Consider the following 57,671-nt stretch of genomic DNA (forward strand, 5'->3'; position numbering starts at 1 on the left):
CGCAACCCGGCGCTGAAGGCGCAGGAACTGCAGGTCAGCGCCGCCGAGTCCAACGTATCTTCCGCCCGTGGCGGCCACTACCCGACCCTGTCATTGGGCGGCAGCTGGGGCAAGAGCGCGCGTTGGGGTGACACCACTGGTAGCGGCTCTGTCGCTCCGGACGCCACCACCAACTCGATTGGCCTGACCCTGAATGTGCCAATCTTCGCCGGTGGTGCAACCCAGTCCGGCGTGCGTCAGGCACTGGCCCGTCGCGATATCGCCCAGGACACCTTCGAGCAGCAGAAGCGCGCCCTGGATCGCAATACCCGCAATGCCTACCAGGCACTGGTCGCTGGCATCAGCGAAGTGGAAGCCCGGCGGCTGACCGTGGTCTCGGCAAAGAGCGCCTATGACGCCTCGCAGGTCGGCCTGGAAGTCGGCACCCGTACCGTCTTGGACGTTGTGCAGAACCAGAAGACCCTGTTCGCTGCCGAGGTGGAGTACGCGAAGTCGCGCTACAACTTCCTGCTGGCCCGCCTGCAGCTGAGCCAGGCCATCGGCGATCTGGAAATCAGCGAAGTGCAGGACATCAACCGCCTGCTGACGGTGGATGCCGCCGCCAAGCTGCAGCCGAACAACGCGCAGTAACGCCGCGCAGCAACGTAATGCAGAAAGGCGGGCCTCGGCCCGCCTTTCTTGTTTCTGGAACATTGCCGGCGATCGCCTTCACCCGATCGGCATCGCTTCTCTTTCTTTTGTAGGAGCGGTGTAAGCCGCGAAGCACGCACAGCATCAGCCCGCATTGGCGACAAGACTTCGAACACCGTCAGCTTCGCGGCTTACGCCGCTCCTACAACAAACCCGGCATACCCCGGGTGCACTGCGCTTAGCCGGGCTACGCAAGCGGCATCGCTTTTCTTTCTTTTGTGGGAGCGGCGTAAGCCGCGAAGCCGACACATCATCAGATGGCACAGAAGCCCGAGGCTTCAGCCAGACCAGCTTCGCGACTTACGCCGCTCCCACAGACAATCACCGCCATGGCAGCGGGTAAAGGGCTACGACGCAGACTCACTCGGCGGCGGCAACTGCGGCATGATCAATGCAACCGTGTGCTCCAGCGCGCCACGACCATTGGCAACCAGTGCACGCCCGGCCTGCACCATGCGCTCGCGCTCAGCCTCGTCCTGCAATAGGCACGACACGGCCGCACCCACCTCGTTCGCATCGGCACAGATGCACAGGGCACCGGCCTCATCCATCCGCCGCGAGATCTCGGCAAAATTATGCAGGTGCGGGCCGGTCACTGCTGCCGTGCCCATCGCCGCTGGTTCCAGCAGATTGTGCCCGCCAATGGCCTGCAGGCTGCCACCGACGAACGCGACCTGTGCGCAGGCATAGAACGCCATCAGCTCACCCAGGGTATCGATCACGAATACCTGGGCATCGGCACCCGGCCATTGCTGCGCCTTGCGCGTGGCCACACGCCAGCCCGCCTCGCGTGCAAGGGCTTCAACCTTTGCAAAGCGCTCGGGGTGTCGCGGTGCCCACAGCAACAAGGCATCCGGGTGTTGCTTCAACAGGCGCTCGTGGATCTCGATCACCGCCTGTTCTTCACCTTCGTGGGTGCTGGCAGCAATCCATATCGGCCGCGTCGCTGGCACGTGCTTATGAAATGCCTGCAGCACCGGCGTCGTGTCCGGCGGATGGATATCGAACTTCAGATTGCCCAAGGCCTGCACCTGCTCGGGCAATGCACCCAGCTCGATGAAACGCTCCGCATCCGCCTGCGACTGCGCCGCCACGCATGTGACCGTGCGCAGCGCGCGACCAACCAGCGCCTTCAACGCCCGGTAGCCCTTCAGCGAACGCGCCGAAAGACGGGCATTGAGGATGTACACCGGAATCCCGCGATCACGACAACCGAACAACATGTTCGGCCACAGCTCGGTCTCCAGGATCAGCGCCAAGCTGGGCTGGAAGTGGCCCAGAAAGCGACTGACGCTGCCGGGCACGTCATACGGCAGATACACATGATCGACCGCATCACCCCACAACGCGCGCACGCGCTGCGAGCCGGTCGGGGTGATGGTGGTGATGATCCAACGGATATCCGGACGCTGCGCCCGCAAGGCATTGACCAATGGAGCGGCCGCGTTGACCTCGCCCACCGACACCGCATGCAGCCAGACCCGCGGCTGGCCACCACTTTCCGGGTAGGAGGCATAGCGCTCGTCCCAGCGTCGGAAGTACTCGCGCACGCGAAACCCGCGCCACACCAGGTGGTACACGGTGATGGGCAGCAATAGATAGAGCACGACGGAATAGATGCCGCGCAACAGAAGTTCGACTGGATCCTTACGCATCGGCGAAGGATACGGGAGAACGCCGGAACAGCGTGAGACGAAGGGCTGCCAACCGAGCTGCCGCGCCGCCTTCGCTGCGCCTCCTGCCTCACACACAGCACAGGGGAGGATCGAGCAAGGCTGCCTTTGCTTGCCCTCCTCCCTTGCGCACAGCGCAGGGGAGGATTGAGGAGGGGTGCCTTTGCATTTGCTTGTTCGCCTTCGCCCACGCCCCCGCCCACTCCAGCAAACCCTGCCGTGCTCCTGCCGTCACCCGCGTGGCTTAGAATCGACCCATGTCCGATTCACCCACTACCGCCACCCGGCCCTCGCTGCTGCAGCCACGTCACTGGCCCACCTTTGCCTGGCTAGGCATCGCCTTCATCGCCGCGCGCCTGCCGTGGACATTGCAACGCGCCTTGGGCCGCGGCATCGGCTGGCTGGCCCTGCACCTGGCTCGCAGCCGCCGCCATGCCGCCGAGGTCAACCTCAGGCTGTGCTTCCCGGAGCAGGACGAGGCCTGGCGGCAGCGGCTGCTGCGTGACAGCTTCGACGCACTCGGCGTGGGCATATTTGAATTTGCCCGCGCCTGGTGGGGCAAGATCGACGTGATCCGCCCGCAGGTGCAATGGGAAGGGCTGGAGCATCTCAAGGCACTGCAGGCCGAAGGGCGCGGCGTGCTGCTGGTATCAGGCCATTTCATGACCCTGGAAATGTGCGGCCGCCTGCTCTGTGATCACGTGCCGCTGGCCGGCATGTACCGCAAGTACCGCAACCCGGTGATGGAATGGGCGGTGAAAAGCGGCAGGCTGAAATACGCCTGCGCGATGTTCGCCAACGAAGACATCCGTGCCACCGTTCGCCACCTGAAGAAAGGCGGTTTTCTGTGGTACGCGCCGGATCAGGACATGCGCGGCAAGGACTCGGTCTTCGTGCCGTTCTTCGGCATGCAGGCCTCCACCATCACCGCTACCCATCAGTTCGCGCGGATGACCGGCTGTGCCGTGGTCCCCTACTTCCATCGGCGCGAAGGCAGCCGCTACGTGCTGAAGATCGCGCCGCCCCTACCCGACTTCCCCACCGACGACCCGGTTGCCGACACCGCACAGGTCAACGCCGCCATCGAGCAGATGGTGCGCGAAGCCCCCACCCAATACCTGTGGATCCACCGCCGTTTCAAGCGCCAGCCCGAAGGCCGCAGCCACTTCTACGACTGAAGCGGCTGCAGCTTCAGTCGCCTTGCTCGGCCAGCAAGGCGCCGGCATACAGTGCCGCCAGCAATACCGTCAGCCCACCCCAGAAGGCGGAGTAGAACGCCAGGTGGGTATTGAGCGGGAACACCGTCACCGCCAAGGCCAGCGCGGCCGGACGCGCCCGATCACGTGCCTGTGCTCCGGAATAGATCCAGGCACGCAGCGCCATTGCCGCACCGGCGATCCACAGCAACAGGCCAAGCACACCGGTCTCGGCAAGGATCTCCAGCAGGATCTGGTGGGCATGCAGGGCCGGGCCTTCGCCCCATACCGGTTTCTGCTCCGGGTAGGGGTTGCAGCCAGGATAGGCATCGCGGAAACCACGAGCACCGACACCGTTTACCGGGTGCTCCCGCACCATGCACAGCGCCGCCGACCAGATCTGACTGCGACCGGACAGCGCCTCATTGACCCCGCTGGCGCCGCCGCTGAACGCCATCGCGGTACGCGCAAAGCGCTCACGCACCTGAGCCGAACCGGCCGTCAATGCACCTAAGCCGACAACGCCAGCCAGCATCACCAGCAGCATCCACTTGGCGCCCAACAAGCGCCAACCGGAGACCAGCAGGACCAGCGCATAGGTAATCAGCGAAGCCCGCGAGCCGGCAAGCACCAGCACCACGCCGACAGCGGCGGCGCTCAGCAACCAGCCCCAACGTCCCAAACGTGCGCCGACAACGAACAACAGGAACGGCGACAGGCTGGCCAGCACCTGGCCGAATTTCAGATTGCACGGCCCGAAGACGCCGGGCAGGCGATCAGCCGCGGCAATCTCCTGCACGGTGCACAGGCCGTGCCCACTGCTCAGCCACTTGAGCTGATCCAGGCTCCAGAACAAGGGACTGGTCCCCAGCGCAGCCTGCAGCAAGGCATCGAGCGTCCACAACCCGGTGACCACCGCCAGGCCGGTAAAGGCGGTACTGCGCCGCTGGCTGGTACCCACCGCGATGGCTACCAGCCACATGAAAGGCAGGTAGCGGAGCCCAGCGGCGACCTTGCCCCACACCTTGCCCTGATCCTCCGCACCCACCACCGAGCCTAGCTGCGGCAACCAGTACGCACAGAAAAGCACACTGGTGAGCGCCAATGCCGGCACGCCCAACAGACTGCGGATACCGTCGCCATCCTTCAATCGCAGCAGCAACAGGCGCAGCATGGTGAACAAGGCACCCAGCACCAGCACCGACTCGGCGATACCCGGCAACGGCAACAAGGCGACATAGGCGACCACCCATATCGGCGCCCACCAGCCCGCCTGACGCGGTGTCACTACATTAGGCCGATCAGTTACCAAGTTCTGCATAGACATCCAGGGTCGCACGCTGCATGGACTGCAACGTATAGGGAATCCGTCGCGGAAGCGACGGTGGGTTCTGCAACAGCTGCAGCACGCATCGCGTCAGCTGCCGCAGGTCACCGTGTTGGACAGCGCCGGACGGTTGCAGCTGGTTGAGCAACTCGCCCACGCCGCCATGGTTCCAGCCCACCACCGGACGACCTACCGACAGCGCTTCCAGCACGGTGCGGCCGAATGCCTCCGGCTTGTCCGACAACTGCAACACCAGATCGCTGGCAGCATAGGCTTCGGCGATGCGGGCGGTGGGCTCACTCAACACGATGTGATCGGCTACACCCAGCGCCAGTGCCAGCTGTTCCAGCTCGCGCACATAGGCTTCGCGCCCAGGCTCGCGCACACCGGGCATCCACAACATTGCCGGTTGGCCTTCGCGTTGCAAGGCTGCCAACAGCTGCAAGGCGTGCGCATGGCCCTTGAGGCGGGTGCCGCGCCCAGGCAACAACAACAACGGCGCCTGCGTGCCCAGCTGCGGATGCTGCGCGGCCACGGCCAGGCGCGGCCGACGGTCGCTGCGCTCCACGCGCGGGAACTGGGCCATGTCCACACCGCGCGGTATGACCCGCAACCTGGCTGGATCGGTCGCCCGGTAGTGTTCAAGCAGATAGTCATGCACGGTCTGCGATACACAAATCACCCGCTCGCCGCTGGCCATGATGCCGCTGTAACGCCCGGGCGAGTTCAGCCCGTGCATGGTGGTCATCCAACGCGGACGCTGGCTGACCGGCATGCCGCGCAGCGCATACCAGCCCAGCCAGGCCGGCAAGCGCGAACGGGCGTGCACGATGTCGGCGCCGGTTTCGCTGAACAGGCGCCGCAGCGACGCCACGTGACGCAGCGTCAACAGCGACTTGCGGCCGATGTCCAGGGTCAGGTGCTCGGCACCGCTGTCCAGCAGCGGCTGCTGCAGGCGCCCACCCGCGGACACGACAATGGCCCGGTGACCGGCAGCCACCAGTGCAGCAGCAATTTCCAGAGTTGAACGCTCGACGCCGCCGGAATGCAGCGCCGGCAGCAACTGCACCACCGTCAAACGGCGCATCGATCAGCGATCAGTCGGCCAGTACGAATACCGAACCGCAGTACGGGCAGGCAGCCTCGCCATTGGGTTCGTTCTCGATCGGCAGGTAAACCCGCGGGTGCGAGTTCCACAGCGCCATTTCCGGCGTCGGGCAGCTCAGCGGCAGGTCAGCGCGATGGACGGTATAACGCTTCTCGGCGTTGGCGGGCGCGGTGGCGGTATGGCTCATGGCGTCATTCACAGAAAAACAGGTCTGCGCAATTCTAGCAGCGCCGGGCCGATGCGGCCGCCTGGAAGCCGCGTGGACGGCAAAAAGCCGGCCAGCTCCCCCCGCCACAAGCGGGACAGTGCCGCCATGCCCCACCCCTTGCTTCAATCTGGGCCGAGTGGGCAGTGATCCTGGCGGCCAGAACCGCCGCGGAAGCCGCGGCCAACGCCCGGCGCCAGCGATGGCGGCCAGCAACGGGGCGGCCGCCGACCGCCCCTTGCCTGCTTGCCGGACGCCGCCGTTACTTGAAGTCCCCGGCGACAAATACGCTCAGCCGCTCCGGCTTGAGGTGTTTGCGGATGGCGGCGTTGACCTGTTCCACCGTCAATGCCTGATAGGCGGCATCGCGCTGTGCTTCAAACGTCATGTCACGGCCGTAGTACAGATGGCTGCTCAACAGCCCGGCGATGGCGCCATCGGCCGCCCGTGACTGCTCACGCGCCACCTTCTTCTCGGCCACCGCGCTGCGCAGTTCCTCCACGGTGATGCCATCGGCGACCAAGCGGGCCAGCTCCTCACGCAGCGCGACCTCCAGCTTGCCCATGTTCTCCGGCGCGGCGATGGCCTGGATGCTCAGGCTGCCGTTGTCATCACGGCCCACGCGACTTTCGTCGGCACTCAGCCCGGCACCGACGTTGTAACTCAGGCCATCCTTCTGGCGGATGCGATCACCCAGCCGCGCCTTGAGCGGGTCGCCACCGAGGATGGCGACGGCGATGTTCAGCGCCGGGAAGTCCGCATCGGCCAGATTGATCGAGATGTTCTGCCGTGCCAGCAGTACCGCATTGGGCTTGTCAGGGGTGACGAAGCGTTCATGCGTGGCCGCGACATCCCGGTAATGGGTGCTGATCGGCGCATAGGGTTTGGGCGACTTCCAGTCGGCGAACAAGGTCTGCAACTCGGCTTTCAATGCCACTGGATCGAAATCGCCAACCACCGCGATCTCACCTTCCGCAGTGCCGTAGAAGGCCTGATGATAGGCGCGTACGTCCTCCAGCTTGAGCGCCTTCAATCGGGCCAGTGACTCGTCGATCGATTGCACGTGCAGCGGGTGCCCAACCGGCCACGGATCGAAATACTGGCTCAAGGCCAGCGATGCCTGGGTTCCCGGCTCCTTGCGCTGGAACTCCAGCCCGGTGATCGCCTGCAGCCGCAGCTGTTCGAACTCGGCCGGCGGGAACGCCGGGTGCCGCAATACATCGGCCGCCAGCCGCAGCGCCTCGACCAGGCTTTCGCGCTTGCCGTTCAGGCCGATGCTGGCACTTTGCATACCGCCACTCACCTGCGCCTGGGTGTTGAGTGCATCAAAGCGCGCCGCAATCTGGCCACGATCCAGGCGCGTGCTGCCCGCCATCAGCATCGGTCCGACCCAGCTACCGGCCTCGCCGTGCCCGGTAATGAGCTGCTCGTCGGCGAAGCGGAAGGTGGCGGTCAACACCACCGTCTGCCCACGGTTGCGCTTGGGCAGCAATGAAACCCGCAGGCCATTGCCGATGACAAAACTCTCGGTACGCGCGGCGATGTTCTCGACACTGGGGTCGAACGCCTCACCGGCGCTGACGGCGGCACGGCCCTTGTAGGCATCCACCAGGCTTGCTACTGCCGGTGCCGCTGGAATCACCGCACGATCGGGCGCGGCGGTCGGTACAAAGCGGCCGAGCGTACGGTTCTGCGGCTTCAGATACGCCGCTGCAACACGATTCACGTCTGCAGCGGTCACCCCTTCGATGGCATCGCGCTGCACGAACAGCAAGCGCCAATCGCCGGCGGCCTGGTATTCGGACAAGGCCATCGCCATCGCGTTGACGTCACTGGCGCGCTTGTCGATGGCATTGCCGATACGCTGCTTGGCGGCAGTCACTTCCGCATCGGTGACCGGTGCCGCCGCGATGGCCTCCGCCTGTTTCAGCAACTCGGCCTCCACCTTGTCCGGGTCGCCGTCCTTGGGCAGCACCGACACCAGGGTGAACAAACCCGGATCATGCAGGGTTTCGCTGCTGGCGCCGGCAAAGGCCGCCAACTTGGTTTCCATCATCGCCTTGTAAAGACGGCCATTGGGGTTGTCCCCCAACACATTTCCCAGTACCGCCAGTGGCGCGCTGTCGGCCTGGGCCAGCGCCGGCACGTGATAGCTGGCGGCAATCAGCGAAAGATCGCTGCTGCGCCGCACGCTGACTTCACGCTCACCGTCCTGCACCGGTTCAACGGTGTGGAACGTGGGCTTGGTCCGCGCGGGCTTCTTCAGCGGTGCGAAATGCGCGGCAATCCGCGCCAGCACCTGCTCGTTGTCGATACGGCCAGCGACGATCAACAAGGCATTGTCCGGTTGGTACCAGGTGCGGTAGAACGCCTGCAGGTTCTCGATCGGTACGTTTTCCACGTCCGAGCGCGCGCCAATCGGCATGTTGGCGTAGTTGTGCCAATCAAACGCCACCGAGCGCATGCGCTTCATCAGCACGCCGATCGGGCTGTTGTCGCCTGCTTCCATTTCATTGCGGACAACCGTCATCTCGCTGTCCAGGTCCGACTTGGCCACCTTGGCATTGAGCATGCGGTCGGCCTCCATCCCCAGCACCCAGTCCAGGGTGTCGGCATTGGCCGGGAACGAAGCGAAGTAATTGGTGCGATCCAATGAGGTAGTCGCGTTCTTGCTGATCCCGCGCCTCTGCATTTCCGCCGGGATATCCGGGTGCCTGGGCGTGCCCTTGAACATCAGGTGCTCAAGCAGATGCGCCATGCCGGTCTCGCCGTAGTTCTCATGCAACGAGCCAACGCCGTAGACCAGATTGACGGTAACGGTTGGCTTGCTGGCATCGGCAAACAACAGCACACGCAGGCCATTCTGCAGACGGTACTCACACACACCTTCGACGCAGGGGCCGGCCTGCACACTAGCGGGCACCGTCGCCACGACCGGCTTTGCCTGCGCCACCGGCACCAATACCAAGCAAAGCGCCATAGCCAAGCCAGTACACGGAAGCTTCATCATCGGAATCCAGTCCTCATCAGTATTCGATCAACGCACAAACCCATACGCGTGGTGCTCCCGACGTCGCGTCGAGTGCGGCCAGCCCCCAGCGCCAATCATCGCAAAACCCGACGATAGTGTGACGCCATACCAGAGAGCCCGGCATCTGCATGCATCCAATCGGGACAACTCTGCAATCACTGCAACCACCAGCCATCAGCGCCCGCCCAACCAGCCCGCGAACGAATACATGGGCTGCAGCAGACGATCACTCAACGGCTCCCGCTCGCCGGTAACCTGGGCATGCAGCATCATGCCTGGCTTGAGGGGCTCCAAGCGGCCATGGGCCACGATCGCCTGGTTGGCCAACTCGACGGTCACGCGATAGAAGGCCTCCTTCATTGCGGGCAGCCCCACCGCAGAACCGGCCGCTTCACTGTCAACCGCCGTACGACTGATGTGCGCGATGGTGCCCTGCTGCGTGCCGAACTTCTGATGCGGAAATGCCTGATAGCGCAACACCACCCGATCGCCAGGTGCCATTGCCCCGATCGCGCGCCCCGGCACCATCAGCTCGGCCTCGAGCCGACCATCGCCGGGCAGCAGGCTGAGCAGCGGCTGGCCTGGCTGCACCGATTGCCCCGGCTTGACCATCCTTGCAACCACGACACCATCTACCGGTGCTTTTACCAGCAACGCAGCACTGGCTTCGTTCTCAACCTGATCCAGGCGCAACTGCGCCAGATGCTCCGCGTAGGTGGCGTCGTTGGCCTTCTGCTTCCCAGGCAACTCCTGCATGGCTTGCTTCAGCTGCGCGATCAGACGCTGCGTGATGGCTTGCTGCCGGCGTAGCGCTTGCAACTGCACTGTGTACTCCAGCAGCAGCGTCTCCTGCTGCTCGGCGGCGGCAAGGCCCGCGGGAGATGCCGCCTCGAATCCCCGACGTCGAGTCAACACATCGCTGGCGAGCCGTATCTGCTCCCGCCGCGTAGCCACCTCAAGTGCGATCTGCTGCGCCTCGGCATGGGCTGCCTGCATCTGCTCATGCAGGCCTCTTGCCTGCGCCGCCAACTGCTCCTTGAACGCATCGCGCGCCAGCACGAAGCTTTCCTCTTTCTGCTGCAGGCCATGCTCAAGCGCCAGGTTGGCGTCACCCAGTTCCGGCATCGCGCGTGGTGCAGCAACCAACGCCAACGTATCGCCTTCGACCACACGTTTGCCGTCGTCAGCATCCAGCCAGCGCACAACCCCTCCCGTCGGCGCCAACACCGTAGCCATTCCCTGTACAGGCACCAGCCGGCCAACCACCACTGCGTCTTCATTGCCGCCGCGGATGGCAAACGTCATCGCCGCGACAGCCAACAGCACGAATGTACCTGCTGAATACAGGCACAGTTTTGCGGGCCGCTTGAATTCCATCCATGACCACCAGCGATGATCGACAGCCTGCAGTTTTTCATTCGATTCGGTTTGCGCCACGCCCGCACCAACGACTCAACACTTAGGAAATAAGCCAATCAATCTGTCAGCGTTATACCAACGACTAACCGCCATCAATCAGCACAAGCGCAGCAGCCTAACGACATCGCGCCACGCCAGCGGACGATGCAATTTACATTGGCAAAAGTCGTCAATATCGATGACGAGTTTCGTTCCGATAATCCACGGACGTAATGAACATTGACAATAAGTCTTTGCCGACTGCGCAAGCTCGCAATGGCTTAGGCTTTTGGTCGGCTCTCATGGTCAACGCTCGAGGAGAAATTTATGCATGACCATCTGGGAATCCGCATCCGCAAAGCGCGGAGAAAGATGAAGATGACGCAGGCGGAGTTGGCTGGCCAACTGAAAGTAAGCCGTAGCGCGGTGGGAAACTGGGAAAGCCCGACGGGCATATCGCCCAGCACGATGCGTTTGATCACCATTGCCCTGGTGACGGATGTTTCGTTTGAATGGTTGGCGACGGGACGAGGGGAACTGGATGCAGTCGCTGCTGCACTACCCGGCGAGAACGCGGAGCTGGTGGACGATCCATCGGAGCGGAGGTTGCTACTGGCCTATCGGTCCTGCCGCGCCGCAACCCGCAAACTGGTATTGCAGATAGTGGAGGCGCAGAAGATTCCACAGTTCTGATGTTCGGCGGCGACCGAAGGTTGAATCGGCGCCGCCTGTCCGAAACACATGCCACTGCTTGTGGGAGCGGTGTAAACCACGAAGCTGGCATTGTTGAAGTATCGGGCGGTTTCTCGATCTGATGAGCCACCTGCTTCGCGGCTGACGCCGCTCCCACAAGAGATCAGCGACCTCGCTCACCCGCAAAAACAAAGCCGGCACAAGGCCGGCTTTGCTCAGACACGTGCGGGTTGGCTATCAACCCGCGCGGTCGGCTTCCATCTGCTTGCGGATCTGCGCATCGACCGCAGCAATCGCGGTCATGTTCAGCACGCGGCGCGAGCTGGCGCTGCTGGTGAGGATATGCACCGGCTTGGTCATGCCCATCAGGATCGGGCCGATCGCCACGCCATTGGTGAACACACGCACCAAGTTGTAGGCGATGTTGGCCGCTTCCAGGTTGGGCAGCACGAACAGGTTGGCACGGCCCTTGAGCGTGCTGTTCGGCAGCAGCTTCTCGCGCAGTGCTTCATCCCATGCGGTGTCGCCCTGCATTTCGCCGTCCACGTTCAAGCGCGGGTTGCGCTTGAGCAGCGCCGCACGCACCTGGCGCATCTTCAGCGCGTCCTTGGAATCGTGGCTGCCGAAGTTGGAGTGCGACAGCAGCGCAATCTTCGGCTCGATGCCGAACAGCTTCATGCGATACGCGGCCTGCAAGGTCGATTCGACGATCTGCTCGACGCTCGGGTCTTCCTGCACGTGGGTGTCGACGAAGAAGAACACGCCCTGGTTGTTGATCACGCCGGTCATCGCCGAGGTCGAGCTGACCTTGGCTTCCAGTGGGATAACACTGCGCACATAACCAAGCTTCTTGTGGAAGCGGCCGACCAGCCCCGACAACATTGCATCGGCTTCACCGCGGGCAACCATCACCGCCGCGATAAGGGTCGGACGCGAACGCATCAGGTTCTTGGCGGCAGCCACGGTCACGCCCTTGCGGCCGGTCATCTCGTGGTAGTACTGCCAGTACTCGTTGAAGCGCGGATCGTCATTGATGTTGGTGATTTCGAAGTCGACGCCGGCACGCATGCGCAGCGCCAGCCGCTCGATGCGGGCTTCGATCACTTCCGGGCGGCCGATCAGGATCGGGAAGGCAACACCTTCGTCGATCACGTTCTGCACCGCCTGCAGCACTACTTCTTCTTCGCCCTCGGCGTAGACCACACGCTGCTTGTCCGAGCGCGCACGGTCATAGACCGGCTTCATGAACAGGCTGGTGCGGTAGACGAACTGGGCCAGCTTGTCGCGGTAGGCGCCCATGTCGGCGATCGGGCGGGTAGCAACGCCCGAATCCATCGCGGCCTGGGCCACGGCGGAGGAGAGTTCAACCAACAGGCGGCGGTCGAACGGACGCGGGATCACGTAGTCGCGGCCGAAGCTGGGCACGTCACCGCCGTAGGCGGCGCCCAGGTCGGAGGCTTCCTTGCGGGCCAGTGCGGCAATCGCGCGCACGCAGGCAACCTTCATTTCTTCGTTGATGGTGGTCGCGCCGACGTCCAGCGCACCGCGGAACAGGTAGGGGAAGCACAGCGCGTTGTTGACCTGGTTCGGGTAATCCGAACGACCGGTGCCCATGATCACGTCAGAGCGCACCGAATTGGCGTCTTCCGGCAGGATTTCCGGGTAGGGGTTGGCCAGGGCGAAGATCACCGGGTCACGCGCCATGCTGGCGACCATGTCCTTGGTGAGGATGCCGCCGGCCGACAGGCCCAGGAAGATGTCTGCGCCGTCGACGATCTCGGCCAGCGTGCGTTTGTCGGTATCGCGGGCGTAGCGGGCCTTTTCCGGGTCCAGGTCGGTACGACCGGTGTGGATCACGCCATCGCGGTCATAGGCCAGGATGTTTTCCGGCTTCAAACCCAGCGAAACCAGCATGTTGACGCAGGAGATACCCGCCGCGCCCATGCCGGTGGTGGCCAGCTTGACCTCTTCGATCTTCTTGCCGGTGATGCACATGGCATTGAGCACGGCGGCGCCGACGATGATCGCGGTGCCGTGCTGGTCGTCATGGAATACCGGGATGTTCATCCGCTCGCGCAGCTTGCGCTCGACGATGAAGCACTCCGGTGCCTTGATGTCTTCCAGGTTGATGCCACCGAAGGTCGGCTCCAGCGAGGCGATGATCTCGACCAGCTTGTCGGGGTCGTTCTCGTTGACTTCAATGTCGAACACATCGATGCCGGCGAACTTCTGGAACAGCACACCCTTGCCTTCCATCACCGGCTTGCCGGCCAGCGGGCCGATATTGCCCAGGCCCAGCACCGCGGTGCCATTGGTGATCACGCCGACCAGATTGCCGCGCGCGGTCATCTCGCTGGCCATGGCCGGGTCTTCCATGATCGCTTCGCAGGCATGGGCCACACCCGGCGAATACGCCAGCGACAGGTCACGCTGGGTCAACATGGGCTTGGTAGCCACCACCTTGATCTTGCCGGGCGGCGACATCCGGTGATATTCGAGGGCGGCCTGCTTGAAATCTTCGTTGGACATCGAGTTGTGAGCGCTAATGGGCAAGAAGGACGGGAGATGATAACGCCGTTAAGGCAGTTGGACCTGTCGCTACGCTGTCGCATTCATGCTGCAACCGCACAATTTCGAGCCATCAGCGCCAGTGCATTTGCGCCAGTTTCAGCGCCGAGGATGACAAGCTCGGGACGCAAAAAAGAACCGTCGCGAAGCCACCTGCTGCAAGGACGATCCAGCACCGGCTCGCACACACCAGCAACGCCCCCCGCTGCACCCGTAGAGCCGAGCCATGCTCGGCTGGGGCATTACCCGGCAACCTTCACTGTAGTGCCGAGCAATGCTCGGCAGAGGCTCTACCGGCAATGCCTTCGCCAAGCATGGCTCGACACTACGTCGCTTTTTTGGAGCCCAGCCAACACCCCGACCTGCTGCGGGACAGCCGGCTGCAACTCGGACTGGACCGCCAGCCAGCGCCGTGATGAACTGCGCGGGCAGATGCTGGGCTACACCGGCGTATTCGCTGGGCGTGGCCAGTTGGCCCTCCAGGTCCCCGCCCCCAACCGCAGCCTGATAAGCACCAGGCACACAAGAAAATAATTTTCACGTATTCTCCACCTTTCGCCCCAATCGCCACCCATGACCCCGGGTGACCACGGCAAGAGGTAGTGTTCGTGCAGGAAAATTACTTTCATTCCGAATCAGTTCTCGTTAGCAAGGGCCTTCCCAGCAATGGCCCATGGACAGGGGCATCGCTTGCGGCCGCCGCACCGGCCATCCTCGAAGAGCAGCTGAGCCTGCCCGCCGCCGTGCTCAGCGCCCCGGCACTGCAGCACAACCTGCAGTGGATGCGTCAATTCGCGCAGGCCTATGGCTGCCAACTGGCGCCGCATGGCAAGACCACCATGAGCCCAGCGCTGTTCCGCATGCAGCTCGATGCCGGCGCCTGGGGCATCACCCTGGCCACCGCGCCGCAGACCGTTGCTGCCCATGCCGAAGGCGTACAGCGCGTGCTGCTGGCCAACCAGCTGGTCGGCAAGGGCAACTTCGAGTTGATCGCCTCCCTGCAGCAGCGCGACCCGGGCTTCTGGTTCGCCTGCGTGGTGGACTCGGACGCCAATGTGGCCGCGTTGGGCGCCTACTTCAGCGCGCGCGGGCAGCAGATCAAGGTATTGCTGGAGATTGGTCTGGCCGGTGGCCGTACCGGCGTGCGCGATGAGGCCCAGGCGCAGGCCGTACTGGATGAAATTGCGCGCTGGCCGGATGCGGTCGCACTGGTCGGCGTAGAAGTCTATGAAGGTGTCGCCGGCGACGAGGCTGGCGTGCGCGCCATGCTGCAGCGCAGCCTTGCGCAGTGGCAGGCGATCCGCACCAGCGGCGGCTTCCGCCAGTTGCCGGCCATCCTCAGCGGCGCCGGTTCGGCCTGGTTCGACGTGGTCGCCGAGGAATTCTCCGTGCTTGCCAACGATGCCGATGCGCAGATCGTGCTGCGTCCGGGCTGCTATCTCAGCCACGACGTCGGCATCTACCGGCAGGCGGCCGAGCGCATCCACGCCAGCAATCCGGTCGCGCGCGAGATGGGCAGCAGCCTGCAGCCGGCGCTGCGGCTATGGGCTTACGTGCAGTCGCGGCCGGAACCGGGCAAGGCCATCATCGGCCTGGGCAAGCGCGATGCAGCCTTCGATGCCGGTTTCCCCGTGCCTGCGCTGCACTATCGCCCTGGCGACGCGGCACCGAGCAACGCCGCCGCGCATTGGAAGGTCACTGCGATGATGGACCAGCACGCCTTCCTCGAACTGCAGGCCGACGATGACCTGCAGGTGGGCGACATGCTCTGTTTCGACATTTCCCACCCCTGCCTGACCTTCGACAAATGGCGCCACCTGCTGGTGGTCGATGACGCGCACCGCGTTGTCGGCGCTGTTTCCACGCAGTTCTAACCGCTTCCATCGAGCCTGTACGCATGACCGACGGTAATCTGCTGTTGATCTACGCCGCATTGTCGATCCTTGCACTGATCGTGCTGATCGCCCGCTTCCGACTCAATCCCTTCATCAGCGTCACCCTGGTGTCGGTGGGCCTGGCGCTGTTTGCCGGCATGCCGGCGCCGGAGATCCTGCCCGCCTACGAACAAGGTGTCGGCAAGACGCTGGGGCACATCGCATTGATCGTCGCGCTGGGCACCATGCTCGGCAAGATGATGGCCGAGTCCGGCGGCGCCGAGCGCATCGCGCGCACCCTGATCGCCCGCTTCGGCACGAAGAACGTGCACTGGGCGATGATGTTGATCGCCTTCTGCGTGGGCTTGCCGATCTTCTTCGAGGTCGGCTTCGTGTTGCTGATCCCGATCGTGCTCAATGTCGCCCGCCGCACCGGCGTGCCGCTGCTGCTGGTCGGCCTGCCGATGGTGGCCGGCTTGTCGGTGGTGCATGGCCTGGTGCCACCGCATCCAGCGGCGATGCTGGCGGTGAATGCCTATGGCGCCGATGTCGGCCGCACCGTGTTCTATTCGCTGTTGATCGGCTTGCCGACCGCCGCCGTCGCCGGCCCGGTGTTCGCCAAGTTCGTCGCGCCACGGGTCAAGCTGCCCGCGCACAACCCGATGGAGGCGGCACTGCTCGACGAAGGCCATGGCCGCATTCCCGATGAGCAGCTGCCCGGCTTCGGCATCACCCTTGCCACCTTGCTGTTGCCGGTGGTGCTGATGCTGCTCGGCGGCTGGGCCGACCAGATCGCAACACCCGGCTCGGCGCTCAACCACGGCCTGCGCTTCATCGGCCACTCGGTGGTCGCCCTGCTGCTGGCGACCCTGATGAGCTTCATCACCCTGGGCCTGATGCGTGGCTTCAGCCGTGAACAGATACTCAAGTTCACCCAGGAATGCCTGGCGCCCACGGCAGCGATCACCTTGCTGGTCGGTGCCGGTGGCGGCCTCAACGGCATCCTCGTGCATACCGGCGTGGCCGCCGAGATCATCGGCTTGTCGCAACGCTTCGAACTGTCGCCGCTGCTGATGGGCTGGACCATGGCCGCGCTGATGCGCATCGCCACCGGCTCGGCGACCGTGGCGATGACCACCGCCTCCGGCATCGTCGCGCCGATTGCAGCCGCCATGGGCTATGCCCACCCTGAATTGCTGGTGCTGGCCACCGGTGCCGGCTCGGTGGTGCTGTCACACGTCAACGACGGTGGCTTCTGGCTGGTGAAGGAATACTTCAACATGACTGTCGCCCAGACCTTCAAGACCTGGACGGTGCTCGAAACCCTCATTTCCGTCATCGCCCTGTCCTTGGTGATGGCCCTGTCCATGGTGCTTTGAACATGTCGCAGAATACGTTCGATATCGTCTATGAGCTGCGCCAGCGCCAGCACGAGTTCAGCCCGGTCGAGGCGCGGATTGCCGCGGCGATCCTGGCCGACGTGGATGCCGCCGCGCAGTACGGCGTCAGCGAGCTGGCCGAACGCGCCGAAGTCAGCGCTGCCGCCATCTCGCGCTTTGCCAAGGCGCTCGGCTGCGAACACGTCCGCGAACTGCGCGCACGGCTGGCCTCGGCCAGCGCCGTCGGCAAACGCTTCCTGGAGCAGCAGAACGCACCGCCGGTATCCGCGCTGTACGCGCAGATCTGCGATGACATCCAGGAAAGCCTGCGCCACAACATCGCCAACCTGAAAGAGGACGTGGTGCAGGAACTGGCCGAAGCCATCTGCCAGGCACGGATGATCCACATCTTCGGTCTCGGTGGCTGCTCAACGGTATTCGCACAGGAGTTGCAGAGCCGCTTCGTCCGCTTCGGTCGTCCCGTCTCGGCCTGCAGCGATGCCTTGATGATGAAGATCATCGGCGCCACGCTCGGCCCGCAGGATCTGGTACTGGTGCTGTCGGTCAGCGGCATCACTCCGGAAATCATCTCGGCGGTGGACATCGCACGCACCTACGGTGCCCGCATCGGCGCCATCACCCAGGCCAGCACCGCCCTGGCCGAACGCAGCGACTGGCTGTTGCCGATCCAGATCGAGGAAACCGACTTCGTGTTCAAGCCCTCGGCCTCGCGCTACGCGATGATGCTGGCGATCGACGTGCTTGCCACCACCACCGCACTCAACGACGCCAACGCCAACCACGAGCATCTGCGCCGCATCAAGCTGGCCCTGGACCGCCACCGTGGCGGCGATTCGCGCCTGCCGTTGGGTGACTGATCCATGCATGATTTCTTGATACGCAACGCCCTGATCTTCGATGGCAGCGACCAGGCTGGCGTGCAGGGTGATGTGGCCATCAATGCCGGGCGTATCGTCGCGGTTGGCCAGCTTGGCGACGCGCCGGCGGCGCACGTGGTCGACGCGCAGGGCCTGGCGCTGGCACCGGGCTTCATCGACGTGCATACCCATGACGATCTGGAAGTAATCCGCAACCCGGACATGCTCAGCAAGTTGTCACAGGGCGTGACTACGGTGGTGGTTGGCAACTGCGGCATCAGCGCCAGCCCGGTGCAGATCCGCGATCAGGTGCCGGACCCGATGAACCTGCTGGGCGATGCCGAGGATTTCCGCTATGCGGATTTCAGCAGCTACCGCAAGGCGGTGGAGCTCGCCGGCCCTGCAACGAACGTGGCCGCACTGGTCGGCCACACCGCCCTGCGCCAGAACCACATGGACCGGCTCGACCGCGCCGCCAGCGCCGACGAAATCAGCGCGATGCGCACGCAGCTGCGTGACAGCCTCGCCCAGGGTGCACTCGGCCTGAGCAGCGGCCTGGCCTATGCGTCGGCCTTCAGCGCGCCGTCGTCGGAAGTGGATGCACTGGCGGAGGAACTGCCGCGCAACGGGCTGTATGCCACCCACCTGCGCGATGAATTCGGCGGCATCCTCGAGGCGATGGAAGAAGCCTTCCATGCCGCACGCGCGCCGCAGGCAGCGGTGCGCGTCTCGCACCTGAAGTGCGCCGGCATCGACAACTGGGGCCGCAGCGGCGAAGTGCTGGCCAGCCTGCACGCCGCCTCGGCCACCCAGGATGTCGCCTGCGATTGCTATCCCTATGCCGCCAGTGCCTCGACCCTGGACCTGAAACAGGTCACCGATGCCTTCGACATCCTGATCACCTGGTCCGAGCCCGAGCCCAGCCAGGGCGGCCGCCTGCTGGCGGCGATCGCCGCAGACTGGAATCTCTCGCTGCTGGATGCCGCAATCCGCCTGCAACCAGCCGGTGCGGTCTACCACGGCATGGACGAGGCCGACGTACGCCAGATCCTGGCCCATCCGCTGACCATGATCGGCTCCGATGGCTTGCCGCGCGATCCGCGTCCGCATCCGCGGCTATGGGGCACCTTCCCACGCGTGCTTGGCCATTACGCCCGCGATGAGCAGCTGTTCCCCTTGCATACCGCCGTGCACAAGATGACCGGCCTGCCCGCATCACGCTTCGCGATGGGTGCGCGCGGCTTCATCCGCGCTGGCTGGTGCGCTGATCTGGTGCTGTTCGACCCGGCACGGATACGTGACACGGCAAGTTTCCAAGACCCGATCCGCGCCGCCGATGGCATCAACGCGGTCTGGGTCAACGGCTGCCTGAGCTACGACGGCAAGCAGGTCGTTGCCCGCGCCGGCCGTTTTGTCTGCCCCGAGGTTGCCCCGGCAGCCTGAGTTGCGACCGCTGTACCCATTACAAAGGAATACCGATGAGTGACATCAAACGCTATGGCGCCGAAGGCGGCGTTGGCCAAGGCAAGCAGCACATGCCGTTCTCGCGCGCGGTCGAAGCCGACGGCTGGCTGTTCGTCTCCGGGCAGGTACCGATGCGCGACGGCGAACTGGTCGCCGGCACCGTGACCGAGCAGTCGCACGTGGTCATCGGCAATGTGCTGCAGATCCTGGCCGAAGCCGGCTACGGCCCCGAGCATGTCGTGCGCTGCGGCGTTTGGCTTGACGACGCCCGCGACTTCCACGCCTTCAATGGCGTGTTCAAGCACTACTTCGGCGAAAACCCGCCGGCCCGCGCCTGCGTCGAAAGCCGCATGGTGGTGGACTGCAAGGTGGAAGTGGATTGCGTGGCCTACAAGCGTCCGCAGCGCAGCTGAGGCGTCTGTAGTGCCGAGCCATGCTCGGCAGGGGCATTACCGGGATACACGCATTTGTAGAGCCGAGCCATGCTCGGCTGAGGCATTACCGGGATACCCGCATTTGTAGTGCCGAGCCATGCTCGGCTGGGGCATTCCCGGTAAAGCTTCTGCCGAGCATGGCTCGGCACTACAGGGCGGGGGTGCCGTGGCGAGTGCTGCTGAGCCTTGCCGAGCATGGCTCGGCACTACCCATTTTCTTGGCTCCGATCTGACCTTCATGCCCAGCCAGTGCCTTTAGGCCCGGTTGCTATTGTGCGTAAGGAACGACAAAGTTCGCCCTTCGCTGGTGTAAGGTCCCCAACCCTATGATTCAACTTGACGCCGTACAGACGGTCGCCTTCGCGGGCTTGACCCTGTTCGCCGGCTACGCATTGTGCCGTGCCATTCCGTTCTTCCGCCGCTACAACCTGCCTGAACCGGTGGTTGGCGGCCTGCTGGTGGCATTGGCCGTATGGTGGGCACATGGTCAGCAGACCACCCTGTTCACACTCGACACCACACTCAAGACACCGCTGATGGTGGCGTTCTTCACCACCTTGGGCATCAACGCCAGCCTGCGGCTGCTACGCGTCAGCGGCAAACAGGTGATGTTGTTCCTGCTGATCGGCAGCATCTTCGCGGTGCTGCAGAACCTGATCGGCATCAGTGTCGCCAAGCTGTTCGGCCTGAACCCGATGTTCGGCGTATTGGCTGGTTCGGCAACGCTGACCGGCGGCCCAGCCACCGGCCTGGCCTTTGCCGGGCATTTCGAGCAGGCCGGCCTGGTTGGCGCGGAAAGCCTGGCGGTGACGGCGGCCATGGCCGGCATCATCTGCGGCGGCCTGGTTGGCGGCCCGGTGATCACCGTGCTGATGCAGCGCTTCAAGGTGAAGCATCCCAGCCAGAAGGCCACCGGCGCGCAGCTCGGTGAGGACGAAGCAGTCACCGTGCGTTACCCCAGCGAGTCGGCCCGCGAGTTCGACGCGCTCAAGAGCATCGTCGTGCTGCTGATGGCGATGTGGCTGGGCGTGTGGGTGGGCAAGGGCTTCGAAGGCATCGGCCTGACCCTGCCGACCTATATCGGCGCGATGCTGGTCGGCGCGGTGATCCGCAACATCGACGACTACACCGGCTGGATCAAGCTGTCGGTGCCGACCACCGACCTGATCGGCAACATCAGCCTGGCCCTGTTCCTGGCCATCGCACTGATGGACCTGAAACTCTGGGAATTGGCTGGTATGGGCTTGCCGTTGCTGGTCAACCTGATCATCCAGGTCTCGGTGGTGGCGCTGTTCGCGGTGCCGATCTACTGGTTGATGGGCCGCGATTACGACGCGGCGGTAATGGGCGGTGGCTTCATCGGCTTCATGCTCGGCACCACCGCCAACGCGATGGCGGTGATGCGCCGGCTGGCGCAGCGCTACGGGCCGGCGCCGCGCGCCTTCCTGGTGGCGCCGCTGGTGGGCGCATTCTTCATCGACTTCATCAATGCGCTGATCATCACCGGCTTCCTGAACTTCTGGCCGCACTAAGCTGCCGGTTCCGTGCGCCATACCCGTGCCTTGTGCACGGGTTGGCGCGACAATGGGGCCCTACTCGCCCTGTAGCACCGCTCCGCTGATGACATCCAACGCAGTGCCCGCCCCTTCTTCCCGCCCTGACCTGGTCGTCATCGGCGCTGGCGTGGTGGGCCTGGCCACCGCGTATGCCGCTGCAAAGCGCGGTTGTTCGGTGCTGCTGCTGGATCGCAATGCCGGCCCGGCACTGGGCACTTCGTTCGCCAACGGCGCACAGCTCAGCTACGCCTACACCGATGCGATGGCCGGCCCGGCAACCTGGGCGCAACTGCCGGAAATGGCATTCGGCCGCAACGGGCCTTTCCGCACACGCTGGTCGGCTGATCCGGATTTCCTGCGCTGGGGCCTGGCCTTCCTGCGCCAGGCCAACACGGCGGGCCTGCAGCGCAATACCCTGGCCACGGCGGAACTGGCACTGGAATCGCGCAAGGCCATGCAGGCCTTGCTGCAACAGCACCCCATCGATTTCGATCATGAGGTCTCCGGCAAGCTGCACCTTTACCCCTCCGCCGAAGGCGTGCAGGGAGCGGCGGCGATGATCGCGCTCAAGCGCGGCCATGGCGTGCAGCAACGGCTGGTCAACGCGGCCGAAGCCACCGCCATCGAGCCTGCACTCAGCGGCGCGCCGTGGCTGGCCGGCGGCGTCTATTCGCCCGAGGAGGAAGCCGGCGACCCCTACCGTTTCAGCCAAGGCCTGCTGCAGGTAGTGCAGCAGCACTACGGCGTGCAGGCGCTGTTCGGATTCGATACGCAGTCACTGCGCCGCGCGGGTGAACACTGGCAGCTGCAGGCCCGCGATGGCCGCACGCTGCAGGCAGCGCGCGTGCTGGTCTGCGCCGGCATCGACAGCCCTGCCCTGCTCAAACCCCTGCGCCTGCGCATGCCGGTGATGGCAATCAAGGGTTACTCGTTCACCGCACCGTTGGGCAGCAATGCACCCAAGGTCAGCATCACCGACACCAAGCGCAAGCTGGTGTTCTGCCGCCTCGGCGAGCGCATCCGCGTCGCAGGCCTGGCTGACCTCAACGATTGGAACCCCGCGCCCGAACCGGCGCGGCTGGGAACGCTGATCGCGCAGGCACGCGCCTCGTTGCCCGAAGCCGCGGATTACGAGCACATCGAAAGCAGCTGGGCTGGCCTGCGTCCGGTCACCCCGTGGACCTCACCGATCATCAGGAACCTCGGCGACGGCCTGGCCTGCAATATCGGCCATGGCATGCTCGGCTGGACGCTGGCGATGGGCAGTGGCGAGCGCGCGGTGCAGCAGTTGCTGGGCACGCACTGAACCAACTCAGGTTTCGCTGATCTGGTCCATGCGGATGCGGTTGGCGAACAGCGAGAACGCCAATGCGCCAGCAAGGCCATTGGCGCGGTTGATCCACTGCGGCAACCAACGCGGCGGTGCCAGCACCCCAGCTTCAAACAACGGCGTCAGCGCCTGTGCGTCTTCCAGCGTCATCTTGCCGGCGAACAACCAGCGGCAGGTCTGCAGCTTTTCATCACGCAGCATCTGCCGGAAGAAGGTGTGCACCGAGACCAGGCCGCGCAGGTAGACCGTGTCCTTGGTGAAGGCAGCGCCGCCGCTGGTGGGAACACCACGGAACACGCGTTGTGCGGAGGAAAAACTTTCCTCGGCGGTCTGCCCGGCAGCACGGAAATAATTGAAGACTTCGATGAAGTCGGCCCCATCGCGCGCCATCGCAATCGCCTCGATGCGCAGGCTGATGCGCTTGAGCCGCTGGATGTCGATGCTGCCGGTGATCTGTTCGGCAAACGTCGCCAGGCCCTCCTGGGTCGCGGTGATGCGCGGCGAAGACAGCGCCAGGCTCGGCAGCACCTGCTGGTCGCGTCCGTTGAGCGCGGTCAGCGAATGCACCAGCGCCTCGTGGTGGTAGAGCTGCGCACGGTCATAGGCACTGAAGGTGGCGCGGGTGCGCAGGCGGATGCGGGTCGCCCCCGCAGCGGCCTTGGCGATCAGTTCCGGGTCCAGCTCCACGCTGATCATGCGCCCTGCGAAGAACTCATCCAGGTCGCTCTGCAGCATCAACTGCAGGGCTGTTGCCGACACCGGCACCTGCTCCTCCGGGGCCAGCAGTTCGTGGTCCAGTTCCTGCGCAATCTGGATGAAGTGCCGTGCCGCATCGCGGGTGGTCGGGCCATTGCCCGGCATCGGCTGCTCGGGCACGCCGAACAGCTGGGTGGAATAGTCGTCCACCGCGCGCGTACCCAGGCCTTCCAACAGACTGGCGGCCAGATCCCAGCTATGCGCAGAATCCTGAATGTAAGTGCCCAGTGGATGGCTGGCATCCACCTCGTCCATTACCGCCGCCAGTTCGCGCCGCGTTTCGCTGAAGTCGAGTTTGGGATAGCCCACCTGCGGCAGTACCGGGTTACCGCGCGCCACGCTCTCCAGAAACGGTGCCTGCGTATCTGCCGGCCAGCTGGTCAGGCTCAGCAAGCGGATGCCTTTGACCGCCGCTACCATCCGCGCATCCAGCGCAGCGTGATGGCTGATGGCTGGATCGTTGTGGGTATCAACCATGTCCATGCCTGCCTCGTTCAAATCAGGTAATAACGCGCAACCATCGCTCTTGTAGAAGCGGCGTAAGCCGCGAAGCCACAACCGCATCAACGCGCGAACAGCTTACCCCTCCCCAACCCTCCCCTTTGCTCCGCGCAAGGGAGGGAGCCGAAGCAGCGGCGCAAGCCGCGAAGCGACGCCCACATCAACGCGCGAACAGCTTACCTTCCCTAACCCGTCCGGCCCGAAGGCATAGCCTTCGGTCGTTCATCAGGCCGCGCGCCAGTGGCGCGCAAGCAGGCCTTCTTCACCCCCTTTGCTACGCAAAAGGGAGGGAGCAGATGCAACGGCGACGGCTTCAGCGCCGCTTGCCCTTGTTGATTGGCCGCCACTGCGCACCGCGCCCGCTGTGCTTGCGTTCCGTCGCCTGCTCGGCCTGACGCTGGGCAAGTTTGGCTGCGGCCTGCGCCACTTCCTCACGCAGCTTGAGGTAGCTCTCCAGCCGGCTTTCGTCGATGTCACCACGCTCAATGGCCTCCTGCACTGCGCAGCCCGGTTCGCTGTGGTGCGAGCAATCGCGGAACTTGCATTGCGTGGTCAGCTCTTCGATATCGGCGAAGCCACCTTCAGCCAGGGTTTCCTCACCGGTCGGCTTGAGCTCGCGCATGCCGGGCGTATCGATCAGGCAGGCGCCATACGGCAGCGGCATCAGCGCACGATGGGTGGTGGTGTGGCGGCCGCGCGAATCATTGCTGCGCACTTCGTTGGTCTTCATCCGGTCCTCGCCCAACAGCGTGTTGGTCAAGGTGGATTTGCCGGCACCGGAGGAACCCACCAGCACCACGGTATTGCCCGGGCCCAGCCACGGCAGCAGGGCGGAGACACTTTCCGGGTCCTTGCCATTGATCGCCAGCAGCGGAATCTGCTGCGCGGCCAGGTCTTCCAGCACCGCCAGCGCGTCCTCGCTGTACTCGGTCTGGTCGGCCTTGGTCAGCACCACCACCGGTGAGGCACCACCGCCGCCAACCAGGAGCAGGTAGCGCTCGATGCGGCGCGGATTGAAGTCGGCGTCCAGGCCACAGACGATGAACACCGTATCGATGTTGGCCGCGATCACCTGCTGGTGATAGTGCTCACCGGCGGCACCACGCTTGATCGAGGTATGCCGCGGCAGCAACGCGACGATGCGCTTGCCGTCCAGCAACACCCAGTCACCTACCGCCGCGCGCTCATGGCTGGGGAAGCGCGGCCGCTGCCATTCCGGCGGCGACTCGGTCTTGAGGCTGTTGTCCGGCGCATCTGCGACCACGTAACCGGAACGGTGCTGCTCGATCACCCGCCCCGGGCGGGCCTGCGGATGGGCGGCAAAGGCTTCCTGCCACTGCGGGTCCTCGGGAGCACCGGGCCAGGGCCAGCCGATATGGCGCAGCGAATCGAAGTTGATGGAATCAGTCATTGGGGGATTCTACCGGGGCAGGGCTTGGCGCCGGGAATGGCGGTTCAGTTGAGGCTGGTGCTTGGGCCAAAGCCAAAGCCAGAGCACCCCTCCCCAACCCTCCCCTTGCCTGCGGCAAAGGGAGGGGGCAAGGCTTGGCCCCCTCCCTTGCGCATAGCGCAGGGGAGGGCTGGGGAGGGGTGCTGTTGCCCTTGCTCCGGCAGTTGTTTTTGCCTGCAACCAATCCCCACTCCCGAATCCCCAGTCCCGGCCCCAAGGCCCCGCCCCGCAGCGCAACAATTCAGCTACCATGCGAAGTCCATGCCCTTGATGGCCCTGAGAAAATGTCAAGCCCTGTCAAACCGCTAGCTACCCGTGAACGCCTGTCCGAAGTCCGCTACGAAATCCGTGGTGAACTGGCCCGACGAGCGCGGGAGCTGGAGGCCCAGGGCCGCAAGCTGATCAAGCTAAACATCGGCAATCCCGGTGCATTCGGTTTCCGTGCGCCTGCACACCTGCAGCACGCCATCGCCGATGACATGGGCCGCACGGACCCCTATACCCATCAGCAGGGTCTGCCGGTCGCACGTGAAGCCATCGCGGCGGCCTACGCCCGTCGCGGTGCGCCCGATGCCGTGGCAGACCGCGTGTTCCTGGGCAATGGCGTCTCCGAGCTGATCGACCTGTCGCTGCGCGCCCTGCTCAACCCGGGTGACGAAGTGCTGGTGCCCTCGCCGGATTACCCGCTGTGGTCGGCTGCCACCATCCTCAACGATGGTCGACCGGTGTATTACCGCTGCCGTCCGGAAAACGGCTTCCTGCCTGATCCGGTGGAGATGGAAGCGCTGGTGTCCTCGCGCACCCGCGCCATCGTATTGATCAACCCGAACAACCCGGCCGGCGCCAGCTACCCGCGCGAGCTGCTGGAAAAAATCGTCGCCATCGCCCGCAAGCACAACCTGTTGCTGCTGGTGGACGAAATCTACGACCAGATCCTGTACGACGGCGCCCCGTTCCAGCCGGTCGCACCGCTGGCCGGTGATCACCCCTGCCTGACCTTCAGCGGCCTGAGCAAGGTGCACCGCGCCTGCGGTTGGCGCGTTGGCTGGATGCTGCTGTCCGGCGCCGGTGAGCAGCTGGGGGAATTCCGCGCCGCACTCGACCTGCTCAGCGCGCTGCGCCTGTGCGCCAACGTGCCCGGCCAGTACGCGATCGAAGCCGCGGTCAATGGCCCGGACACCATCTCCGAACTGTGCAGCCCCGGCGGCCGCCTCTACGAAACCCGCCGCGCGGTGATCGAGGCCTGTGAGGCCAGCGAGCACCTGTCGCTGGTGGCGCCTTCCGGCGCGCTGTATGCCTTCCCGGCCGTGATCGGTCCTGCGGCGCAGGGTTTTGATGACCACGACTTCGCCCTGCAGCTGATGGAAGAAGAAGGCGTGCTGGTGGTGCCAGGCTCCAGCTTCAACGTGCCCTACCGCAACCACTTCCGTGTCACCCTGCTGCCCGAGGCCAGCGTGATGCGCGAGGTCTTCGGCCGCATCGACAAGCTGCTGAGCCGGCGCGCCGAAGCCGTCACCAAGGTGGTGCAGCTGAAGCCACGCAGCGCGGTGGGTTGATTGGACTTGATGAGCGATAACGCAGCCAACTCCACGTCCTACCTGGCGCTGGGCGATTCCTACACCATCGGCGAAGGCGTGCCGCAGGCCGGCACCTGGCCCTTCCAGCTCGCCGCCGCGCTGCGCGCGCACGGCATCGAGCTGGACGACCCGCAGGTCATCGCCACCACCGGCTGGACCACCGACGAGCTGGCTGCCGCCATCGATGCCGAAGCCCCGCAAGGGCCGTACGCGCTGGTGAGCCTGCTGATCGGGGTCAACAACCAGTACCGCGGACGGCCGCTGGCCGAGTACCGCCAGCAGTTCGAACAGCTGCTGCAGCGCGCGATCGCCCTTGCTGGCGAAGACCCGCAGCGGGTGCTGGTGCTGTCCACGCCGGATTGGGGATTTACCCCTTACGCGCAGCAGAACGGACGCGATGCAGCCCAGGTCGCCCGCGAGATCGATGATTTCAACGCCGCCGCGCACGCCTGCTGCGGCGATTACGGCGTGGCCTTCGTCGACATCACCCCGACCAGCCGCGACGGCGGAGAAACGGTGGAAATGCTGGCCGATGATGGCCTGCATCCTTCGGCCGCCATGTACGGGCGCTGGGCGCAGCTGGCGCTGCCGGTCGCGGCCGGGCTGCTCAAGCCAGCATCGGCCGCTTGAACCGCCCGCAAGCCACCCCGGCAATGGCCGGCGAACGCGCGCGCGCGATTGCCCAGGCCTTCGCTCCACGGCGGTTCTGGGGCCATCGCGGCGACTATTACTACGCCTTGCTGAAGCTGCGCAGCGACCCGCTCTATCCCGGCGTGCTCGACGCGCTGCGCGGCAGCAGCGCACCACTGCTCGACATGGGCTGCGGGCTGGGCCTGCTGGCCCATGCGCTACGCCAGGACGGGCAGCACATGGCCTATCTGGGCGTGGACAGCGATGCTTCCAAGACCCAACGCGCCGCCAGCGCCGCCGAACGAAGCATGCTGCACAGCGTCAGCTTCGCCCCGATCGATCTACTCGCAGACCTGCCGGCACACCAGGGCAATGTCGCCATTCTCGACGTGCTGCAATACCTGCCGGCGGCCGCCCAGCCGGGCCTGCTGCGGCGCGCGGCGGCGATGCTGGGCGAAGATGCACGACTGGTGATCCGCATGACCGTGGCTGACGGCAGCCGCCGCAGCGGCGTCTCACGGGTTGCCGACCGCGCCGCCAACCTGATTGGCTGGATGCGCTCGCGCCCCCGCGACTATCTGGATGTGGATGCAGTACTTGCCCATCTGCAGCAGGCTGGGCTGACCGTCAACCTCACCCCGCTGTACGGCAACACCCCATTCAACAACTGGCTGCTGGTCGCCCGACGCGGTTGAACCACGGTCAAGCCGTTTGCACCGATAATGGTGCCATTCCCTGCCGGCCCAACCGGGCTGGCGCAGCAACGAGATTCCCGTGAAGAAGACCTATAGCCTCGCCATCGAAGGCAAGCACCCTGACCGCCTGCTGGAAGCCAGCAAGCACGACATCCGCAAGTACACCAAGCGTGAGCGCGGCAAGGCAGTGCCGGCCGGCGCCGATTCCTGGGGTTTCGACAGCAAGCTGGGCGTGGACGAAGTCTCGGCCAAGCCGGTGGGCTACGACGAGCTGTTCCGTGCCATCGACGCGCTGGTGGCCGCCGGCAATACCCAGTTCTACGTGGAAGTGCTGAGCAAGCCGGTCAAGCGCAGCCCGCGCCCGGTGGCTGAAGCCGCTCCGGCAGCAGAAACCGATTTCGAAGATTGATCGCCGACGCCCCTTTGCCACAGGCAAAAGGGGCAACCGGTAGTGCCGAGCCATGCTCGGCAGAAGCTTTCCCAGCAATGCCGTGTAGTGCCGAGCCATGCTCGGCAGGGGGCCTTCCAGGCCATCCATCTACGTGCAGGAACGATGTGGGAGCGGTGTAAGCCGCGAAACCGGCACCATTGGAATCACCGACTGGTCCGCAATCTGCCGGATCCTGGGCTTCGCGGCTTACGCCGCTCCCACAGACGATTGGCTGGTAACGCCCCAGCCGAGCATGGCTCGGCTCTACCAAAGGCGGCCCGGCCGACTGTGGTCCTGTCAGGACCCAGCTTTTTCCGCCGCAGCCGCCCGCGCGCGGTCTTTCTTGCTCGGCCGGCGGCCCTTGATACCGCCATTGTCGTCGGCAACCACGCTTGCCACCGGCGCTGCCTGCGTAGGCTCAAAGCCCTCAAGCACCTCGGCCCTGCTCTGCAGGCCATGGCGTTTGCAGATCAGGCGCCAATGCGCCATCGCCGCCGAATCGACAAAACTCAGCGCCAGTCCCCTCTCCCCTGCCCGCCCGGTGCGGCCGATGCGGTGCAGGTAATCCGAGGGCGCACGCGGCAGGTCGTAATTCACCACCACCGGCAAACGGGTGATGTCGATGCCACGCGCAGCCAGGTCAGTCGCCACCAACACCCGTACTTCGCCATCCTTGAAATCCTGCAACATGCGGAAACGACGGCCCTGCGACAGTTCACCGTGCAGGGCCTGCGCGTTGACCTCGGCCTTGCGCAGCTGCGACGCCAAACGGTCACCGTCACGGATGCTGCCGACAAAGACCAATACCTGTTGCCACTGCGGATCTTCCAGCAAGGACAGCAACAACTCGGCACGCCGGGCGTTGTCGACATGGATGGCGCGCTGCTCGATATCCGGCGCCGACTGCTCGCCGATTTCCAGGCGCTGCGGTTCATGCAGCCCCGCCGCAGCCAAGGCCTGGATATCGGCCGCAAACGTGGCCGAGAACAAGGCGGTCTGCCGCTTCACCGGCAACTCGGCCAGGATCTGCCGCAGCTCGTCGCCGAAACCCAGCTCCAGCAGACGGTCGGCTTCGTCCAGCACCAGCAGCTGCACCTGCTTCAATGACAGGGCGTTATGCGCCAGCAGATCCAACAAGCGTCCAGGGGTGGCCACGACGATGTCGGCACCACCGCGCAGCGACATCATCTGCGGATTGATCGACACGCCGCCGACCGCACAGACCAGATGCGGCCGTCGCGACAACTCGCGGCCCAAGGTGGCAAACACGTCGCTTACCTGCTGCGCCAGTTCGCGGGTCGGCACCAGGATCAACTGGGCCAGCACACGCGGCTTGCGCGGCGTTGCCATGAAGAAGCGCTGCAGCGCCGGCAGTACGTAAGCGGCTGTCTTGCCTGAACCGGTGGGCGCCAGCGCAACCACATCGCGCCCCTTCAACAGCAACGGCACCGCCTGCTGCTGGATCGGCGTTGGCGCCAGATAACCGGCCTGCTGCAAGGCCTGCTGCAGCGCGGGCAGCACGTAGGGAGACAGGCCGAGTTGGGAGAAAGGCATGGTGCGGTTCCAGAACGCCGCGCAATGGCGGGGAGGCGAGTCTACGCTGTTGGCTGCGGCAGGCGGGCGCGCAGGCCGCGCGCCTGCAGCTGCTGCAGTACCGCGTCGATGATGGCCAGATTGTGACCGTGGGCAGCGCCTTCATGCAGCAGGACGATGGCGCCTGGCGCCAGATCGGGCGCAATCCGCGCGACAACGCCCTCCGGGGTGCAGTTCACGCCGTCGTAGCCGCGGGCGCTCCAGCCAATCCGCACCAGCCCATGGCGCTTGAGCGCCACCGCCACGAACGGGTTGGTCATGCCCACCACCGAGCGATACCAACGCGGTGGCGACCCGGCAATCGTCGTCAGCATCTGCTGGCATTGGCCGATTTCACGCGCCATCTGCGCCGGACCCAGTGCCCAGAAGCGCGCCTGCGGGTGTGAATGACTGTGATTGCCGATGTCATGGCCACGCCGCAGCACCTCATGCACCAGTTCCGGACGGGCCTGCGCGCGCTCACCGACCATGAAAAAGGTCGCCTTGGCGTCGTGCCGGTCGAGCAGCTCCAGCACCGCCAGAGTCTCATCGGACGGACCGTCATCGATGGTCAACCACACGTCCTGGCCGGGCGCGCGGCTGGTCACCGGCGCGTAGAAGCGGCTGTTGGGGAGGAATACCGGTACGACGAACAGGGCGTGACTGAGCAGCAGCAAGGGCAAACCCCACATCCAGCCCAACCGCCACCACAGCAGTGCAACCAGCAATTGCGAGACAAGCAGCCAGGGCAGCCAACGCCAGGGGTGTACGGGAATGCGATGCAGGGTTTCCGGGGCAGTCATTCCCTATGATGCCATGCAGCGTAGAATCAGCTGGTCTACGACCACTTATACGAGTTCACGATGTCCCTGGACCCCGCCCTGCGTTCGCGCATTGAATCCATCCTCGGCGCCGACCGCGTCGTCCTGTTCATGAAGGGCCAGCCGACCATGCCGCAGTGCGGTTTCTCGGCCAAGGCTGTTGGCGCGCTGCAGGACCTGGGCGTGCAGTTCGGCCACGTCAACGTGCTGGCCGACCAGGAAATCCGTGAAGGCATCAAGGCCTACGGCGACTGGCCGACCATCCCGCAGCTGTACGTGGACGGCGAGCTGATCGGCGGCAGCGACATCATCCTGCAGATGGCCAGCAGCGGCGAACTGAGCAGCCTGCTCGGCCTGGCCGCACCAGACCGCACCCCGCCGTCGATCACCGTCACCCCGGCCGCAGTGGAAATGCTCAAGGGCGCACTGGCCGACTCGCCCGGCGCGGCCCTGCAGCTGAGCATCGATGCCAGCTTCCAGCCGAACTTCCAGCTGGCCCCGTTCGACGACAACGCCATCGCGGCTGAGTCCAACGGCCTGCGCGTGCAGTTCGATCCCTCCAGCGCGCGTCGCGCCGATGGCATCACCATCGACTGGGTCGACGACATCCGCGGCCAGGGCCTGGCAATCAACAACCCGAATGCCCCCAAGCCGGTGCAGGACCTGGACGTGCGCAGCGCCGACGACCAGCTGCGTGCCGGTGCGATCACCGTGGTCGACGTGCGTCCGGCTGACGAGCGCGCCATCGCCGCGATCAATGGCAGCTTCGAAACCTTCGACGGCGACAACCGCGCCAAGCTCGAAGCTCTGCCCAAGGACACCGCACTGGCGTTCCTGTGCCACCGTGGTGGCCGCAGCGCGCAGGCTGCCGCGCAGTTCCTGGCACTGGGTTTCACCAATGTGTTCAACATCACCGGCGGCATCGATGCCTGGTCGGAGAACGTGGACAACAGCGTTCCGAAGTACTGATCGGAACACGCTGCAGCAACCAAAAAAAGCGCCGGCCCCCAGCCGGCGTTTTTTTTCGTTGAACAAGCGCGGGAACGGCAACCTGATTGCCAACCTTGTAGCAGCGGCGTCAGCCGCGAAGCTGATAGAACATCGGATCGCAGAGGCAACTAGCGCTGCAGCAATGTCAGCTTCGCGGCTGATGCCGCTCCCACATGCAAACCAGAAGCATGCAGCCTGTGCCCTTTTGTGGAAGCGACATCAGCCGCGAAGCACTTGAGTGGTCAGATGACATGCGAACCCAATGCTGCACTGCATGCGTACCGCGATGAGCAGTACCTGGCAGACAGGCGTGTATCCGACAACGCCGTCAGCAACACCAGTCCCTGCCGGGTGCTCAACCAGCAAAGCCACCTTCAGCGAGAAAATGCAGTTCCTCGGCGGTCGGGATCCGGCCCAACACCGCGTTCCGGTGCGGGAAGCGGCCAAAGCGGCGGATGACATCGCGATGCACTTCGGCGTATTTCAGGTATTCCAGATCGCCCAGCACCTCGAACATCGCCACCGCGCGCTCCTGGTCCTGCGGATCCTCGGAATGCTCGAACGGCAGGTAGATGAAAGCCCGCAGCTTGAGCGGCAGTTCGCGGTCCCACCCTTCCTCGATGGTGCGGGTAGCGTAATGCCGCGCCAACCCGTCGGTAGCGTAAGAGTGCGCTGTGCCACGGAAGCAGTTGCGCGGAAACTGGTCCAGCAGGATCTGCAGCGCCAACGCGCCCTCGGCATTTTCCAGCCAGTCCTCACAACCGCGCCGGGCTGCCTGGTAGTGCAGGTCCAGGAAGCGCTCCCGGAACTCCACATCAAAGGCCTCGTCACGCACAAACCAACGCTGCGGACCCGCCGCGCGCCAGAATTCAACTACCGAACTTGCAGTTTCCATTACTGATCCCTGGTTCACCGCCTACCCGCAGGCGGTGACACTTCCCACCGATGTCGTCGCATCCGGGGACAGGGCCTCAGTTGCTTGGCAGTAGCTTAATAGGCTACCCCAAGCTATGAAATGAGGAAAAGGTGAAAAAACCTACCCGGGATTGGGACGGTCTCCGCATAAACCACCAACTCCATCCCAAGTTTTGAGATAGGGTTCCTATCTTTCGGGACTGTTACGACCCTTGGGGGGGTACAAAGCATGCGCATAGGAATAGTGGTCGACTCGGCCTGCGACCTGCCCAAGGGCTACCTGCAACAGAACAACATCGTGCTGCTCCCCATCAGCGTACGGATCGGCGACACGGTGCTCCCCGACCACCGCGATGAAGAGTCCACCCTGGCCTTCCTGCAGGGACCGCTGAGCGAGCGCAGCGCCGAAGCGGAAACCATCCCCTATAGCGCCGAGCAGATCCGCGACCTGTTCCTGAGCCGCCTGGTTACCGATTTCGACCAGGTCTTCTGCATGACCATCACCCGCACCCGCAGCCCCATCCATGACAACGCGGTGCAGGCCGGCTACAGCATCCTCAACGAATACAAGCCCATCCGCCAGGCGGCCGGCCACAATTCGCCGTTCAGCCTGCGCGTCATCGACACCCAGAACCTGTTCGCCGCGCAAGCGGTGAGCGCGGTGGAAGCGGTGCGCCTGCGCGACAGCGGTGCCACCGTCCCGCAGATGCGCGAACGGCTGGAGCTGGTTGCCAGCAACGTGCACGGCTACATGGTCACCCGCGACCTTTACTACCTGCGCGCCCGCGCCCGCCACAAGGGCGACCGCAGCGTCGGCCTGCTCAGCGTCGCCCTGGGCAGTGCGCTGGACATCAAACCCGTGCTGCATGGTTACCGTGGCAATACCGAGCCGGTGGCCAAGATCAAGGGCTTCGACAACGCTGTGCAGGCGCTGTTCGGCTTTGTCGGCAGGCGCGTGCTGCACGGCCTGATGACCCCGGTGGTGTGCGTCAGCTACGGCGGCCCGCTGGACGAGTTGCGCGCCCTGCCCGGCTACGAACAGCTGCACGATACCTGTGAGAAGCACGGCGTAACGCTGCTGGAAGCAGTGATGAGCCTGACCGGCATGGTCAACGTGGGCAAGGGCGCAGTGACCATTGGCTTTGCCGATGAACCGCATACCTTCGGCAGCTGATCAACCCGAATCATCTGGACAGAATCACTACATCTGACGCGCTAGTCTGACGCTCTACCAAGGAGGTACCCCATGTCCGTGCTCTATTCCATCTCGCTGCCCGACCCGGCCAAGGCCCGCGGCAACGATCCACGCCTGTCATTCACCGCCAGCGGCGCGGACGCCTTTGCGGAGCAATTGCAGGCTGCACTGCGCACACCGGAGCTGTTCGAGCGCTGGAAAGCCACCCAGGACGAACCCGATGACGTGGACCCCGGCCTGGGCGCGGTTGATCCGAACGCCACGGTCACCGGCAAGCAGTCCGACCTGCGCATCGACCTGGTCGCCAGCACCAGCCTGCCCGGCGACCTGTTCAAGCAGCGCCTGCGCATGCTGGCCGGCAGCCACTGGGAACTGCGCGATGTGCGTTGAGTGGTGACAACCCAGGTATTGCTGTCCTGGAGCGGTGGCAAAGACGCCGCATGGGCACTGCACGAACTCCAGCAACGCGATGACGTCGAGGTTGTCGCGCTGCTGAGCACGCTGACCGAAGGCTATGACCGCTCCTCGATGCAGGGCGTACGCCGTCAGGTATTGCTGGCCCAGGCGGACGCCGCCGGGCTGCCGCTGCTGGAAGCCTGGATACCGCAGGTCTGCGACAACGCCGTGTACCTGCAGTGCATGACAGCAGCGCTGCACGAAGCCCAGCAGCGCTGGCCGGGCCTTGCGAGCATCGCCTTTGGTGACCTGCTGCTTGAAGACATCCGGCGATGGCGCGAGCAGCAGTACGCGCCCCTGGGCTGGCACACCCTGTTCCCGCTGTTTGGCCACGACACCACCGCGCTGGCGCGGCAGATGATTGCGAACGGCCTGCATGCACAGCTGTGCTGTGTGGACAGCGAGCGGCTGGATGCCGGTTTTGCGGGCCGAGTATTTGATCAAGCCTTTCTGGACGAATTGCCAGCAGGCATCGACGCCTGCGGCGAGAACGGCGAATTCCACACCTGTGCAAGCGCGGGGCCGATGTTCCGCGCTCCGTTGAAGCTTGAACAAGGCGACTCCGTGCTACGCGAGAACCGCTACGCCTACACGGATTTCATCTTGCAGTTGTAGGCGCGGCGTTAGCCGCGAAGCCACAACAGCAAGAACAACAGCGCTTCATGCAATTTCAGCACTGCTCGCAACGTCAGCTCAGGCAGCTTCGCGGCTCACGCCGCTCCCACAAGGCTGGGCGCTGCATCAAGCGATCATCAGAACTCTGCCACCACATCATCGCGTACCGACACCCGATTCCTGCCCGCGCGCTTGGCCTCATACAACGCGCTATCAGCATCGTCCAGCAGCTGTGTCGTAGTTGCCATGGCTGAAGGCCGCAGGAAGGCCACACCCACACTGATGCTGACCGCTGCTTCCGGCAAGGCGAGCGACTCAATGGCCAGCCGCAACTTCTCGGCAAGGGCGACCGCATCTTCCCGCCCGCAATCCGGCACGATCACAGCGAACTCCTCCCCGCCGTAACGCGCCAGGCAATCGCCCGCACGCCGAACATTCGCCTGCAGCGCCGCAGCAACGGCCTGCAGGCAACGATCACCGGCGGGGTGTCCATGGGCATCATTGAATGCCTTGAAGTGATCGATGTCGGCCAGAAGCAGACCCAGGCCAGCACCGCTGCGGTATGCGCGACTGGCCTCGGTCTGCAGGACGGCATCGAACTGACGACGGTTGGCCACGCCGGTCAGGCCATCCTGTCTTGCCAGCTGATCCAGCGCCGCCTGACGCTCCAACAAGCCGATCTGCAGCAGCGTGCTGCGCAGACTGAAACCAATGGTGGCAACCACGAAACTGGCGAAGGCCAGCGTTCGCGCGTGGTCCACCACCAAGGTGCCAACAACCAGCAGAAGCAAGGCCACGATCATCGGGCCGCCCGCCTGCACCAGCCGCACCAGCCGCGGGTTGGGCACCAGCACCGGGGCCGATGCGCGACGCACTGCCAGCCACGCCAGCAGGAGGAATGGCAGATCAATCAGCAGATCGTTGTAGGCACCGAAGGAATCTTCAGAGGTGAAGTGGTTGATATAACCGGCTATCAGCAGGTAAGCCAAGGCATACAGCGCAAGGACGCGAAAGAACCTGCGCCACTCCGGCACATCGCTGGCCAACCAGCGCACGGTTGCGAAGCTGGCAATGCACAGGTTCTGGACATCGAACATGTAGCGCATGTTGCGCATTGCCTGCTCGTCGACATCAATTCGGTCGGCGAAAAAGCTGGTGTGCACGAAGAACAACACGCCCAACAATCCCGCCATCGCCGCTTCGATCAGGCTGATGATGGCGCGCTCGCGGCGCGGGCGGGCAAGGATGAACACCAGCGGCACGGCGTAGAGCACATACAACAGCAGGCTGGCGCGCGGCGTGATGTCGGCGCGGCCCGCCCCCAGTGCATCGGCCAGATTGAGCGCCATGCCGCCAGACCACAGCAGCATTGCCAGCGCGACCGCATACCAGCCCAACGCCGCCCGGTCATGCCGGGCACGCCACACACAACAGCAGGCAGCAAGCAGCGGCGCTGCAACCAGGAAGATGAAGGAACCAACGCCAGCGGGACCCGAGCCGATGGCAAGGACCAGAGCATGGCAGACGATGAACAGCAGGATCAGCACTACCGGCATGCATTCCCCATCGGACAGGCGCTATGCCCGCACGATAGCGCGACAGCTGCTACGACAACGTGACCCACACCCCGACACGACATCGGCGACCACGCTGCTCGACCACCTGTAGTGCCGAGCCATGCTCGGCAGGGGCCTTGCCAGCAAAAAGCAACCCTTCCCCAACCCTTCCCTTCGCTACGCGAAAGGGAGGGAGCACGACGTAGTGCCGAACCATGCTCAGCGGGGGGCTTGCCAGCAAAAACCAACCCCTCCCCAGCCCTCCCCTTCGCTACGCGAAAGAGAGAGAGCAGAGCGTAGTGCCGAGCCATGCTCGGCGGGGGCCTTGCCAGCAAAAACCAACCCCTCCCCAGCCCTCCCCTTCGCTACGCGAAAGGGAGGGAGCAGAGCTTAGTACCGAGCCATGCTCGGTGGGGGCGTTACCGGTAGAGCCCCAGCCGAGCATGGCTCGGCTCTACAAAACAACGCTCAGCCCATCGCCTTGGCGTGGTGCGCGATGTGCTCGCCGATGAAGCTGCTGATGAAGTAGTAGCTATGGTCATACCCCGGCTGCATGCGCAGCTGCAGCGGATGCCCGGCAGCCTCGCAGGCGGCCTGCAACAACTGCGGGCGCAGCTGGCTTTCCAGGAATTCATCGGCGCCGCCCTGATCAATCAGCAACGGCAGCTTCTCCTGCGCATGCGCGACCAGCTCGCTGGCGTCATACGCCTTCCACACTTCGCGGTCTTCACCCAGATAGGCAGCAAACGCCTTCTGTCCCCATGGCACCTGCGACGGTGCCACGATCGGCGAGAACGCCGACACGCTGCGATAGCGTCCGGGGTTCTTCAGGGCGATGGCCAGGGCACCGTGGCCCCCCATCGAATGTCCGCTGATCGCGCGCACATCGCTGGCGGCCGGGTCAGCTTCCACCCAGGCCGGCAGCTCATCGACGATGTAGTCGTACATGCGGTAGTGCCGCGACCACGGCTCACGGATCGCGTTGAGGTAGAAACCCGCGCCCTTGCCCAGGTCATAGCCCTCGGTATCGGCCACTGCATCACCGCGTGGGCTGGTATCCGGCGACACCAGGATGATGCCGTGCTCGGCCGCATAGCGCTGTGCGCCGGACTTGGTGATGAAGTTCTGCTCGGTGCAGGTCAGGCCGCTCAGCCAGTACAGCACCGGGCAGGGGCCGTGCTCGGCCTGCGGCGGCAGATAAACGCCTACCGTCATCTCGCACCCCAACACCTGAGATTCGTGCCGGTAAACGTCCTGCCAGCCGCCGAAGCAGGCGCGGTGTTCGAGTCGTTGCATGGTTTTTGAATCCCTGGTGTTGAGTTGCGTGATGTTTGCGACTGAGAAAATGCCAGCTTCGCGGCTTACGCCGCTCCTACAAGAGGGGCTGTGATCAGTAATGGATGACCGAGCGGATCGACTTGCCTTCGTGCATCAGGTCGAAGGCTTCGTTGATCTTGTCCAGTTCCATCGTATGGGTCACGAACGGCGCGAGCTCGATGTCGCCCTTCATCGCGTCCTCGACCATGCCCGGCAGCTGGCTGCGACCCTTCACACCACCGAACGCGGTGCCCATCCACTTGCGACCGGTCACCAACTGGAACGGGCGGGTGGAAATCTCCTGCCCTGCACCGGCCACGCCGATGATCACGCTCTGGCCCCAACCACGGTGCGCACATTCCAGAGCGGCGCGCATCACGTTGGTGTTACCGATGCACTCGAAGCTGTGGTCCACACCCCAGCCGGTCATTTCGACGATGACCTGCTGGATCGGCTTGTCGTGCTCCTTCGGGTTGACGCAGTCGGTGGCACCAAACTGCTTGGCCAGCTCGAACTTGGAGGGGTTGGTGTCGATGGCGATGATGCGGCCGGCCTTGGCCTGGCGCGCGCCCTGGATTACCGCCAGGCCGATACCACCCAGGCCGAACACCGCGACGCTGTCACCTTCGGCGACCTTGGCGGTGTTGTGCACGGCACCGATACCGGTGGTGACGCCGCAGCCCAGCAGGCAGACGTGCTCCGGGTTGGCTTCCGGGTTGACCTTGGCCAGTGAAACTTCGGCCACCACGGTGTACTCGGAGAAGGTCGAGCAGCCCATGTAGTGATAGATCGGCTCGCCGTTGTACGAGAAGCGGCTGGTACCGTCTGGCATCACACCCTTGCCCTGGGTGGCGCGCACGGAGGTACACAGATTGGTCTTGCCGCTCTTGCAGAACAGGCACTCGCCGCATTCGGCGGTGTACAGCGGAATGACGTGATCGCCGGCCTTCACCGAGGTGACGCCCTCGCCCACTTCAACCACGATGCCGGCGCCTTCATGGCCGAGCACGCACGGGAACAGGCCTTCCGGGTCGTCACCAGACAGGGTGAAGGCATCGGTATGGCAGACGCCGGTATGGGTGATCTTGACCAGTACTTCGCCCGCCTTCGGCGGTGCGACATCGATCTCGACGATCTGCAAAGGCTGGCCCGGACCAAAGGCAACGGCGGCACGTGATTTCATGGGTTTTCTCCTGCGGGAATGATGAAGGCGGCGCAAGGCGACGCCGGAATTATTTGAGATAGGAACGGATCAGGCTGGACATCTCGGCAACGCGTGCAGCGCGCTGCGCTTCGGAGCGCGCCGGCTGGCCGAACTCCTCGCGCAGGTGCGCCTCCATCACCTCGGACATCAGTCCGTTGACTGCACCGCGGATGGCCGCGATCTGCTGCAGCACCGGATTGCAGTCGGCGCCGGCTTCCAGGGCACGCTCCAACGCATCGCACTGGCCGCGGATGCGTTTGACCCGGGCCAGGACCTTCTTCTTCTCTTCGGGGGAATGCGGCATGGCGGCCCCAATATCCTGTACTGGGGGATAGTATATTTTGCGGTTCTGGAAAATGCCAATAGACCGGGTTCCCAGGCGAACGGGGGTCACCTCCGCCTTACGTGATCCCGCCGTTAGCCGTGGCTGTACAAGCCACTAGCTACTTCAAGCTACCGATTCAGCCCCGACAGGCCAGGTGCTGCGCTCGAACCGATCGGCCCTCACTTTCACGCCATGTCCACAACGCCGCGCATGGTCAGTTGCCGCGCCTTCCCCACCACGAACCGCTGGATGATTCCCGCGCCACTCAAGTAGTCTTGGCAGGACAATCCAGGCATCACCAACTTGAGCCAACAAGTCGACAAAAGCCCCGGCCTTCCATTGAAGGTGGCCATTACCGAAGACGACGCGGTGCTGCTTGAACGCGTCCTGCTTCCCGGCCTGAGCGACTATGGTTTCAAGGTAGACGGCTTCAATGACGCCACCGGGCTCTACCGCAGCCTGCTGACCCAACAGTTCGACGTGGTGATCCTGGACATCGCCCTGCCAGGCGAGGACGGCTTGAGCATTGCGGCGCACCTTCGCCAGATACAGCCCGGGCTTGGCCTGGTCATGCTGACGGGAACGGAGAGCCGGGACAACCACCTCCGGGCGATGCGCCACGGTGCGGATGCCTACCTGTCAAAGCCGGTCGACATCGACATCATTGCGGCCACGCTGCACAGCCTTTCACGCCGCCTCGAGCGCACCCCGAAGGGCGCGGACAGCACCGATGCCCAGGACGGCAATGCGCGCTGGGCCTTGGCATCCGATGATTGGTGCCTTGTGCCGCCGTCCGGGCGGATCATCGCCCTGACGACCCCGGAACGGGCACTCCTGGGCATGCTCAATGCCAACCGTGGCCAGACGGTCGAGAAGGAGCGCTTGATCGAGGCATTGACAGACAATGCCTCGGACTTCGACCCGCACCGTCTTGAAGCCCTGGTGCACCGGGTCCGCCGCAAAGCCGCCAGTGCGGCACCCGAGTCGTCACCGTTGCCCTTGTTGTCTGTCCGTGGAAAGGGCTACCTGCTCGCTACCTGAGCCCATCGGACATCCGCGCGGAGATACCAGCGGAAGCAGTATCTTCACCGTGCTGCCCTGTGGTTGCCGGGCAGCAAGCTCAACGTTTCCACCCGCCTCAAGGACCATGTCCATCACAACCGGCAAGCCCAGGCCGGTTCCCAGGCCAACGGGCTTGGTGGTGAAGAACGGATCGAACGCCCTTGCACGAATGGCCTCTGTCATGCCGTGGCCGTCATCCTGCAGGGTGAGCGAGACCCACGCGTCTCCTTCCCGCTCGGCTTTGACCAGGAAAATACCCGTTCCGGGAATCGCATCCCGCGCATTGGCCGCGATATTGAGAATGACCAGCCCGAAGCGATCAGCATCCATGCGCACCGGCAAGGCATCCTCACCGCAGTCGAGCTGCAGCTGCACGCGACCGCCGAAGAGTTGCTTCAGCATCGGCGACAGCTCGCCGAGCGAAACGCGCATATCGAAGACCTGCGGGTGCGCCACATCCTGCCTGCTGAAATTCAGCAGCTTCCTGCTGATCGTCAGGCCTCGCTTGGCAGCGAGCTCGACGTCCTCCAGCGCGCCGTAGAGTGCGGTCGCCCCCTTGTCTGCGAGGCGCTCCCGCTGCCCGGCCTGGCCCAGGACTATCCCGAGCACGTTGTTGAAGTCATGTGCCACGCCGCTGGCAAGACGCCCTACAGCTTCCATCTTCTGCGCATGAATCAGCTGCTCGCGCGTGCGTTCACGCTCGGCGACCTCCTCCTGGAGCCGGGTATAGGCCAGCTCCAGTTCGCGACCGCGGGTATTGGATTCTTCCAGGCTGTTGCGCAATGCAGCCACGGTGCGATCCAGGGCGATCGCAATGATCAACCAGATCCCGGCCAACGACACCGCCTTGCCGACCCCGGCGACCGACGCCGTGCCACCTCCGAGCATTGCACGCAGGTAATCCGCAAGCAGTGTCGCCGCCAGGATGGCAACGCAGGCCGCGTAGGTGATCCATAAGGTCCGCCGCCCCAGGACCAGACCTGCGAGCGCCAGCAGGATCATCGGCATCGGATCGAAGCGCAGACCGAGCATGCCGGTCGCGGTGTAGATAACCGCCATCGACAACAACACCACGCCGAGGAACAGGTGCATGCCACGACGGAAACGCCCCGTTCGGATCAACCAGACACAGGCCCATGCGGCCGACGTCATCAACACGTCTGTCGTCAGGTCGGCGAGCATGGCGCTGCGCGGCGGCAGATCAGCCGACCAACGACCGCTCAGCACCGCATAGAGATACAGCGACTTGTTGAGCGGGATGAAAACCCCAAGGAAGATCAGCAATACCTGCAGGAACGGCGCATTGCGCCGGTCGACCGGATCCTGCACCGGGATGTCTGAAAGCCAGCGCTGCACCGGCCTGAAGAGAAGTAGCTGTTTGATAAGAATCTCCCCGCACCTGGTTTACCCGCGGAACAGCCCCCAACCGGCTTCCGCCCCCTTTCGGCATTCCTCATCGCTTCTCACCCGGACCGGTGAAAAATGGTGCGTGTATTCCACGATCCACTTTTGTAGCTTACGTCCAAGACCTCCTTCCTGCCGTGAGGAAGTAGCCCATACGAGGAACATGGGTTGTCGGCGACACCGACGCTTCCACGACTGCATTGCCACAGCTGAACACGACTTCACGCAACGCACACAAACCAAGGCCTCCCAACGACGCCTGCGGCGCCCAACGGAAACTCAAGATCCGTCGCGCCAAAGATATCCGGGAGCTTCCTGAAACGTTCTGGAGCTTGCCACCGGCCAGCCCGCGAGCTGGCACCGGAAGTCCAAGGGGATACCAAGCAACCTTCCTGGATGGATGCGCCTATGCCCCGCGACCGCCATGGATATTGGTTTCACTTTCCGGGTCGACAAGGCCGAACGCCAGACATCTCATCCCCAATTACCGCCTCGAATACGCGCTCCGGGTCAACCTGATGAAGCATGCAAGCATCGATCAACTGAAAATCCTGATTGATTCTCTGGACGATATTTCGCTGAACATAAGCGGCCGAATTGAAGTCCTCCAGAAGATCAGGCAATCAGCCGCCAGCCTCTACTTCAATCGTTCGAGCAATACCGTAGGCCATAGCGAGCAGATCGACGTAATGGTGCTGGAGGCAATTGAAGTTGCGCTGCTCCCAGTCGAACGGGAATCGTCTGGTCATATCAACACTGGCCTATCACCCGCCGCGGGATACATCCAGCCTTGGCGCGTGTAACACGCACGCTTCCTCATGAAACCGGTGATGCAATGATGAGTTCCCTGACCACCGCGAGGCAGTGCCTGGATCCCGGCAATCCAGGTTGCTTGCAGCAGCATGACCGGTCACGTCGCCTTTCAGGACCTGATTGCCGAACGCGCGTTCTCCCACCACGCTCCGCCTGTTCCGGCGCCTTGGCTTCCCCACAAGGAAGAACGAACTCCCCGCCTGCAATGCCCAAAAAAACAAGCCTCGACAACCAAGCGAACCGCCTCATCGACAGGATCACGCGACATCTTGGCGAAGCCCGGCAGCTGGACCCTGCAACGTCCGCACTGCTTGAGGATTTGGCCGCCCACCTGCAGCAGGCTGTGCATCCGGAACCACCGCAGGGCGACTGTCCGCCATTGCGCGTGAGAACCATGCGTGAACTGCAACCGGTGCTGACCGCACTCAGGGAACGATGCATCACGGAAGCAGCTACCGCTGCATTGGGAGCGGCTGCCGGCCCCTGGCTGAGTGCCGCCGAGACCCAAGCCGGCACCAGCCGTCTGGATGTCTCCAAGGAAAGCCGTGCGCAACTTCTACGGATGCGTGCGGCATTGAGCAACGCCAAAGGTATTCATCGACGGTGCCATAGCCGTTGACGAGTCCACGCGCATCTCCCGTCTTTCAGGAAAAGCCCGCGCGTGAAATCCCCCGACCAACGTCGAAGCCAGTTCCCAGATCAGAGGACCATCCACATGACTGACCATTCCCTGAAAAACAAAGTCGCGGTTATCGCAGGCGGCGGCAAGAACCTCGGTGCCCTGGTCGCCCACCAGTTTGTCGATGCAGGGGCCCGCGGGATCGCCATCCACTACAACAGCGACTCCTCGAGAACGGATGCGGAGAGAACGGCCGGCGAACTGAAAGCCAAGGGGGCGGACGCCATCCTGTTCCAGGGTGATCTGGCGGTCGTCGCCAACAATGTGCAGCTGTTCGACCAGGCCAAGGCCCATTTTGGCCAGGTCGACATCGCGGTCAACACCGCAGGCGTGGTGATCAAGAAACCTATCGCCGAGATCACCGAGGCCGACTACGACAAGAGCTTTGACGCCAACGCCAAAGCCGCGTTCTTCTTCATCCAGCAGGCTGGCCGGGTACTGGCCGATGGCGGCAACATCGTCACCATCGTCAGCTCGCTGCTGGCCGCCTACACACCGTTCTATGCAATCTATCCCGGCAGCAAGGCAGCGGTTGAACACTACACGCGCGCGGCCTCCAAAGAGTTCGGCGACAGGGGAATCTCGGTCAATGCCATTGGTCCAGGGCCGATGGATACCCCCTTCTTCTACGGCCAGGAGAAGCCCGATGCAGTGGCCTATCACAAGTCCGCGGCTGCACTGAGCAAGTACAGCAAGACCGGGCTTACCGATATCGAGGACATCGCCCCCATCGTCAGGTTCCTGGTGACGGATGGTTGGTGGATCACCGGGCAGACGATCTTCGCCAACGGCGGCTACACGACGCGGTAAGCCTTCAGCGAAGAAGGCGGTTGCGGAGGTGGAAGCGCGGGACGCTGCAGCACCGCTTCCGCTCCGCGACCGACGTAATACCGGATGGCTGGCCAGGACGGGCCCAGTACGGACACGATCACCAGTGTCACGCTCATGGCCAATAGATTCCAATCAATCCTGGATGCACAGCAACAGCATTTCCTTGCCGACGCGACCAAGCCGCGGGGCTGGCGCATCGACCAGCTTGAGCGCATGGAGCGCATGCTGCGCGACAACCAGGATGCGTTCTGCGCCGCGCTCTACGAAGACTTTCGCAAGCCCTCGTTCGAGCAGCTGTTCGAGATCACCGTTCCGCTTGGCAACATCAACTACTACCGGGAAAACCTCACGGAGCTGATGGCGCCACGCAGGGTCGCGATCCCGGCGGGGTTGGAAGCCACCGGAAACAGCGGCCTGATCCTGAAGGAGCCCTACGGGCCAACCCTGGTGATCGGCCCATTCAATGCCCCCATCCTGCTGCTGCTCGATCCGGCCATTGCCGCCTTGGCCGCCGGCAACCCCGTCGTGTTGAAGCCCGCCAACACCACGCCAGCCACCGCCGCGCTGTTCCAGCGACTGATACCGGAATACTTTGAAGCAGAAAACGTCGCCATCGTCACCGGCGGGCGCGAGGAAATCGCGGCCCTGCTCGAACTTCCCTTCGACTTCATCTTCTTCACTGGTAGCTCGACCGTCGGCAAGGTCGTGATGCGCGCGGCGGCCGAGAACCTGACGCCGGTGATCCTGGAACTGGGCGGACAGAACCCGACCATCGTCGACGAGACCGCCAATCTCGACATTGCCGCCGACCGGATCGCCTGGGGACACAACGCGATATCCGGCCAATGGTGCATCGCGCCGGGGTATGTCCATGTGCACGAAAGCGTGGCCGATGCGTTCATCGAGAAGCTGAAGGCAGCCACCGTCAGGATGTACGGCGACGATCCGCGACAAAGCCCCGATTTCGCCCGCATGATCAGCGAACACGAAGCGCAACGGGTGGCGTCCTACATCCTGCCCGACAAGGTGGTACACGGCGGGCGGTTCGACATTCCGGAGCGCTATGTGGAGCCGACAATCCTGTACCCGTCGAGCTGGGACGACCCGGCACTGCAGCAGGAAGTCTTCGGCCCGGTCCTGCCGGTCCTGCCCTACACCGACCTGAAACAGGTCATCGCCACCATCAAGCGCAAACCCAAGCCACTGGCCGCCTATATCTTCAGCAAGAACCAGGCGCATATCGACCATGTACTTGGCAGCCTCGCGTTCGGGGGCGGCTGTGTGAACCAGACCAACCTGCACTGCTGGATCGACAGCCTGCCTTTCGGCGGAGTCGGCTACAGCGGCATGGGCAAGTATTACGGCAAGGCCGGGTTCGATGCATTGAGCAACACCAAGGCCATGCTGATCGGGAATCCCGACCTCGAACTGGATGTGTTTCCACCGTACGGCGGCAAGGACGTCGCAGGAAGCCTGAGCGTATTCTCCTCAGAGCAGACGCACCGCCACGCGGGGCCAAGCCCGGCCACGCCCGAACCCGGTTACAGGGAGAAGTGAGCATGCATGTCGTTCTGGTAATCGTTGGTGGGCTGGTTCTTCTTGGCCTGTTCCTCCTGTTTGGCTGGCTGTGGGCCGCCACCACCGCCGGCATGGCATTGGCAGCCAAGGCGTTCATTCCGGTCTGGCTGATGGTTGCAGCAATCAACATGTGGGTGGGCGTTGCCCATGCCGGGTACAGCTTCCGCGAAGAGTTGCCGATCCTGGTGCTGGTCTTCGCCGTACCCGCGATCATCGCCTGCGTCGTGGCATGGCGGCTTTCACTGTCATGAAGCCTGCGACGACCGACGTGCCTGACGCACAATTCCCCAGCCATCCGCTGCTGCGTCGTCGCGACGGGCACCACGCGCGCGTGACCTACGAAGAGCTGTTCTTCGACCTGGTCTATGTGTTCGCGGTGACGCAGCTCAGCCATGAGCTGCTGCACAACCTCACCGTTGCCGGCGTGGTCGAAACGCTGATCCTGTGGTTCGCTGTGTGGCTGGGCTGGCAGTACACCTGCTGGGTCACCAACTGGTTCGACCCGGAGACGCCGCGCATCCGCGGCTTGATGTTCGTGACCATGCTGCTTGGGCTGGTGATGGCCGCGAGCATTCCCATGGCGTTCGCTGACAGAGGCCTGGTATTCGCCGCCGCCTATGTGGCAATGCAGGTGGGTCGAACCGCCTTCATTGCACTGCAGTTGCCGGCCGGCCATCCGCTGGCGCCCAATTACCGGCGCATGCTGGGCTGGCTGCTGATCTCGGCAGTGTTCTGGTTGTCCGGGGCGATGGTGCAGCATGAGGCACGCGCACTGCTATGGCTGCTCGCCGTGCTGTGCGAATACGTATCGCCGATGTTCGGCTTTGCTTTGCCTGGCATGGGCCGCTCGCACACGCGGGATTGGACCATCGAAGGCGGCCATCTGGCCGAGCGCTGCCAGCTGTTCGTGATCGTGGCGCTTGGCGAAACCCTGCTTGCCAGCGGCGCCACGCTTGCCGGCGCCAACGAATGGGATGTCCCGGTCGTGCTCGCATTGCTGGCCACGTTCCTCGGTACCTTGGCCATGTGGTGGCTGTACTTCGGCACATCGAGCAAGGATGCGACCAACGCGATTTCGCACTCGGAAGACCCCGGCCGCATCGGCGCGTACTTCCACTACGTCCACGCCCTTCTCATCGCAGGTGTCATCGCCTCGGCGGTCGGCAACGATCTGGTGCTGGCACATCCGCATGCCCATCCGGCCACCGCACAGATCGCAATCCTGCTGGCCGGGCCCGCGATCTATCTGCTCGGCAGTGCCGCCTACAAGCGAATTGTCTATGGCGCCATACCGATGTCTCACCTGGTTGGCGCACTGCTGTTGCTGGCGCTGGTGCCGGTTGGCCTGGTTGCAGACATGCTGCTGATGGGCTGGCTGACCACGGCGGTCGTACTGATCGTCAGTTTCTGGGAAGCACGCGTACTTCTTGGACGCCGCAACGGCGATGCGGCGTGAAAGATCCGGCCAGTAGCCGATATGGAACACCTGAACCAAACCGTTCAGTGATCATAGGCTCGACTGGAAGCAATTGTCGGGCCCTGCTCGAGCCCTTGGACAGAGCATCGCCAACAGCTTGAAAGCTTCAAAGCAGGCACCAAGCCAACATGTACGCCGGCCCGGCCAGTTCATATCGTGCTGTTCCGTCGATGCAGCTGAGCTGTGCAATGGCCCGTCTGGCCAACGCGGGAACTTCCGATCGATTTGACCTCAGCAGTGCCTCAATCTCGTCCCATCTCCTGCTACGACCGCCATGCCCTGGATGTGAGTCCACACCAACCTCAGCAGCCTCGTAGAGCGCATTCCATTCCACAAAAATGCGCCACTGCTCAACCTCGAGCGCTACCAGCTTCTCGTCTATTGGCCACACCAGAAACGTCTCGAGGTACCTGCCCTCTGCCTCGTCGAAAATGGACTTGAAACGATGGGGAATGCCGTCGACGTCCGCTATGCCTGCACGCGGCCCGTCGTACCACTCATTCTCCACATGGACTCGTTCCGGTGGCCCGTACTTCAGCACGGCTGGTGCCTCCATCTGTGTGACCCTACCCGATGCCCGGTTTCAGGCAAGCTATGCACCTTGTGCGATGCACACTGTAGGGCGGCTTGCGTCTTTGCAAAAGGCGCGATCCCGGTAAGGTCGGGCATGCAAACAACGGCAGCCGTTCGTAGTGTCCGGGCTAACCCGGGTTCCACGCAGCATCAGCCGCAAATGAAACACCAGTGATCACCGCACGACAAAAGACGCAGTCAGCGGTATTTCAACGCCACGAAGCCGATCTTTCACCGTCACTGAAACGGACCACTCGCCACGCTGGTCCGTGGGTTCGGCCACGTACTTCAACGCTGCGGTCGACAGGTAGACGTTCCTGGGGTCACCCTGCAGCTTCACTGCGAAGCACGGCAGGTCGCGTTCCCTGGCCGAATAAGACCCATCCGGGCGAAGAATGACGAAATCGCATGCAACGTCGGTCATTCCGGACGCGGAGTCGACTTTCGGATTTGACAGGAACGTGAGGATGAAGAGCTCGCCATCGGCGCCAACCTCATCCGCTTCGGAAAAGCGCGGAATGGTCTCGGGTGGTGTATCCCACTTCTGCCGCCAATCCTGGTCCGGGGTAATCACCAAGGTGGCGCTGAAGCCCTCACGGGACTTTGCCGAGTCCGTCTCGGGAACCGGCTTTCCCTTCATGTCCACCCATCCACTCTGCGCGACAGATGGCAGGGGCAAGAGAAGCAGGCCGACGAGCCACAGGCTGCGGATTTTCATGATCGGTCAACTCCTGGGCTGGCCCGGTCGCCGCAGCGAATGCAGCGGCCTTGGCCATGCGGGTCATGTGGATATGTCCGTGCTGCCCAACGCGGAAGTCTCAATGTGCCCCAGCCATCTCAGGGTACCGAGCGCATCGCCGAGGAAAGCACATGCCAACCTGAGGCATCGTGGCGCAACACGGCCTCGTACTGCGATGAGCACGCCTTGCCACACCAGTATCCAAAGGCTACGTCGTAGTCGCCATCGGGGCGCTTTGCAGGCGTATCCAAGCTCAACCGCATCGCAGTACCTACGCGTGTGTCGTCCGATGGAGGCTGCCAGGCTGAGCCTGGCAAGAGCAGGAAGCCGGTATGTTCGAGCGCCAGGATCGATTCCGGCGACAGATCGATCATGCCCTTCCCTGCATGGTCGCGGATGGACACATACAGCGGCATGCGGCTGCTTGCCAGATGTGCGTCGACATCCGCCTGCTGGCGCAGGACCGCCTTCATTACCCCTTGCAGATCAGTGAGCGCCAGCGGTGCCACCTCGGCACTGCCTTGCGTGCTTGCCTGCGTCGCATTCAACGGCGGCTCCGCTGCCTGTGCGCCGCCATTCCACGTTGCAGATGACAAAAGAACCGCCAACGATCCCGCAATGATCGACTTCCGTATCATGTTCGTCCCAGCCTGGTACAGGCGAGGATTATTCTGCGCATGGGAGAAGCTTGTCCACCCTTATCCCGCCCGCAGTGCTGGCTACGCTGGATGCGTTTCCAGGCCCCGCGCCCGGGGAAACGGCGTGCAACAGAAGCAGGCCAGTGCAATCGGTGCCACTGTGACCGGTAGCTGATACCGCTGTCCGCCTGGCAATGATTCAAGACGTTCCCTGCTGATCGCCCTCCCTGCCCACCGGCAGCCTCGGCATGCACGCGCGGCGAGAACGTCAACAAGCCACCGCGTTGGGGGATGGGAGGTCAAAGGCACTGCTGAGCCTGGAGAAGGCATCAAGCTGACTGATGCATGCCAGCCGCACTTCGCTTTGATCGGCAACCGGTGCGATGCCGGTCTGGTGCTGCTTCAACGGACCGTTCTTCTTCGCCACAAGGCAAACACGCCGACCAGCAACGGCAGGATCGACAGCAGGAAGAAGAAGAGGTCCCAGCCTCCTTCAACCACCAGCATGCCGATCAGGCCAACCATGCTCAGGATCGCCAGCACCGTGGTCACGATGATCGTGCGCTTGCCGGTCATGGCGCCACCTCCTTCAAATCGCCGCGTGCCTTTACCTTCCGCTTGCGCCTACGGTCCCACCACAGCCATGCACCGTTGAGGGTGATGAACAAGGTCAACCAGGTGCAGGCGGTCCACAGTATCTTCAGCGGCATGCCACCGTAGTCACCGAAATGCAGTGGCTCGGACAAGGTGATGGCCTTGAGGTACCAGGGAAGCTCGGCGGTCCCCGCTACCTCGCCATTGGCAGCATCCACCAGCACTACCCTTACCAAGCGCTCGTCCAGGCCGCTGCCGGCCACCAATACGGTGTAATGGCGCGGCGTGGAAAAGTCCGTGGCCGGCCACAGTATCGAACTGACCTGCCAGCCTGTTGGTGCTGCGGTCAACGCCGATGCAAGCGCCTGGTCGGCATCGATGGGCGGATGGCGTGGATCGACGGGCGCGCCCGTGTGCATGCTCTGCACACGTGCAAGCTGCTGTTGCGACCACAGCCCGGTCGCCAGGGTACCGAAGCCAAGCAGGAAGCCGGTCAGGCTGACGGCGAATGCCCAGCCCAGCACGATCGCACCGATGGTGTTGTGCAGGTCCAGTTGACGCAGCCTCGGCCCCTTGCCCCGCCGCAGCAGGCCGAACGCCACCTTCTTGGCATGCGGCCAATACACCACCAACCCGGACAGCAACGACACCAGCACCAGCAACGCGAAGAAGGCGCCGAGCAGTTCGCCGAACGGCCCGAGGAACCACTGTGCATGCAGCTCCAGCAGGAAGCCGGTCAAGGTTGTTCCATCCCCTGCGCTGGCATCCATGCGTTCAGCGGTTGCCAGATCGGTGAACTGCAGCTTCGCCCGCTCGAAACCGCTGTCACCGTGCGGGACCGTGTTGAGCAGCAGCAAACCCGGGTGGTGATCCGCATCCAGGCCTAGGTAGATGACCTTCTCGTCCGGGCTGGCAGCCAGCACCGCATCCACCGATTCGGCCAAGGGCCGCTGCGAAGCGGACAATCCCGGCGCGGCAGGCATCACCCCCATCGCCGCGTCGATCTCCTCGTGGAAGATCAGCACCGTGCCGGTCAGGCACAGCACGAGGAAGGGAAGCGTTGCCAGCAGGCTGCACCAACGGTGCAGCCACAGGTTCAGACGGTAGGTGCGGGAAGTGCCAGTCACGTATGTAGGGCTCGTTGCTGCAGGAGGTCGCTGCACACGCCGCCATCCGGCACCTCTGCCGGATGGCGGCGCACGGTCAGAACGTATAGCGGACGTTGATGGTGGCGTTGCGCGGCGCCTGCCAGAACAACTGCATGCCGTCATCGGTCGGTGCGAAGTAGGACTTGTTCAATGCATTGCCGATGTTGAGCTGTGCCGACCATTGCGGGGTGAACTGATAGCGCGCCATCAAATCCACCACGGCATAGGAAGACTGTTCCAATGCCGGAATGCCCAGCGCCTGCGCTGCCGGTTGCCAGGCGAACGTGCGGCTCTGCCAGCGCACGCCGCCGCCCACGGTCAGCCCCTGCAATGCGCCCTGCAACTGGTAGCTGGTGAACAGGTTGAACTGCTTCCGCGGGATCACCGTGTTCACGTCGCTGCCATTGGCCTGTTCGGCCTTGAAGCGGCTGTAGCCGGCGCTGAGCTGCCAGCCCTCGAGGATCTCGCCCACCACTTCGGCTTCAAAGCCCTTGCTGACCGTGCCATCGATGCCGGTGTAGCTGGAACGCATCGGACCGCCCGGGTTGGACGGATCTTCCGGCACCTGCCCGGCATACGTGGCGACGTTTTCCTGCTGCATGCGGTATAGCGCCAGCGTGGCGCTGAGGCGACCGTCCAGGAAAGCACTCTTCAAACCGACTTCGTAGGTATTGCCTTCGATCGGCGACAGCAGGCGGTTGCCGGCATCACGGTAGTTCTGCGGCTGGAAGACGCTGGTGTAGCTCGCATACGCGGAAATCTGGCGATTGATGTCGTACACCAGGCCGGCGTAGGGCACCACTTCGTTGTCCAGCGAATAGCTGTTGGCCGGCGTCTTCAGGTCGACCACTTCGTAGTCGACCATGCGTGCGCCGAGGATCAGCTTCAGCGGATCGGCCAGCGAGAAGCGGCCCACCGCGTACACCGCGTTCTGGGTGACCTCGCGCTTGTTGTAGTTCTGGCGGGCGATGAAGCTCGGCAACGGCGCGCTGCCGTTGTAGTCGTAGACATTCGGCGTGGTGGCGATGGTGACCGTACCCGGGGCACCGTCGGCCACTACCCGCTCCTTCCAGTGGTCGTAGCCCACCAGCACTTCGTGATGACGACCGAACAGGTCGAAGCTGCCATCAACGCGTGCACTGGCGGCATCCTTGTCGCTATCCACCCAATAGACACCGGCATAGCCTGGCACCGGGAACTTGTAGACGAAGCCCGGCATCAGCTCCATCGCCATCACCGATTTGCCGTTGCTCGGGTCGATCGGGTACGGATAGAACAGCGCCAGCCGGGACTCGGACTCACGCTGGCCACGGCTGACCCGCACGCTGGCCTTCCAGTCGGCGTTGAAGCGGTGCTCGGCGTCGATGAACCAGTTGCGGTAGCTGCTGTCCCAGTACGACCAGTCCGGCGAGGTGTTGAGGCCGCGGTGCAGGCCACGGATGCGCTCGACCTTGTCGTCGGCACCCAGCGCCCAGGCCGGGGCGCCGCCCCAGCTCGGGCTGTCGGTATGGTTGTCCTGCTGGCTGATGCCCGCCGCGATCAGGGTGTTTTCGCCGATATCCTGTTCGAGCGTGGCGTACACCACGTGGTTGCGGTTGCGCAGGCGATCGATGTGGCTGTCGCCTTCGTCGTAGTCGGCGGCCACGCGCATGCGGGTGGAGCCGCTGGGCGACAGTGCGCCGCCAAGGTCGACGGTCACGCCACGCTTGTCCCAGCGGCCGTACTCGACGGCGGCACTGCCGGTGAATTCGCGGCTGTCGGCCTTCTTGCGGATCAGATTGATGACCGCCGAGGGGCTGCCAGTACCGACCATCAGGCCGTCCGAGCCTCGCAGCACTTCGGCGCGGTCGTAGATGGCGGTATTGCTGAGGATTTCGCCGGCGCTCCACTGCTCGTCGATGGTGGTGGGTACGCCATCGATCAGGTAGCTCTCGATCTTGGAACCACGCGAGAACATGCTGCCGCGGTTGCTTTCGTAGCGGCTGATCGACAGGCCGGTGGTGTGCTCGACGATGTCGGCCAGGTTCTCGATCCTGCGGTCTTCCATCATCGCCGAAGTGATCACGCTGACCGACTGCGGGGTTTCGCGCAGGTCCAGGTTCAAGCCAGTGGCGGTGCTGTTGCGGGCCAGGTAGGTGCCGTTGACCTGCAGCGCTGCCAGCGTCGATGTCTGCGGCGAAGCGGTGGCTGCCGGTGCGGCGGTGCTGCCAGCAGACGCGGCTGCACGCCGCTGCAGGGTGACGCGGTCGCCGTCGATACGCCAGTCCAGTTCACTGCCTTCCAGCAGCACATCCAAGGCCTGCGGCACGCTGTAGCTGCCATTCAAGCCAGGGCTGCGCTTACCGGCAGTCAGCTCGCCGGCAGCGGACAGGAAGATGCCCGCCTCGCCCGCGAAGCGGTTCAGCGTGCTGGTCAGTGGCCCGGCCGGGATGGTGTACGACCTGGCCTGCTGCAGCTTGGTCGACGCCTGCTGCGCGCTTGCCTGCTGTGGAGCGAGGGTGGCGACGGCAAGGCCAAGGCAGACCGCCAGCGTCAGCTGTCGGCGGATCGGCGCCAGGGAGTGATGGAGGCGATGCATGGATTTCTCTCGAACGTGGGGACAGGAAATAGCGATGCTTTCCCTGTTGATCGGACGAGGGCGGAAAAAAGGGAACCACGTTCTGCAAAAAAACCGCATCGGCCCCGACTCGCCCCGGCATGAGCACGCCGCCGCAGCCGGTATCAGTGCCGCGGTTCCAGCGTCGTCCACCACGGCAAGCTGCGGCTTACCCGTACCGGCAGGCTGCGTTCGAGCATGGCCAGGGCCGCATCCGGGTCACGCAGCGGGAACACGCCGGCTACTGGCAGCGCGGCGATCTCCGGCGCGACGCCAAGATGGCCGGGGCGGTAACGCGACAGCTCGGCAACCAGTTCGGCAAGCGGCATCTGGTCGGCCATCAGGATGCCGCGTATCCACGCATCGGTGCCCGGGTCGGCCAGCTGCGTCGGGCCGAACCCGGCTGCATCGACGCGCAGCTGTTGCCCGGCCTCGACCACGCTGACCAAACCCGCCGCCCTCACTTCCACCGCGCCTTCAAACACGGTCAACTGCAGCGCCTGCTGTTGCAAGCGCACGTTGAAGCGCGTGCCCAGCGCACGCAGTCGGGCCGCGGCGGTTTCGACCACGAAGCCACGCCGTGCGTCGGCAGCGGTCTGCACATGGATCTCGCCTTCGTGCAGCCGCAAGCGACGCAGCTCTGGGCTGTAGTCCACGTCCAGCGCACTGCCGGGGGCAAGCCAGACATGGCTGCCATCGGCCAGGCCGGTGTCACGGATTTCCCCGGTAGCGGTACGGTAGTCGGCGGTGCGCGCCGACCATTCGTGGCGGATGCGCGGATACTGCCAGCCGATGACGCCGAACGTGGCCAGCGATGCCAACCCAGACAACACCCGACGGCGGCTGCTGCTCACCCGACGCGCCGCCTTCAAACCAGCATCGGCTGCACCGCGCTGATGCTCGCCGCGCAGGGGCGCGAACTGGCGGCTGACGGCTTCCACCTGCGCCCAGGCGCGGGCGTGGCGGGGTTCCTGCAACCATTGCCGCCACCGCGCCTGCTGGTCGGCGTCGTCTTCGGCATCAAGCAGCGTGGCGTACCACAAGGCAGCCTGTTCCAGCGCGGCATGATCGGCAGCAGCAGAAGGCAATGGCATGCCTCAGCAACCGTTGCCGGCTTCAAGCAGCACGCAATGCAGCATCGCCCGGGCCATGTACTTCTTCACCATGCGCTCGGACACCTGCAGGCGTTCGGCTATCTCGCGGTAACGCAGGCCATGAAGTTGCGACAGCAGGAAGGCCGAAGCGACCTTTTCCGGCAACTTTTCCAGCATCGCGCTGACCCTGCACAGGGTTTCAATGACGATGACGCGCTCCTCGGCGGATGGTTCCACTGCCTCGGGATTCGCCGCCAACGCGTCCAGCCACGCCTGCTCGACCTCGCGTCGCCGCCACAGGTCGATGCACATGCCGTTGGCCATGGTGCGCAGGTATTGGCGGGCCTGCGGCGCGCTGGCCAGCGGCACCGGCCGCGTCAGCAGGCGCACGAAAGCATCCTGCGCGAGATCGGCGGCATCGGCGCTGTTGCCCAGCCGACGCCGAAGCCAGCCGCTCAGCCAGCCGTGGTGATCGGCATACAGGGTTTCAATCTGTCGATGTGCGGTGAACTCGATTGCAGCCACGGACCCCTGCCCGGCACACGGAACGCCTCTGTGACGAGGTCGCCCCACAAATGAGAATAGTTCGCATTATGGTCAAGCAGCCTCGCCGGCGCAAATCACCGGGCCGGATCAGCCGGGAACATTGGCCGGCTCACCGAACCAGCTTCATCCAGCCTCACGTCGGCATTGCGGGCCAACGCCTGTGCAGGTCCCCCCGCCCTGCCCGTGTTGCCACTGCCGGCATTCCGCTAGCGCTGCGTCAATCCGCGCAGCATCAGTTCCAGTGCAGCCGCGCATTTGCGCTGGCGGACATCGGCATCGGTCCCTTCCGCTATCCAGAACGCAGCCTCGGCCAGACTGCCGTAGATCAGCGATGCCAAGGCCTGCGCGTCCACCTCGGCAATCACGCCCTGGCGAACCAGATCCTCGATCAGCCGCTGCATCGAGTCCACGCAATGCCGTTGCGAATCCAGCGATGCCCCGCCAAGCACAGCGCGCGCATCGCGCAGGACGATGCGCTGGATCTCCGGTTCAAGCGCCATGTCCAGATAAGCCCGGCAGCGTTGCTGGAAGCCCAGCCAGGGATCGCTTGCGGCGGTGCTGATGGCCTGCAGCCGCGCATCGGTTTCTGCATCGATCTGCTCGACCACCGCTGCCAGCAGGCCCTTCTTGTCCCCGAAGTGGTGATACAGCGCGCCTCGGGTGAGCCCAGCCTGTGCAGTCAGCTCATCCATCGATGCATCTGCATAGCCGCTTTCGGCGAAAACGCGGCGGGCAGTGGCCAATAGCAAGGCGCGGGTTGCCTCCATTTCAACGCGTGTGCGGCGGACCACGGCAATCTCCTTCCATACGCTTCGTATGTTTATTTACATTCATGGCGTATGTATGTAGCCTTTTACATACACCTCGTATGTATTGTTGCGACCTGCCGACGCGTTGGCAAGCCGCCGCGCTCCGGAGACCCCAATGGCCAACGCTTATCGCGCCCTCTTCGCTGCACCCGGTACTTCCGGCTTCGCTCTGGCCGGCCTCTTGGCCCGGCTGCCACTGCCCATGACCGGCATCGGCATCATCACCTTGCTGGCGCAGTTGCGTGGCAGTTACGCATTGGCCGGCGCGGTTTCGGCCACCTTTGTGCTGGTCTATGCGCTGGCCTCACCGCAGATCTCGCGTTGGGTGGACCGCCACGGCCAGGCAACGGTCTTGCCGTTGGCTTCGGCCGCCAGCGTTGTCGGCGTGCTGCTGCTCCTCCTTGCCAGCTACTGGCAGGCGCCGGATTGGCTGCTGTTTCCCTGCGCCGCGCTGGCCGGGTGCATGCCCAGCATGTCGGCGATGGTCCGGGCCCGTTGGACGGCGCTCTACCGTGGGCAGCCGCAACTGCAGACAGCCTATTCGCTGGAAACGGTGTTCGATGAAATGAGTTTCATCGCCGGGCCACCGCTGTCGGTTGGCCTTTGCGTCGGCCTGTTCCCGCAGGCCGGCGTGCTGCTGGCCGCGCTGCTGCTGGCCGTGGGCACGGCTGCACTTGCAATGCAGCGGGCGACACAACCGCAGCTGGTCGCGCATGCCGCAGGCCAGCCCAATCGGTCGGTGATGGGGATAGCGGAGGTTCGACTGCTGGCGCTGCTGATGGTCGCAATGGGCATGATCGTTGGAACCATCGACATCACCAGCGTGGCCTTCGCCGAACTGCTCGGCCAACCCTTGGCAGCCAGCATCGTGCTGTCTACCTATGCCCTGGGCTCCTGCGCGGCGGGACTGGCTTTTGGTGCGCTGAAATTCGATGCACCGTTACATCGCCTGCTGCTATGGGGTGGCGCAGCAACGGCACTGACCACCCTGCCCTTGCTGCTGGTGGCCAGCCTGCCAGCGCTTGCGGCAATCGTGCTGCTGGCCGGCATGTTTTTCGCGCCAACGATGATCGTGGTGATGTCGCTGGTCGAGCGCGCCGTGCCGGACCAGCAACTCACCGAGGGCATGACCTGGTTGTTGGCCGGATTGAATATCGGCGTAGCGCTCGGCGCCGCAGCAACCGGGCAACTCGTGGATCTGGCCGGTGCCCAAGCAGGCTTCTCCATCAGCGTAGGTGCTGGTGCGGCGGTACTGCTGCTGTCGATCTGGGTTAGCCGACG

General features: G+C 64.1%; 52 protein-coding genes (2 of these 52 running past the window's edge). 26 read left to right on the forward strand and 26 right to left on the reverse strand.

Annotation, left to right across the window (positions count from 1 at the left end):
* A protein-coding gene (locus tag AC13FW_RS01565; protein ID WP_482987948.1) for a TolC family outer membrane protein crosses the window boundary here: on the forward strand, positions 1–630 show its 3' end. It extends 729 nt beyond the left edge of the window; 630 of the gene's 1,359 nt are visible here — the last part of the coding sequence; its start codon lies beyond the left edge, outside the window; its stop codon occupies positions 628–630.
* Positions 631–1,037: 407 nt separating this feature from the next.
* On the opposite strand, the gene waaA is transcribed toward AC13FW_RS01565, so the two are convergent.
* Entirely contained in the window at positions 1,038–2,345 is a 1,308-nt protein-coding gene (waaA, locus tag AC13FW_RS01570; RefSeq protein ID WP_482987949.1) for a lipid IV(A) 3-deoxy-D-manno-octulosonic acid transferase, read from the reverse strand.
* Between the two features lie 275 nt (positions 2,346–2,620).
* Between waaA and AC13FW_RS01575 the strand changes: the two genes are divergently transcribed.
* A complete protein-coding gene (locus AC13FW_RS01575) occupies positions 2,621–3,541 on the forward strand; it encodes an LpxL/LpxP family Kdo(2)-lipid IV(A) lauroyl/palmitoleoyl acyltransferase (protein WP_482987950.1) in 921 nt (306 codons plus the stop codon).
* 13 nt (positions 3,542–3,554) lie between these two features.
* Here AC13FW_RS01575 and AC13FW_RS01580 read toward each other — a convergent pair whose 3' ends face one another.
* The 5 genes from AC13FW_RS01580 to AC13FW_RS01600 form a co-directional block, all read right to left on the reverse strand.
* Entirely contained in the window at positions 3,555–4,880 is a 1,326-nt protein-coding gene (locus AC13FW_RS01580) for an O-antigen ligase family protein (protein ID WP_482987951.1), read from the reverse strand.
* Positions 4,861–5,973 (reverse strand): glycosyltransferase, encoded by a 1,113-nt coding sequence (locus AC13FW_RS01585; protein WP_482987952.1) that lies wholly within the window; start codon positions 5,971–5,973, stop codon positions 4,861–4,863. The genes AC13FW_RS01580 and AC13FW_RS01585 overlap by 20 nt, the downstream gene beginning before the upstream one ends.
* 10 nt (positions 5,974–5,983) lie before the next feature.
* Positions 5,984–6,181 carry a zinc-finger domain-containing protein gene (locus tag AC13FW_RS01590; RefSeq protein ID WP_282267169.1) on the reverse strand — a complete coding sequence of 66 codons (198 nt, stop codon included), beginning with the start codon at positions 6,179–6,181 and terminating at the stop codon, positions 5,984–5,986.
* Positions 6,182–6,461: 280 nt separating this feature from the next.
* Positions 6,462–9,206 (reverse strand): M16 family metallopeptidase, encoded by a 2,745-nt coding sequence (locus AC13FW_RS01595; protein WP_482987953.1) that lies wholly within the window; start codon positions 9,204–9,206, stop codon positions 6,462–6,464.
* Positions 9,207–9,404: 198 nt separating this feature from the next.
* Positions 9,405–10,667, reverse strand: coding sequence for an HlyD family secretion protein (locus AC13FW_RS01600; RefSeq protein WP_482987954.1), 1,263 nt, complete (start codon positions 10,665–10,667; stop codon positions 9,405–9,407).
* Between the two features lie 288 nt (positions 10,668–10,955).
* On the opposite strand from AC13FW_RS01600, the gene AC13FW_RS01605 reads away from it, so the two are divergent.
* On the forward strand, positions 10,956–11,321 hold the full coding sequence (locus tag AC13FW_RS01605; protein WP_296251386.1) for a helix-turn-helix transcriptional regulator: 366 nt from the start codon (positions 10,956–10,958) through the stop codon (positions 11,319–11,321).
* 237 nt (positions 11,322–11,558) lie between these two features.
* Here the strand turns inward: AC13FW_RS01605 and AC13FW_RS01610 are convergent, their stop codons facing one another.
* Positions 11,559–13,850, reverse strand: coding sequence for an NADP-dependent malic enzyme (locus AC13FW_RS01610; protein ID WP_482987955.1), 2,292 nt, complete (start codon positions 13,848–13,850; stop codon positions 11,559–11,561).
* Between the two features lie 647 nt (positions 13,851–14,497).
* On the opposite strand from AC13FW_RS01610, the gene AC13FW_RS01615 reads away from it, so the two are divergent.
* The 7 genes from AC13FW_RS01615 to AC13FW_RS01645 all read left to right on the forward strand — a co-directional run bounded on the left by AC13FW_RS01615 (position 14,498) and on the right by AC13FW_RS01645 (position 22,780).
* On the forward strand, positions 14,498–15,763 hold the full coding sequence (locus tag AC13FW_RS01615; protein WP_482987956.1) for an amino acid deaminase: 1,266 nt from the start codon (positions 14,498–14,500) through the stop codon (positions 15,761–15,763).
* Between the two features lie 23 nt (positions 15,764–15,786).
* Complete coding sequence (locus AC13FW_RS01620) at positions 15,787–17,142, forward strand: GntT/GntP/DsdX family permease (RefSeq protein ID WP_296253784.1); 1,356 nt, start codon at positions 15,787–15,789, stop codon at positions 17,140–17,142.
* A 2-nt stretch (positions 17,143–17,144) separates the two neighbouring features.
* A complete protein-coding gene (locus AC13FW_RS01625) occupies positions 17,145–18,020 on the forward strand; it encodes a MurR/RpiR family transcriptional regulator (protein WP_482987957.1) in 876 nt (291 codons plus the stop codon).
* Positions 18,021–18,023: 3 nt separating this feature from the next.
* Positions 18,024–19,463 (forward strand): N-acyl-D-amino-acid deacylase family protein, encoded by a 1,440-nt coding sequence (locus AC13FW_RS01630; RefSeq protein ID WP_482987958.1) that lies wholly within the window; start codon positions 18,024–18,026, stop codon positions 19,461–19,463.
* 35 nt (positions 19,464–19,498) lie between these two features.
* Positions 19,499–19,897, forward strand: coding sequence for a RidA family protein (locus AC13FW_RS01635; protein WP_482987959.1), 399 nt, complete (start codon positions 19,499–19,501; stop codon positions 19,895–19,897).
* A gap of 347 nt (positions 19,898–20,244) precedes the next feature.
* Entirely contained in the window at positions 20,245–21,450 is a 1,206-nt protein-coding gene (gene gltS / locus AC13FW_RS01640; RefSeq protein ID WP_282273457.1) for a sodium/glutamate symporter, read from the forward strand.
* 88 nt (positions 21,451–21,538) lie between these two features.
* Complete coding sequence (locus AC13FW_RS01645) at positions 21,539–22,780, forward strand: FAD-dependent oxidoreductase (protein WP_482987960.1); 1,242 nt, start codon at positions 21,539–21,541, stop codon at positions 22,778–22,780.
* A gap of 6 nt (positions 22,781–22,786) precedes the next feature.
* Here AC13FW_RS01645 and AC13FW_RS01650 read toward each other — a convergent pair whose 3' ends face one another.
* On the reverse strand, positions 22,787–24,037 hold the full coding sequence (locus AC13FW_RS01650; protein WP_482988046.1) for a flavohemoglobin expression-modulating QEGLA motif protein: 1,251 nt from the start codon (positions 24,035–24,037) through the stop codon (positions 22,787–22,789).
* A gap of 337 nt (positions 24,038–24,374) precedes the next feature.
* Positions 24,375–25,472 (reverse strand): ribosome small subunit-dependent GTPase A, encoded by a 1,098-nt coding sequence (gene rsgA / locus AC13FW_RS01655; RefSeq protein WP_482987961.1) that lies wholly within the window; start codon positions 25,470–25,472, stop codon positions 24,375–24,377.
* A 323-nt stretch (positions 25,473–25,795) separates the two neighbouring features.
* Between rsgA and AC13FW_RS01660 the strand changes: the two genes are divergently transcribed.
* The 4 genes from AC13FW_RS01660 (at position 25,796) to AC13FW_RS01675 (ending at position 28,822) form a co-directional block, all read left to right on the forward strand.
* Positions 25,796–27,067: a pyridoxal phosphate-dependent aminotransferase gene (locus AC13FW_RS01660; protein ID WP_482987962.1), complete on the forward strand. Its 1,272-nt coding sequence runs from the start codon at positions 25,796–25,798 to the stop codon at positions 27,065–27,067.
* A gap of 9 nt (positions 27,068–27,076) precedes the next feature.
* On the forward strand, positions 27,077–27,718 hold the full coding sequence (locus AC13FW_RS01665) for an SGNH/GDSL hydrolase family protein (protein ID WP_482987963.1): 642 nt from the start codon (positions 27,077–27,079) through the stop codon (positions 27,716–27,718).
* Between the two features lie 23 nt (positions 27,719–27,741).
* A complete protein-coding gene (locus tag AC13FW_RS01670; RefSeq protein ID WP_482988047.1) occupies positions 27,742–28,413 on the forward strand; it encodes a class I SAM-dependent methyltransferase in 672 nt (223 codons plus the stop codon).
* Between the two features lie 79 nt (positions 28,414–28,492).
* A complete protein-coding gene (locus AC13FW_RS01675) occupies positions 28,493–28,822 on the forward strand; it encodes a DUF6172 family protein (protein WP_482987964.1) in 330 nt (109 codons plus the stop codon).
* Between the two features lie 318 nt (positions 28,823–29,140).
* On the opposite strand, the gene AC13FW_RS01680 is transcribed toward AC13FW_RS01675, so the two are convergent.
* Entirely contained in the window at positions 29,141–30,397 is a 1,257-nt protein-coding gene (locus tag AC13FW_RS01680) for a DEAD/DEAH box helicase (RefSeq protein WP_482987965.1), read from the reverse strand.
* Between the two features lie 41 nt (positions 30,398–30,438).
* Positions 30,439–31,218, reverse strand: a complete 780-nt coding sequence (locus tag AC13FW_RS01685) for a polysaccharide deacetylase family protein (RefSeq protein WP_482987966.1) — start codon at positions 31,216–31,218, stop codon at positions 30,439–30,441.
* 60 nt (positions 31,219–31,278) lie between these two features.
* Between AC13FW_RS01685 and grxD the strand changes: the two genes are divergently transcribed.
* Entirely contained in the window at positions 31,279–32,205 is a 927-nt protein-coding gene (gene grxD / locus AC13FW_RS01690; RefSeq protein WP_482987967.1) for a Grx4 family monothiol glutaredoxin, read from the forward strand.
* A gap of 376 nt (positions 32,206–32,581) precedes the next feature.
* Here the strand turns inward: grxD and AC13FW_RS01695 are convergent, their stop codons facing one another.
* Positions 32,582–33,121 carry a DUF924 family protein gene (locus AC13FW_RS01695; protein WP_282272308.1) on the reverse strand — a complete coding sequence of 180 codons (540 nt, stop codon included), beginning with the start codon at positions 33,119–33,121 and terminating at the stop codon, positions 32,582–32,584.
* Positions 33,122–33,370: 249 nt separating this feature from the next.
* Here AC13FW_RS01695 and AC13FW_RS01700 point away from each other — a divergent pair, with 249 nt between their 5' ends.
* The 3 genes from AC13FW_RS01700 (at position 33,371) to AC13FW_RS01710 (ending at position 35,407) form a co-directional block, all read left to right on the forward strand.
* Complete coding sequence (locus tag AC13FW_RS01700) at positions 33,371–34,315, forward strand: DegV family protein (RefSeq protein WP_482987968.1); 945 nt, start codon at positions 33,371–33,373, stop codon at positions 34,313–34,315.
* A gap of 72 nt (positions 34,316–34,387) precedes the next feature.
* Complete coding sequence (locus AC13FW_RS01705; protein WP_282272304.1) at positions 34,388–34,726, forward strand: hypothetical protein; 339 nt, start codon at positions 34,388–34,390, stop codon at positions 34,724–34,726.
* Positions 34,727–35,407, forward strand: a complete 681-nt coding sequence (locus AC13FW_RS01710; RefSeq protein WP_482987969.1) for a Dph6-related ATP pyrophosphatase — start codon at positions 34,727–34,729, stop codon at positions 35,405–35,407.
* Positions 35,408–35,544: 137 nt separating this feature from the next.
* Here the strand turns inward: AC13FW_RS01710 and AC13FW_RS01715 are convergent, their stop codons facing one another.
* The 4 genes from AC13FW_RS01715 to AC13FW_RS01730 all read right to left on the reverse strand — a co-directional run bounded on the left by AC13FW_RS01715 (position 35,545) and on the right by AC13FW_RS01730 (position 39,788).
* Positions 35,545–36,963, reverse strand: coding sequence for a GGDEF domain-containing protein (locus AC13FW_RS01715; protein WP_482987970.1), 1,419 nt, complete (start codon positions 36,961–36,963; stop codon positions 35,545–35,547).
* Between the two features lie 468 nt (positions 36,964–37,431).
* The gene (gene fghA, locus AC13FW_RS01720; protein WP_482987971.1) at positions 37,432–38,259 is read right to left on the reverse strand and encodes an S-formylglutathione hydrolase; all 828 of its coding nucleotides are present in this window, start codon (positions 38,257–38,259) and stop codon (positions 37,432–37,434) included.
* Positions 38,260–38,353: 94 nt separating this feature from the next.
* Positions 38,354–39,463 carry an S-(hydroxymethyl)glutathione dehydrogenase/class III alcohol dehydrogenase gene (locus tag AC13FW_RS01725; protein WP_481509238.1) on the reverse strand — a complete coding sequence of 370 codons (1,110 nt, stop codon included), beginning with the start codon at positions 39,461–39,463 and terminating at the stop codon, positions 38,354–38,356.
* Between the two features lie 49 nt (positions 39,464–39,512).
* Positions 39,513–39,788: a metal/formaldehyde-sensitive transcriptional repressor gene (locus tag AC13FW_RS01730; RefSeq protein ID WP_296251374.1), complete on the reverse strand. Its 276-nt coding sequence runs from the start codon at positions 39,786–39,788 to the stop codon at positions 39,513–39,515.
* Positions 39,789–40,112: 324 nt separating this feature from the next.
* Between AC13FW_RS01730 and AC13FW_RS01735 the strand changes: the two genes are divergently transcribed.
* Positions 40,113–40,850: a response regulator transcription factor gene (locus AC13FW_RS01735; RefSeq protein ID WP_482987972.1), complete on the forward strand. Its 738-nt coding sequence runs from the start codon at positions 40,113–40,115 to the stop codon at positions 40,848–40,850.
* On the opposite strand, the gene AC13FW_RS01740 is transcribed toward AC13FW_RS01735, so the two are convergent.
* Complete coding sequence (locus AC13FW_RS01740; protein WP_482987973.1) at positions 40,797–42,227, reverse strand: sensor histidine kinase; 1,431 nt, start codon at positions 42,225–42,227, stop codon at positions 40,797–40,799. The two genes, AC13FW_RS01735 and AC13FW_RS01740, sit on opposite strands and share 54 nt — an antisense overlap.
* Positions 42,228–42,475: 248 nt before the next feature.
* On the opposite strand from AC13FW_RS01740, the gene AC13FW_RS01745 reads away from it, so the two are divergent.
* From AC13FW_RS01745 to AC13FW_RS01770, 6 genes are all read left to right on the forward strand, one after another.
* On the forward strand, positions 42,476–43,078 hold the full coding sequence (locus tag AC13FW_RS01745) for a hypothetical protein (protein WP_482987974.1): 603 nt from the start codon (positions 42,476–42,478) through the stop codon (positions 43,076–43,078).
* A gap of 215 nt (positions 43,079–43,293) precedes the next feature.
* Positions 43,294–43,707 (forward strand): hypothetical protein, encoded by a 414-nt coding sequence (locus AC13FW_RS01750; protein ID WP_482987975.1) that lies wholly within the window; start codon positions 43,294–43,296, stop codon positions 43,705–43,707.
* Positions 43,708–43,803: 96 nt separating this feature from the next.
* A complete protein-coding gene (locus AC13FW_RS01755) occupies positions 43,804–44,577 on the forward strand; it encodes an SDR family oxidoreductase (protein WP_481534241.1) in 774 nt (257 codons plus the stop codon).
* 84 nt (positions 44,578–44,661) lie between these two features.
* Positions 44,662–46,155 carry an aldehyde dehydrogenase family protein gene (locus AC13FW_RS01760; protein ID WP_482987976.1) on the forward strand — a complete coding sequence of 498 codons (1,494 nt, stop codon included), beginning with the start codon at positions 44,662–44,664 and terminating at the stop codon, positions 46,153–46,155.
* Between the two features lie 2 nt (positions 46,156–46,157).
* Positions 46,158–46,427, forward strand: coding sequence for a hypothetical protein (locus tag AC13FW_RS01765; RefSeq protein ID WP_482987977.1), 270 nt, complete (start codon positions 46,158–46,160; stop codon positions 46,425–46,427).
* On the forward strand, positions 46,424–47,632 hold the full coding sequence (locus AC13FW_RS01770; protein ID WP_482987978.1) for a low temperature requirement protein A: 1,209 nt from the start codon (positions 46,424–46,426) through the stop codon (positions 47,630–47,632). The genes AC13FW_RS01765 and AC13FW_RS01770 overlap by 4 nt, the downstream gene beginning before the upstream one ends.
* A gap of 127 nt (positions 47,633–47,759) precedes the next feature.
* On the opposite strand, the gene AC13FW_RS01775 is transcribed toward AC13FW_RS01770, so the two are convergent.
* The 9 genes from AC13FW_RS01775 to AC13FW_RS01815 all read right to left on the reverse strand — a co-directional run bounded on the left by AC13FW_RS01775 (position 47,760) and on the right by AC13FW_RS01815 (position 56,372).
* Positions 47,760–48,194, reverse strand: a complete 435-nt coding sequence (locus tag AC13FW_RS01775) for a hypothetical protein (RefSeq protein ID WP_482987979.1) — start codon at positions 48,192–48,194, stop codon at positions 47,760–47,762.
* 207 nt (positions 48,195–48,401) lie between these two features.
* On the reverse strand, positions 48,402–48,944 hold the full coding sequence (locus tag AC13FW_RS01780) for a hypothetical protein (RefSeq protein WP_482987980.1): 543 nt from the start codon (positions 48,942–48,944) through the stop codon (positions 48,402–48,404).
* A gap of 119 nt (positions 48,945–49,063) precedes the next feature.
* Positions 49,064–49,513 carry a hypothetical protein gene (locus tag AC13FW_RS01785; protein ID WP_482987981.1) on the reverse strand — a complete coding sequence of 150 codons (450 nt, stop codon included), beginning with the start codon at positions 49,511–49,513 and terminating at the stop codon, positions 49,064–49,066.
* A gap of 492 nt (positions 49,514–50,005) precedes the next feature.
* Positions 50,006–50,179, reverse strand: coding sequence for a hypothetical protein (locus tag AC13FW_RS01790; protein ID WP_296248381.1), 174 nt, complete (start codon positions 50,177–50,179; stop codon positions 50,006–50,008).
* Complete coding sequence (locus AC13FW_RS01795; RefSeq protein ID WP_296248383.1) at positions 50,176–51,324, reverse strand: PepSY-associated TM helix domain-containing protein; 1,149 nt, start codon at positions 51,322–51,324, stop codon at positions 50,176–50,178. Before AC13FW_RS01795 ends, AC13FW_RS01790 begins: the two co-directional genes overlap by 4 nt.
* A gap of 76 nt (positions 51,325–51,400) precedes the next feature.
* Positions 51,401–53,923, reverse strand: coding sequence for a TonB-dependent siderophore receptor (locus tag AC13FW_RS01800; protein WP_482987982.1), 2,523 nt, complete (start codon positions 53,921–53,923; stop codon positions 51,401–51,403).
* Positions 53,924–54,066: 143 nt separating this feature from the next.
* On the reverse strand, positions 54,067–55,035 hold the full coding sequence (locus AC13FW_RS01805) for a FecR domain-containing protein (protein WP_482987983.1): 969 nt from the start codon (positions 55,033–55,035) through the stop codon (positions 54,067–54,069).
* Positions 55,036–55,038: 3 nt separating this feature from the next.
* Positions 55,039–55,560 carry a sigma-70 family RNA polymerase sigma factor gene (locus AC13FW_RS01810; RefSeq protein WP_296248389.1) on the reverse strand — a complete coding sequence of 174 codons (522 nt, stop codon included), beginning with the start codon at positions 55,558–55,560 and terminating at the stop codon, positions 55,039–55,041.
* Positions 55,561–55,787: 227 nt separating this feature from the next.
* On the reverse strand, positions 55,788–56,372 hold the full coding sequence (locus AC13FW_RS01815; RefSeq protein ID WP_482987984.1) for a TetR/AcrR family transcriptional regulator: 585 nt from the start codon (positions 56,370–56,372) through the stop codon (positions 55,788–55,790).
* 133 nt (positions 56,373–56,505) lie between these two features.
* Between AC13FW_RS01815 and AC13FW_RS01820 the strand changes: the two genes are divergently transcribed.
* Positions 56,506–57,671: the 5' portion of an MFS transporter gene (locus AC13FW_RS01820; RefSeq protein ID WP_482987985.1), read on the forward strand. 40 nt of this gene lie beyond the right edge of the window; the window shows 1,166 of its 1,206 coding nt (coding positions 1–1,166); the start codon lies at positions 56,506–56,508; the stop codon falls past the right edge of the window.

The organism is Stenotrophomonas sp. 21LCFQ19, from assembly GCF_056861425.1.

Bases quoted from the DNA above. Each gene is read 5' to 3' on its own strand.
- waaA (WP_482987949.1), bottom strand. From the start codon at position 2,345: ATGCGTAAGGATCCAGTCGAACTTCTGTTGCGCGGCATCTATTCCGTC.
- AC13FW_RS01575 (WP_482987950.1), top strand. From the start codon at position 2,621: ATGTCCGATTCACCCACTACCGCCACCCGGCCCTCGCTGCTGCAGCCA.
- AC13FW_RS01580 (WP_482987951.1), bottom strand. From the start codon at position 4,880: ATGCAGAACTTGGTAACTGATCGGCCTAATGTAGTGACACCGCGTCAG.
- AC13FW_RS01585 (WP_482987952.1), bottom strand. From the start codon at position 5,973: ATGCGCCGTTTGACGGTGGTGCAGTTGCTGCCGGCGCTGCATTCCGGC.
- AC13FW_RS01590 (WP_282267169.1), bottom strand. From the start codon at position 6,181: ATGAGCCATACCGCCACCGCGCCCGCCAACGCCGAGAAGCGTTATACC.
- AC13FW_RS01595 (WP_482987953.1), bottom strand. From the start codon at position 9,206: ATGAAGCTTCCGTGTACTGGCTTGGCTATGGCGCTTTGCTTGGTATTG.
- AC13FW_RS01605 (WP_296251386.1), top strand. From the start codon at position 10,956: ATGCATGACCATCTGGGAATCCGCATCCGCAAAGCGCGGAGAAAGATG.
- AC13FW_RS01610 (WP_482987955.1), bottom strand. From the start codon at position 13,850: ATGTCCAACGAAGATTTCAAGCAGGCCGCCCTCGAATATCACCGGATG.
- AC13FW_RS01620 (WP_296253784.1), top strand. From the start codon at position 15,787: ATGACCGACGGTAATCTGCTGTTGATCTACGCCGCATTGTCGATCCTT.
- AC13FW_RS01625 (WP_482987957.1), top strand. From the start codon at position 17,145: ATGTCGCAGAATACGTTCGATATCGTCTATGAGCTGCGCCAGCGCCAG.
- AC13FW_RS01630 (WP_482987958.1), top strand. From the start codon at position 18,024: ATGCATGATTTCTTGATACGCAACGCCCTGATCTTCGATGGCAGCGAC.
- AC13FW_RS01635 (WP_482987959.1), top strand. From the start codon at position 19,499: ATGAGTGACATCAAACGCTATGGCGCCGAAGGCGGCGTTGGCCAAGGC.
- gltS (WP_282273457.1), top strand. From the start codon at position 20,245: ATGATTCAACTTGACGCCGTACAGACGGTCGCCTTCGCGGGCTTGACC.
- AC13FW_RS01645 (WP_482987960.1), top strand. From the start codon at position 21,539: ATGACATCCAACGCAGTGCCCGCCCCTTCTTCCCGCCCTGACCTGGTC.
- AC13FW_RS01650 (WP_482988046.1), bottom strand. From the start codon at position 24,037: ATGGTTGATACCCACAACGATCCAGCCATCAGCCATCACGCTGCGCTG.
- rsgA (WP_482987961.1), bottom strand. From the start codon at position 25,472: ATGACTGATTCCATCAACTTCGATTCGCTGCGCCATATCGGCTGGCCC.
- AC13FW_RS01660 (WP_482987962.1), top strand. From the start codon at position 25,796: ATGTCAAGCCCTGTCAAACCGCTAGCTACCCGTGAACGCCTGTCCGAA.
- AC13FW_RS01665 (WP_482987963.1), top strand. From the start codon at position 27,077: ATGAGCGATAACGCAGCCAACTCCACGTCCTACCTGGCGCTGGGCGAT.
- AC13FW_RS01670 (WP_482988047.1), top strand. From the start codon at position 27,742: ATGGCCGGCGAACGCGCGCGCGCGATTGCCCAGGCCTTCGCTCCACGG.
- AC13FW_RS01680 (WP_482987965.1), bottom strand. From the start codon at position 30,397: ATGCCTTTCTCCCAACTCGGCCTGTCTCCCTACGTGCTGCCCGCGCTG.
- AC13FW_RS01685 (WP_482987966.1), bottom strand. From the start codon at position 31,218: ATGACTGCCCCGGAAACCCTGCATCGCATTCCCGTACACCCCTGGCGT.
- grxD (WP_482987967.1), top strand. From the start codon at position 31,279: ATGTCCCTGGACCCCGCCCTGCGTTCGCGCATTGAATCCATCCTCGGC.
- AC13FW_RS01695 (WP_282272308.1), bottom strand. From the start codon at position 33,121: ATGGAAACTGCAAGTTCGGTAGTTGAATTCTGGCGCGCGGCGGGTCCG.
- AC13FW_RS01700 (WP_482987968.1), top strand. From the start codon at position 33,371: ATGCGCATAGGAATAGTGGTCGACTCGGCCTGCGACCTGCCCAAGGGC.
- AC13FW_RS01705 (WP_282272304.1), top strand. From the start codon at position 34,388: ATGTCCGTGCTCTATTCCATCTCGCTGCCCGACCCGGCCAAGGCCCGC.
- AC13FW_RS01715 (WP_482987970.1), bottom strand. From the start codon at position 36,963: ATGCCGGTAGTGCTGATCCTGCTGTTCATCGTCTGCCATGCTCTGGTC.
- fghA (WP_482987971.1), bottom strand. From the start codon at position 38,259: ATGCAACGACTCGAACACCGCGCCTGCTTCGGCGGCTGGCAGGACGTT.
- AC13FW_RS01725 (WP_481509238.1), bottom strand. From the start codon at position 39,463: ATGAAATCACGTGCCGCCGTTGCCTTTGGTCCGGGCCAGCCTTTGCAG.
- AC13FW_RS01730 (WP_296251374.1), bottom strand. From the start codon at position 39,788: ATGCCGCATTCCCCCGAAGAGAAGAAGAAGGTCCTGGCCCGGGTCAAA.
- AC13FW_RS01750 (WP_482987975.1), top strand. From the start codon at position 43,294: ATGCCCAAAAAAACAAGCCTCGACAACCAAGCGAACCGCCTCATCGAC.
- AC13FW_RS01755 (WP_481534241.1), top strand. From the start codon at position 43,804: ATGACTGACCATTCCCTGAAAAACAAAGTCGCGGTTATCGCAGGCGGC.
- AC13FW_RS01760 (WP_482987976.1), top strand. From the start codon at position 44,662: ATGGCTGGCCAGGACGGGCCCAGTACGGACACGATCACCAGTGTCACG.
- AC13FW_RS01765 (WP_482987977.1), top strand. From the start codon at position 46,158: ATGCATGTCGTTCTGGTAATCGTTGGTGGGCTGGTTCTTCTTGGCCTG.
- AC13FW_RS01770 (WP_482987978.1), top strand. From the start codon at position 46,424: ATGAAGCCTGCGACGACCGACGTGCCTGACGCACAATTCCCCAGCCAT.
- AC13FW_RS01780 (WP_482987980.1), bottom strand. From the start codon at position 48,944: ATGAAAATCCGCAGCCTGTGGCTCGTCGGCCTGCTTCTCTTGCCCCTG.
- AC13FW_RS01790 (WP_296248381.1), bottom strand. From the start codon at position 50,179: ATGACCGGCAAGCGCACGATCATCGTGACCACGGTGCTGGCGATCCTG.
- AC13FW_RS01800 (WP_482987982.1), bottom strand. From the start codon at position 53,923: ATGCATCGCCTCCATCACTCCCTGGCGCCGATCCGCCGACAGCTGACG.
- AC13FW_RS01805 (WP_482987983.1), bottom strand. From the start codon at position 55,035: ATGCCATTGCCTTCTGCTGCTGCCGATCATGCCGCGCTGGAACAGGCT.